This is a genomic window from Pontibacter sp. E15-1 (assembly GCF_022601975.1).
Taxonomy (GTDB): Bacteria; Bacteroidota; Bacteroidia; order Cytophagales; family Hymenobacteraceae; genus Pontibacter.
The window spans coordinates 42,953-89,972 of record NZ_JAKVIR010000024.1 but is presented as its reverse complement, the minus strand read 5'-3'; the positions used below and the strand labels follow the sequence as shown (position 1 = coordinate 89,972).

At 51.0% G+C, this 47,020-nt stretch carries 49 protein-coding genes; 23 read left to right on the top strand and 26 right to left on the bottom strand.

Annotated elements, in window-relative coordinates; translation table 11 throughout:
* Nucleotides 1-307 precede the first annotated feature (307 nt).
* From MKJ04_RS16975 to pyrF, 3 genes are all read right to left on the bottom strand, one after another.
* Entirely contained in the window at nucleotides 308-550 is a 243-nt protein-coding gene (locus tag MKJ04_RS16975) for a hypothetical protein (RefSeq protein ID WP_241642853.1), read from the bottom strand.
* Nucleotides 551-556: 6 nt separating this feature from the next.
* Nucleotides 557-829, bottom strand: a complete 273-nt coding sequence (locus MKJ04_RS16970; RefSeq protein ID WP_241642852.1) for a hypothetical protein — start codon at nucleotides 827-829, stop codon at nucleotides 557-559.
* 97 nt (nucleotides 830-926) lie between these two features.
* Entirely contained in the window at nucleotides 927-1,754 is an 828-nt protein-coding gene (gene pyrF, locus MKJ04_RS16965; RefSeq protein ID WP_241642851.1) for an orotidine-5'-phosphate decarboxylase, read from the bottom strand.
* Between the two features lie 129 nt (nucleotides 1,755-1,883).
* On the opposite strand from pyrF, the gene MKJ04_RS16960 reads away from it, so the two are divergent.
* A complete protein-coding gene (locus MKJ04_RS16960; RefSeq protein ID WP_241642850.1) occupies nucleotides 1,884-2,279 on the top strand; it encodes a hypothetical protein in 396 nt (131 codons plus the stop codon).
* An 81-nt stretch (nucleotides 2,280-2,360) separates the two neighbouring features.
* Here MKJ04_RS16960 and MKJ04_RS16955 read toward each other — a convergent pair whose 3' ends face one another.
* The 6 genes from MKJ04_RS16955 to MKJ04_RS16930 all read right to left on the bottom strand — a co-directional run bounded on the left by MKJ04_RS16955 (nucleotide 2,361) and on the right by MKJ04_RS16930 (nucleotide 9,607).
* Entirely contained in the window at nucleotides 2,361-3,005 is a 645-nt protein-coding gene (locus MKJ04_RS16955) for a LolA family protein (protein ID WP_241642849.1), read from the bottom strand.
* A 24-nt stretch (nucleotides 3,006-3,029) separates the two neighbouring features.
* Nucleotides 3,030-5,651, bottom strand: coding sequence for an FtsK/SpoIIIE family DNA translocase (locus tag MKJ04_RS16950; RefSeq protein WP_241642848.1), 2,622 nt, complete (start codon nucleotides 5,649-5,651; stop codon nucleotides 3,030-3,032).
* 725 nt (nucleotides 5,652-6,376) lie between these two features.
* The gene (locus MKJ04_RS16945) at nucleotides 6,377-7,408 is read right to left on the bottom strand and encodes a quinone-dependent dihydroorotate dehydrogenase (RefSeq protein WP_241642847.1); all 1,032 of its coding nucleotides are present in this window, start codon (nucleotides 7,406-7,408) and stop codon (nucleotides 6,377-6,379) included.
* A 111-nt stretch (nucleotides 7,409-7,519) separates the two neighbouring features.
* Nucleotides 7,520-8,254 (bottom strand): VIT1/CCC1 transporter family protein, encoded by a 735-nt coding sequence (locus tag MKJ04_RS16940; protein ID WP_241642846.1) that lies wholly within the window; start codon nucleotides 8,252-8,254, stop codon nucleotides 7,520-7,522.
* Nucleotides 8,255-8,379: 125 nt separating this feature from the next.
* Nucleotides 8,380-8,916 (bottom strand): dihydrofolate reductase family protein, encoded by a 537-nt coding sequence (locus MKJ04_RS16935; RefSeq protein ID WP_241642845.1) that lies wholly within the window; start codon nucleotides 8,914-8,916, stop codon nucleotides 8,380-8,382.
* A 466-nt stretch (nucleotides 8,917-9,382) separates the two neighbouring features.
* The gene (locus tag MKJ04_RS16930) at nucleotides 9,383-9,607 is read right to left on the bottom strand and encodes a hypothetical protein (protein WP_241642844.1); all 225 of its coding nucleotides are present in this window, start codon (nucleotides 9,605-9,607) and stop codon (nucleotides 9,383-9,385) included.
* Between the two features lie 267 nt (nucleotides 9,608-9,874).
* On the opposite strand from MKJ04_RS16930, the gene MKJ04_RS16925 reads away from it, so the two are divergent.
* Nucleotides 9,875-11,017 (top strand): DEAD/DEAH box helicase, encoded by a 1,143-nt coding sequence (locus tag MKJ04_RS16925; RefSeq protein ID WP_241642843.1) that lies wholly within the window; start codon nucleotides 9,875-9,877, stop codon nucleotides 11,015-11,017.
* Between the two features lie 122 nt (nucleotides 11,018-11,139).
* Here the strand turns inward: MKJ04_RS16925 and xerD are convergent, their stop codons facing one another.
* Nucleotides 11,140-12,039, bottom strand: coding sequence for a site-specific tyrosine recombinase XerD (xerD, locus tag MKJ04_RS16920; RefSeq protein ID WP_241642842.1), 900 nt, complete (start codon nucleotides 12,037-12,039; stop codon nucleotides 11,140-11,142).
* A 392-nt stretch (nucleotides 12,040-12,431) separates the two neighbouring features.
* On the opposite strand from xerD, the gene aroQ reads away from it, so the two are divergent.
* The 5 genes from aroQ (at nucleotide 12,432) to MKJ04_RS16895 (ending at nucleotide 16,256) form a co-directional block, all read left to right on the top strand.
* The gene (gene aroQ / locus MKJ04_RS16915) at nucleotides 12,432-12,887 is read left to right on the top strand and encodes a type II 3-dehydroquinate dehydratase (protein ID WP_241642841.1); all 456 of its coding nucleotides are present in this window, start codon (nucleotides 12,432-12,434) and stop codon (nucleotides 12,885-12,887) included.
* Nucleotides 12,888-12,969: 82 nt separating this feature from the next.
* The gene (locus tag MKJ04_RS16910; protein ID WP_241642840.1) at nucleotides 12,970-14,031 is read left to right on the top strand and encodes an aminotransferase class V-fold PLP-dependent enzyme; all 1,062 of its coding nucleotides are present in this window, start codon (nucleotides 12,970-12,972) and stop codon (nucleotides 14,029-14,031) included.
* A gap of 86 nt (nucleotides 14,032-14,117) precedes the next feature.
* On the top strand, nucleotides 14,118-14,678 hold the full coding sequence (locus tag MKJ04_RS16905; RefSeq protein ID WP_241642855.1) for a MarC family protein: 561 nt from the start codon (nucleotides 14,118-14,120) through the stop codon (nucleotides 14,676-14,678).
* A gap of 113 nt (nucleotides 14,679-14,791) precedes the next feature.
* On the top strand, nucleotides 14,792-15,256 hold the full coding sequence (gene rnhA, locus MKJ04_RS16900; RefSeq protein WP_241642839.1) for a ribonuclease HI: 465 nt from the start codon (nucleotides 14,792-14,794) through the stop codon (nucleotides 15,254-15,256).
* A gap of 283 nt (nucleotides 15,257-15,539) precedes the next feature.
* Nucleotides 15,540-16,256: a tRNA1(Val) (adenine(37)-N6)-methyltransferase gene (locus MKJ04_RS16895; protein ID WP_241642838.1), complete on the top strand. Its 717-nt coding sequence runs from the start codon at nucleotides 15,540-15,542 to the stop codon at nucleotides 16,254-16,256.
* A 328-nt stretch (nucleotides 16,257-16,584) separates the two neighbouring features.
* Here MKJ04_RS16895 and MKJ04_RS16890 read toward each other — a convergent pair whose 3' ends face one another.
* Nucleotides 16,585-17,931 carry a saccharopine dehydrogenase C-terminal domain-containing protein gene (locus MKJ04_RS16890; protein ID WP_241642837.1) on the bottom strand — a complete coding sequence of 449 codons (1,347 nt, stop codon included), beginning with the start codon at nucleotides 17,929-17,931 and terminating at the stop codon, nucleotides 16,585-16,587.
* Between the two features lie 130 nt (nucleotides 17,932-18,061).
* On the opposite strand from MKJ04_RS16890, the gene cdd reads away from it, so the two are divergent.
* The 4 genes from cdd (at nucleotide 18,062) to MKJ04_RS16870 (ending at nucleotide 21,671) form a co-directional block, all read left to right on the top strand.
* A complete protein-coding gene (cdd, locus tag MKJ04_RS16885; protein WP_241642836.1) occupies nucleotides 18,062-18,544 on the top strand; it encodes a cytidine deaminase in 483 nt (160 codons plus the stop codon).
* 62 nt (nucleotides 18,545-18,606) lie between these two features.
* Nucleotides 18,607-19,254, top strand: coding sequence for an alpha/beta hydrolase (locus tag MKJ04_RS16880; RefSeq protein ID WP_241642835.1), 648 nt, complete (start codon nucleotides 18,607-18,609; stop codon nucleotides 19,252-19,254).
* 145 nt (nucleotides 19,255-19,399) lie between these two features.
* Nucleotides 19,400-21,154, top strand: a complete 1,755-nt coding sequence (locus MKJ04_RS16875; protein ID WP_241642834.1) for a DUF262 domain-containing protein — start codon at nucleotides 19,400-19,402, stop codon at nucleotides 21,152-21,154.
* Nucleotides 21,155-21,359: 205 nt separating this feature from the next.
* A complete protein-coding gene (locus MKJ04_RS16870; RefSeq protein WP_241642833.1) occupies nucleotides 21,360-21,671 on the top strand; it encodes a putative quinol monooxygenase in 312 nt (103 codons plus the stop codon).
* A 103-nt stretch (nucleotides 21,672-21,774) separates the two neighbouring features.
* On the opposite strand, the gene MKJ04_RS16865 is transcribed toward MKJ04_RS16870, so the two are convergent.
* Nucleotides 21,775-22,170: a VOC family protein gene (locus MKJ04_RS16865; RefSeq protein ID WP_241642832.1), complete on the bottom strand. Its 396-nt coding sequence runs from the start codon at nucleotides 22,168-22,170 to the stop codon at nucleotides 21,775-21,777.
* A gap of 296 nt (nucleotides 22,171-22,466) precedes the next feature.
* Between MKJ04_RS16865 and MKJ04_RS16860 the strand changes: the two genes are divergently transcribed.
* Nucleotides 22,467-23,315 (top strand): hypothetical protein, encoded by an 849-nt coding sequence (locus MKJ04_RS16860; protein ID WP_241642831.1) that lies wholly within the window; start codon nucleotides 22,467-22,469, stop codon nucleotides 23,313-23,315.
* A gap of 224 nt (nucleotides 23,316-23,539) precedes the next feature.
* Here MKJ04_RS16860 and lgt read toward each other — a convergent pair whose 3' ends face one another.
* From lgt to MKJ04_RS16835, 5 genes are all read right to left on the bottom strand, one after another.
* Nucleotides 23,540-24,376 (bottom strand): prolipoprotein diacylglyceryl transferase, encoded by an 837-nt coding sequence (lgt, locus tag MKJ04_RS16855; RefSeq protein ID WP_241642830.1) that lies wholly within the window; start codon nucleotides 24,374-24,376, stop codon nucleotides 23,540-23,542.
* A 90-nt stretch (nucleotides 24,377-24,466) separates the two neighbouring features.
* On the bottom strand, nucleotides 24,467-26,350 hold the full coding sequence (gene nadE / locus MKJ04_RS16850) for an NAD(+) synthase (RefSeq protein ID WP_241642829.1): 1,884 nt from the start codon (nucleotides 26,348-26,350) through the stop codon (nucleotides 24,467-24,469).
* A 336-nt stretch (nucleotides 26,351-26,686) separates the two neighbouring features.
* On the bottom strand, nucleotides 26,687-27,427 hold the full coding sequence (gene rnc / locus MKJ04_RS16845; protein ID WP_241642828.1) for a ribonuclease III: 741 nt from the start codon (nucleotides 27,425-27,427) through the stop codon (nucleotides 26,687-26,689).
* Between the two features lie 3 nt (nucleotides 27,428-27,430).
* Nucleotides 27,431-28,684: a beta-ketoacyl-ACP synthase II gene (fabF, locus tag MKJ04_RS16840; RefSeq protein ID WP_241642827.1), complete on the bottom strand. Its 1,254-nt coding sequence runs from the start codon at nucleotides 28,682-28,684 to the stop codon at nucleotides 27,431-27,433.
* Between the two features lie 63 nt (nucleotides 28,685-28,747).
* Entirely contained in the window at nucleotides 28,748-28,984 is a 237-nt protein-coding gene (locus MKJ04_RS16835) for an acyl carrier protein (RefSeq protein ID WP_018477241.1), read from the bottom strand.
* 153 nt (nucleotides 28,985-29,137) lie between these two features.
* Here MKJ04_RS16835 and MKJ04_RS16830 point away from each other — a divergent pair, with 153 nt between their 5' ends.
* Entirely contained in the window at nucleotides 29,138-29,554 is a 417-nt protein-coding gene (locus tag MKJ04_RS16830) for an IPExxxVDY family protein (protein ID WP_241642826.1), read from the top strand.
* A 2-nt stretch (nucleotides 29,555-29,556) separates the two neighbouring features.
* Complete coding sequence (gene pyk, locus MKJ04_RS16825) at nucleotides 29,557-30,984, top strand: pyruvate kinase (protein WP_241642825.1); 1,428 nt, start codon at nucleotides 29,557-29,559, stop codon at nucleotides 30,982-30,984.
* A 435-nt stretch (nucleotides 30,985-31,419) separates the two neighbouring features.
* Here the strand turns inward: pyk and rpsT are convergent, their stop codons facing one another.
* Both rpsT and MKJ04_RS16815 read right to left on the bottom strand, forming a co-directional pair.
* On the bottom strand, nucleotides 31,420-31,680 hold the full coding sequence (rpsT, locus tag MKJ04_RS16820; RefSeq protein ID WP_241642824.1) for a 30S ribosomal protein S20: 261 nt from the start codon (nucleotides 31,678-31,680) through the stop codon (nucleotides 31,420-31,422).
* Between the two features lie 265 nt (nucleotides 31,681-31,945).
* Nucleotides 31,946-32,365, bottom strand: coding sequence for a hypothetical protein (locus tag MKJ04_RS16815; protein ID WP_241642823.1), 420 nt, complete (start codon nucleotides 32,363-32,365; stop codon nucleotides 31,946-31,948).
* A gap of 131 nt (nucleotides 32,366-32,496) precedes the next feature.
* Here MKJ04_RS16815 and MKJ04_RS16810 point away from each other — a divergent pair, with 131 nt between their 5' ends.
* Nucleotides 32,497-33,450 carry a YheT family hydrolase gene (locus MKJ04_RS16810; protein WP_241642822.1) on the top strand — a complete coding sequence of 318 codons (954 nt, stop codon included), beginning with the start codon at nucleotides 32,497-32,499 and terminating at the stop codon, nucleotides 33,448-33,450.
* A gap of 494 nt (nucleotides 33,451-33,944) precedes the next feature.
* On the opposite strand, the gene rsmG is transcribed toward MKJ04_RS16810, so the two are convergent.
* The 4 genes from rsmG to MKJ04_RS16790 form a co-directional block, all read right to left on the bottom strand.
* Complete coding sequence (gene rsmG, locus MKJ04_RS16805) at nucleotides 33,945-34,574, bottom strand: 16S rRNA (guanine(527)-N(7))-methyltransferase RsmG (protein WP_241642821.1); 630 nt, start codon at nucleotides 34,572-34,574, stop codon at nucleotides 33,945-33,947.
* Nucleotides 34,575-34,608: 34 nt separating this feature from the next.
* Nucleotides 34,609-34,773 (bottom strand): hypothetical protein, encoded by a 165-nt coding sequence (locus tag MKJ04_RS16800; protein WP_241642820.1) that lies wholly within the window; start codon nucleotides 34,771-34,773, stop codon nucleotides 34,609-34,611.
* A gap of 275 nt (nucleotides 34,774-35,048) precedes the next feature.
* Complete coding sequence (locus MKJ04_RS16795; RefSeq protein ID WP_112303596.1) at nucleotides 35,049-35,657, bottom strand: RNA polymerase sigma factor; 609 nt, start codon at nucleotides 35,655-35,657, stop codon at nucleotides 35,049-35,051.
* Nucleotides 35,648-36,751, bottom strand: a complete 1,104-nt coding sequence (locus tag MKJ04_RS16790; RefSeq protein ID WP_241642819.1) for a glycosyltransferase — start codon at nucleotides 36,749-36,751, stop codon at nucleotides 35,648-35,650. Before MKJ04_RS16790 ends, MKJ04_RS16795 begins: the two co-directional genes overlap by 10 nt.
* 433 nt (nucleotides 36,752-37,184) lie before the next feature.
* Between MKJ04_RS16790 and tgt the strand changes: the two genes are divergently transcribed.
* From tgt to MKJ04_RS16775, 3 genes are all read left to right on the top strand, one after another.
* Nucleotides 37,185-38,315, top strand: a complete 1,131-nt coding sequence (gene tgt / locus MKJ04_RS16785) for a tRNA guanosine(34) transglycosylase Tgt (protein WP_241642818.1) — start codon at nucleotides 37,185-37,187, stop codon at nucleotides 38,313-38,315.
* Between the two features lie 111 nt (nucleotides 38,316-38,426).
* Nucleotides 38,427-39,503 carry an LptF/LptG family permease gene (locus MKJ04_RS16780; protein WP_241642817.1) on the top strand — a complete coding sequence of 359 codons (1,077 nt, stop codon included), beginning with the start codon at nucleotides 38,427-38,429 and terminating at the stop codon, nucleotides 39,501-39,503.
* A 1-nt stretch (nucleotide 39,504) separates the two neighbouring features.
* On the top strand, nucleotides 39,505-40,446 hold the full coding sequence (locus MKJ04_RS16775; RefSeq protein ID WP_241642816.1) for a DMT family transporter: 942 nt from the start codon (nucleotides 39,505-39,507) through the stop codon (nucleotides 40,444-40,446).
* Here MKJ04_RS16775 and ispE read toward each other — a convergent pair.
* Complete coding sequence (gene ispE, locus MKJ04_RS16770) at nucleotides 40,402-41,211, bottom strand: 4-(cytidine 5'-diphospho)-2-C-methyl-D-erythritol kinase (RefSeq protein WP_241642815.1); 810 nt, start codon at nucleotides 41,209-41,211, stop codon at nucleotides 40,402-40,404. The genes MKJ04_RS16775 and ispE overlap by 45 nt on opposite strands.
* A gap of 342 nt (nucleotides 41,212-41,553) precedes the next feature.
* On the opposite strand from ispE, the gene MKJ04_RS16765 reads away from it, so the two are divergent.
* Nucleotides 41,554-42,687 carry a DegT/DnrJ/EryC1/StrS family aminotransferase gene (locus MKJ04_RS16765; protein ID WP_241642814.1) on the top strand — a complete coding sequence of 378 codons (1,134 nt, stop codon included), beginning with the start codon at nucleotides 41,554-41,556 and terminating at the stop codon, nucleotides 42,685-42,687.
* A 66-nt stretch (nucleotides 42,688-42,753) separates the two neighbouring features.
* Here the strand turns inward: MKJ04_RS16765 and MKJ04_RS16760 are convergent, their stop codons facing one another.
* Nucleotides 42,754-43,884 carry a trans-sulfuration enzyme family protein gene (locus tag MKJ04_RS16760; RefSeq protein WP_241642813.1) on the bottom strand — a complete coding sequence of 377 codons (1,131 nt, stop codon included), beginning with the start codon at nucleotides 43,882-43,884 and terminating at the stop codon, nucleotides 42,754-42,756.
* Between the two features lie 159 nt (nucleotides 43,885-44,043).
* Between MKJ04_RS16760 and MKJ04_RS16755 the strand changes: the two genes are divergently transcribed.
* From MKJ04_RS16755 to MKJ04_RS16740, 4 genes are all read left to right on the top strand, one after another.
* The gene (locus MKJ04_RS16755; RefSeq protein WP_241642812.1) at nucleotides 44,044-44,664 is read left to right on the top strand and encodes a hypothetical protein; all 621 of its coding nucleotides are present in this window, start codon (nucleotides 44,044-44,046) and stop codon (nucleotides 44,662-44,664) included.
* Between the two features lie 90 nt (nucleotides 44,665-44,754).
* Nucleotides 44,755-45,210, top strand: coding sequence for a hypothetical protein (locus MKJ04_RS16750; protein WP_241642811.1), 456 nt, complete (start codon nucleotides 44,755-44,757; stop codon nucleotides 45,208-45,210).
* A gap of 145 nt (nucleotides 45,211-45,355) precedes the next feature.
* On the top strand, nucleotides 45,356-45,811 hold the full coding sequence (locus tag MKJ04_RS16745) for a hypothetical protein (RefSeq protein WP_241642810.1): 456 nt from the start codon (nucleotides 45,356-45,358) through the stop codon (nucleotides 45,809-45,811).
* Between the two features lie 8 nt (nucleotides 45,812-45,819).
* Nucleotides 45,820-46,245 (top strand): VOC family protein, encoded by a 426-nt coding sequence (locus MKJ04_RS16740; RefSeq protein ID WP_241642809.1) that lies wholly within the window; start codon nucleotides 45,820-45,822, stop codon nucleotides 46,243-46,245.
* A 337-nt stretch (nucleotides 46,246-46,582) separates the two neighbouring features.
* Here MKJ04_RS16740 and MKJ04_RS16735 read toward each other — a convergent pair whose 3' ends face one another.
* Entirely contained in the window at nucleotides 46,583-46,771 is a 189-nt protein-coding gene (locus MKJ04_RS16735) for a hypothetical protein (RefSeq protein ID WP_241642808.1), read from the bottom strand.
* Nucleotides 46,772-47,020: the final 249 nt, after the last annotated feature.

Genomic DNA, 47,020 nt, shown 5'->3' with positions numbered 1-47,020 from the left:
AAGCCCCACCAGGGCATTAACCGAAATAAGCCAGCTAACCTGTATCAGATGGCAGCTTAATTCAACTAACAAAGTGCACTTCGTGGTCTAACTCAATCGAGGTATCATATTAGATTTATCTTCTTTTTCTTGTGTACTACAATTAAAAGAAAGTACTGCTACAGAGTAAACAAGTAACCTAGATAGATAAACTTTCTTTTTCATTACATAAGGGATTATTCTTGTTTACATTCAACGGACTCGTGTAAAAGACGTGCGAGGCCGTCGGCCGAAGTATGACTTTTACACAATGTTGTGGTGTCGTTTTTTATTCTTTTCCGTCACGAACTTTATTTCTCGCTTTCTTTACAATTTCTTGGTAGTCTGCCTGAAATGGTTCGCTCATTTCTTTTTCTAGTTTACACTCAATGTCCCATAGAACTCGCTGTTCAGCTAGGTCTTGAAATCTGCTCAAATCATCAATCTTGTTGTATTTGCTGAGAAATTCATAAAATACGATTGCCTCTTCATTTGTCAGCTCGATACTAATTTCCCCTATAGACATTGCCATAAATAATTATTCCGCTGATGGATATTCTGAGAAGTATACGTCCATTCCAATTGCTCCCATTATGGCCATTGATTTGGAGCTTAGAACACCGCCCCCACCAGATGCATCTTTTCTTATGTCGAAACCAATGTCAGCAACATATTTACTTGGCTCTAAATTCTTTCCTTTTATATCCATCCAAGTTTGGAGCATATCAATTTGAGTCGGCAAGTCCCAAATATCATCACACAGCCAATCCACCTTCTCAAATGATTCTTGGATGTAAATATTTATCGGCATATTTCTGTTCTTAAAATGCACCACAACTACTGTATAGCAGGAGTACCTACTCCTACTATCTGCTCTATGTGCGTATAGTATGCGTATTTACCCCGAATTACTTCACAATAAGTTCTTCCAGCAGCGCCTCCATTTCCTGCTGTATGGCTAAGGTTTCTGCTCTGGCTTTCTCGGCGAAATCGGTGCCGGAGGAGGTGTAGATGATGCCACGGGTTGAGTTGACCAGCAGACCGCATTGCTGGTTCATACCCTGGCGGGAGATGTCCTGCAGGCTGCCGCCCTGAGCGCCCACGCCCGGCACGAGCAGAAAGTGGTTCGGCACGATCTGGCGTACCCGCTGCACATGCGCTGCCTGCGTCGCGCCTACCACATACATCATCTGGTCTTCGGTGGCCCAGGTGGCACTGGTGCGCAGCACTTGCTCATACAGGTACTCCTCGTTGCCATCCTCCAATCGCAGCATCTGGAAATCCTGGCTGCCGGTGTTTGAGGTAAGCGCCAGTAGAATCACCCAATTACCCTCCTGCCCCAGAAAGGGCTTCACCGAATCTTCGCCCATGTAGGGTGCCACCGTGATCGAGTCGAAGCGCATGGTCTCGAAAAAAGCGCGGGCATACAGCTCCGAGGTGTTCCCGATATCGCCGCGCTTGGCATCGGCAATCGTGAAGATATTGTCCGGTATCACCTGCAGCGTTTTGGCAAGGCTGTTCCAGCCCTGTGGTCCCTGCGCCTCATAAAACGCGATGTTCGGCTTGTAGGCCACGCACAGATCGGCGGTAGCCTCTATAATCTGGCGGTTGAACTCAAACACCGGGTCCTCGGTATCCAGCAGGTGCTGTGGCAATTTGCGGGGGTCGGTGTCGAGCCCCACGCACAGGTATGATTTCTTCTGAAGGATCTGTTCGAAAAGCTGCTCTCGTGTCATGGGCTTGGGCTTAGGTTCGTACAAAAATATACATTTGCAACTGCGCACGAAAAGATATTCCGGGTTTCGTGCCGCTCGGTTTGCAACTAAATCTGCCGCATGTGGGTCTTGTAGGTAAAGACTAGCCCTATGAAAGCCCTTCTCCTGTGTTTTACGCTTTTAACTTTCGCCTGCTTCGGCTGCACAAAGGAAGCAGATGAGCTGCGCTTGCGTACGGCTGACGCCGCGCCTGTGGTGCAGGTTGTTGTGGCAGACAAAGTGCTCACGGTTGGCGAAAGCGCCACACTAACCGTGTTTTTCGAGGTAAGAAACGGCTGCGGAGAATTCGGCAGCTTCGATACGAACTCAGACGGCCAGACGCTCACGGTCAGAGTGATTCCGCATTATAGGGAGGGTTTCTGCACCCAGGCCCTCGAAACAAGGGAAACCACCTATACCTTCACGCCCAAAACCAAGGGCACGTATACCCTGAAATTCTGGGCTGGCGAAAATGATTATATCTCCGAGACGATTGTGGTCCAGTAAAAAATTATCATTATACAGCACTAAAAACAGCGAAGGCTGCCCCTTATGGAGCAGCCTTCGCTGTTTGGTTACTGTATAAACTTAACGCAGATCCACCACGGTTACGCCTTTGTACTTCGACTTATTGAAAGTGAACGCATCGGAGGCGAGGGTTGGGTTTGCCTGAAAGTTCTTGATGGTATAGGTATAGCGATTGCCGTTGTTGCGGAACATCTCCCAGCTCTTCAGGGTCTTGTCTTTCTGGCTGATGTATAAACGCACTTTGTAAATCGGGTTTTTGCGGTCTTCGGGGGCCAGCTCAATCACATCAAATTTGCCGCCGTCTACAGTCTCTGTTCCAGCGAAAGAGTATTTATACCCCTTTTTATACATATCGAAAATCTTGCTTGGGGCCATAGCCTCGGCCTCGTCGTCGCTTTCCGTGATCGTTACCTCGTTGGCATCTTTCAGAAAGGTCCACATCAGCTTGCCGTCACTAACAATTTCCTGGCCACTCACGCCGAGGCGGTATTTCTCGCCGCTCACCAGAATATTGCCCGCCATGGTTTCCTTCACTTTGGCGGAAGGGTTTTCCAGCGTCTGGGCGAAATCGGCTTTAAAGGCTTTCATGGTGCGGTAACGCTGGCTCATGGCATCCAGAATTTTGCCTGCCTTTGGGTCTTGCTGCGCCTGCGCCAGGTTTACAAATAACAGCGTCACAAACAGGAGGGAGAATATTTTTTTCATGCTAATCGGTACTTGTTTATATGTTTATCCCAGCGTGTTCAATAACTGTTCCAAACTGTACTCGTCCGGAATTAAAACTTCGCGGGCCTTGCTGCCTTCAAAAGAGCCTACCACACCCGCCGACTCAAGCTGGTCGATCAGGCGGCCAGCGCGGTTATATCCCAGCTTCAGGCGGCGCTGCAGCAGCGAGGTACTACCCTGCTGGTGCTGCACAATAATGCGGGCGGCCTCCTCAAACAAAGGGTCGCGGTTACTCGGGTCGAAGTCGGCTTTCTCGTTGCCACTCTCGTCGCCCACAAACTCCGGCAGCAGGTAGGCATCGTCATACCCCTGCTGGTTGCCGATAAACTCACAGATGCGGTCTACCTCCGGCGTGTCCACAAACGCGCACTGGATCCGGATCATATCCGAGCCGATGGAGAACAGCATATCCCCCTGTCCGATCAGCTGGTCGGCGCCGCCGGCATCCAGAATGGTGCGGGAGTCGATTTTAGACGTTACCTTAAAGGAGATACGCGCCGGGAAGTTGGCTTTGATGATACCCGTGATCACGTTTACCGACGGGCGCTGCGTGGCCACCACCAGGTGTATACCAATGGCGCGGGCCAGCTGCGCGAGGCGTGCAATCGGTGTTTCCACCTCCTTGCCTGCGGTCATCATCAGGTCGGCCAACTCGTCAATCACCAGCACGATGAACGGCATGAAGCGGTGCCCTTTCTTCGGGTTCAGCTTGCGCTCCACAAACTTGCGGTTATACTCCTTCAGGTTGCGGCATCCGGCGTCTTTCAGCAGGTCGTAGCGCATGTCCATTTCCATACAGAGCGAGTTCAGCGTGTTCACCACCTTCTTTGTGTCGGTGATGATGGCTTCCTCGCTGTCCGGCAGCTTGGCCAGGAAGTGGCGCTCGATCTTGTTAAAGAGGGATAATTCCACTTTCTTCGGATCGACGAGCACAAACTTAAGCTGCGATGGATGGCGCTTATACAGCAGCGAGGTCAGGATGGCGTTGAGGCCAACTGACTTCCCCTGGCCTGTGGCACCCGCCATCAGCAAGTGCGGCATTTTGGCCAAATCGGTGATAAACACCTCGTTAGTGATCGTCTTTCCGAAAGCGATCGGCAGGTCCATATCGCTCTTCATGAACTTCTCGGTTGCCAGAATCGACTTAATGGACACCATCTCTTTCTTGGTGTTCGGCACCTCGATACCGATGGTACCCTTGCCCGGAATCGGGGCGATGATACGGATACCCAAAGCGGCTAAGCTAAGGGCAATGTCATCCTCCAGGTTCTTGATTTTGGAGATACGCACACCGGCATCCGGCACAATCTCATACAGCGTAACCGTTGGCCCGATGGTGGCTTTGATGCTGGCGATGCTGATGTTGTAGTGGCCGAGCGTCTCGACGATCTTTACTTTGTTTGCCTCCAGTTCCTCCTTGCTTACTTGGATCTTGTTCACGCCATAATCCGTGAGCAGGTCGATGTGCGGGTACTGGTAGCGGGCCAGATCCAGGGTCGGGTCGTAGTTTTCGCCGGAGATCACTTCTGTTTCTTCCGGTATCTCCTCGATCTGGAGCGCCATTTCTTCTACTTCCTCTTCCGGCTCGAAGCTATCCTCCAGCTCTACCTCGTCGTTTAATTCGATGTCCAGTTCCAGGGTTGGCGTGGCGGGTTTGGCTAGCGTAGGCGGCACCTCGGGCTTTGGCGGGATAGAGCTCAGCTCCATTTCCAGGGCCCGGTTAATTTCGTCGTCGTCTTCATCTACATAGGCTTCCTCCTCTTCCTCAGGCTCCTCCACCTCCAGCGAGGCGGTAGGGTCTGCGTTATGGTTGATGCCCCGGGCTGCGGAGCCCATCACATCGCCCAATGAGTCGGCGTGTCTATTGGCGGGAACAGTATCCGCATCGGTCTCAGCGTCGGAAAGGGCATTTTTGAAACCCCAATTGAGGCTGGTGATGTTAAAGAAGCCCACCAGGAAAATCAGCAGCAGGAAACCCAGCAGCAGCCATGAGCCCCAGCCGATCAGGCTGTTGAGCCATATCGCCGTTTCGATGCCAATGCCGCCGCCCAGAAACCCGAGCCGTTCGATGGTGGCCGAAGCGAAAACGATATAGCCCATGGTTAAGCTTGTCCATAGCATCGAAAAGCTACAGAGCCCGGTGATGTAGGTCATGGATACCGTCACCTGCTTGAAGACAATGCGAAGGCCGGCGAAGAAGAGCACCGGGATCAGGAAAAAGGCCCCGATGCCCACCCAATCATATATAAAGAGGTGCGAAACCCAGGCACCAAACAGGCCCAGCCAGTTCTCGGCCTCCTGCCCCGACTCTTTCAGTCCGGTGCCGCTCACCGTTTCCACCACGCTCTGGTCGGCGTTTCCGGTAAATAAATAGGATACAAACGCGATAGTCAGGAAAAAGGAGATCAGCAGCAGTGTAAAGCCAATCCCGAGCTTGAAGCGACGGTCATGCAGAAAGCCGATCCGAAAGCTGGGCAGCGACGGCAGCTTGAGCGACCAGTCCCGCTTCGCCTTCTTCGGCTTCTCCCCCTTCGGCACGTTCGTTTTGCGTGGCTCATTCTTACCCCGCACCTCGTTCTTCCGCGCTGCGTGCAGCGTTTCCTCTCTGTAAGTGTTCTTGGCCATACCCTGACTAAAAGTTAAGATCCAAATTTACATTTTTTTGGGTAGAATCGGCGGCAATGGATGAATTGTTTGATGGCTGGATGGGTGAATTGTTGGATGGTTAAATTGCTGAATGGTTAAATGAGTCAATGGTTGAATTATTATATAGAGCTGCTTTATAAATGAAGCTTCTAGTATCATTAATTAACTGACGTTATGCAAAGAGCAGCGCAGTACGTAAAAGTCCCGCTTGTGGGTAGGGGCCCTTGACGACGAAGGGGGTAGCGGGATGAGAAGCGGCCGGAAGAACTTTCCTGCTCTTGCTTAATGAGATACAGCTTCTAAAATATCTCACCAATTATTGCCCGCAGGGAGTGTCATCCCCCTAACCCCCTTCAAAGGGTAGGGCCGTTAAGTTCTAAGAATTTGCACCATGTCCTCACGTAAAGATTTAATATAGCAGAAAAACGATTGTCCCCTTGAGGGGAGTTAGAGGGGTGTTTGCTCTTTGTGAAAGGTTATTTTCGCTGGCTTTACACCCCTGAGGTCCCCTCAAGGGGACAATTTTCGTTAGAACTTAACGGCCCTATCTTCAAAGGGGGACAAAAGAGGGCGTTGCGTAACAGCAGTCATTAATTAATTTAACATATATAGCCAAGCGCGCAATGCGTCTCATTCCTGGGCTGCCGGACAGGATATGCTCTCCCCAACAATTTAACAATCAAACCATTTAACAATCAAACAATTTATCCATTCAAAAGCTTCCTGTTGATTTGGCTGATCAGCGCCGGGCCTTCATATATAAATCCGGTATAAAGCTGCACCAGGTCGGCGCCCGCCTGCAATTTCTCCACAGCGTCGTCGGCCGTCATGATGCCGCCTACCCCGATAATGCGGATCTCGGGGGGCAGAAAGGTGCGCAGGTGCCGAATAATCTGAGTGGAATGCTGCGTCAGGGGCTTTCCGCTCAGGCCGCCCATCCCGATGTCGGAGATGCGGCTGGCATCCGTTTGCAGCCCTGCCCGCGCCACGGTGGTGTTAGTGGCAATGAGGCCGCTCAGCTTGGTTTCTATGGCTATTTCGATGATGTCGTTGAGCTGGGCCATGTTCAGGTCCGGGGCGATTTTGAGCAGCAGTGGCTTGGGCTTCGGCATCTTGCTGTTCTGCTCCTGCACCGCCAACAGCAGTCGTTTCAGCGGTTCTTTGTCCTGTAGCGCGCGCAGGTCCGGGGTGTTGGGCGAGCTCACGTTCACCACAAAATAATCCACAACGTCGTACAGCGCATTGAAGCAGTAAAGGTAGTCGTTGAGGGCCTCCTCGTTGGGCGTTACCTTGTTTTTGCCGATGTTGCCGCCCACGATGACCTTGCTTTTGCGGTTGCGGAGGCGTTCCACGGCGGCATCCACGCCTTTGTTGTTGAAGCCCATGCGGTTGATGATGGCCTGGTCCTGCGGCAGACGGAACAGGCGCGGCTTGTCGTTGCCAGCCTGCGGCCTGGGAGTTAAGGTGCCGATTTCCACGAATCCGAAGCCCAACTCGGCCATCTCATCCACCAGCATGGCATCCTTATCAAAACCGGCGGCTAATCCTACCGGGTTCGGGAACTTCAGGCCGAACAGCTCGCGTTCCAGCCGCGGGTCTTCTACCCGGAACATGCGCTGGCTCATGTTTTTGGCATACGGCACCTTGAGGGAGGCACGCAGCAAATCGGTGGTCAGGTAATGGACTTTCTCGGGGTCGAGTTTAAAAAGAAGCGGGCGCAGCAGGCTTTTGTACACAGGTTTGGGCTTTGGTTATACAATGCCTGCAAAGATAAGATGCTGCGCGTAGGATGTAAGGCCAAACTGGCTTTTTTAGAGATTTGTTAAGGCGCGTGCCATACCTATACCCTACATCCAGGACTGCATCCGAAGCAGGCTCTCCAGGAAATCGCCGGCGACATAGGCCAGTATGGCCGCAATGCCCCCCATGAAAAGCGTTTCGGTAATGCCTGCAAACACGTTTTTACCTGTCACGGTGCTCTTCAGCGTGCCGATGATGGTGAGGGCAAGGCCGGTGAGCAGGCAGGCGTAAAGAAACAGGTTGGTTCTGTCAGCCTCAAACACGAGGGCGTATACATAGGCGGCCAGGGGTATAAATCCGATCAGGAGAAACGAGAAAAAGGTCATACCCGCCGTATGAAAAGGCGATTTATTGTCGCGGGTCATGTTCAACTCCTCCTTCATCATGGTGTCGATCCATACCTCCCGGTCCGACGTGATCACGGCCACCACCTGCTCCAGCAAGTCACCTTTAAAGCCTTTGTTCCGGTATATCTCCCGGATTTCCTCTACCTCGGTGGCTTCGTCGTTGCTGATTTCCCAATCCTCTATCGCCTGGTGCTTGTCGAAGTTGGCGATGCTGGCTTTGGTGGAGAAGAAGTTGCCGACTGACATGGAAAAGCCGTCGGCGATCAGGTTGGCGAAGCCCAGGATAATCACCACCGGGATATCGAGGTGCGCGCCGGTGGCACCCGCCACCACGGCAAAGGTGGTGATGGTGCCATCGATGCTGCCGTAGACAAACTCCGGCAGGAAATCCTTGCTGATAAAGAGGAGCTTCCCGGTTTCGTGTGCTTCTGCCATAGTTTTGGTTTTTTATACCTTTATGGGTACGAGAACCAACGCATAAGCATTTACCTTACAACAGGTTGATTGTGCTAAATCAACCTGTTGTAAGGTAAATGCTTTAGTGCCTGGCATATACGGCATTACGCTTTTACATACCGCAGCTGCACCAGGCCTGTCGCGAAGTCTTTACTTGGCATTGCTTTCAAGGCGATCCTGTCGGTGCCGCCCAGAAACAGGCGTTTACCGTCGCCAAGCAGTATCGGAATCACGGAAATGATATATTCGTCGATTAGGTTATTCTCCATCAGGAGTTTTACGATCTGCCCACCGCCATCACAATAGATATTTTTTCCCTTCTCGCTTTTAAGCTTCCTGATTAATTCCTCAAGATCTCCGTTGTAAAAGGTCACGCCATTTTCAGCGGCCCTTTCCTGCCGGGTAATCACATAGCATCTATACTTCTCGGCTTGCGGAAAAATCCCACCCGTTAGTTTGAGCACGATGTCATAAGTAACCCTGCCCACAATATAGGTGTCAACGGTTTCAGTAAATACGGCATACCCATAGTCCTCCCCTTCTTTCTCCACCACCGAAAGCCAGGACAGGTCATCATCCTTAGTCGCTATAAATCCATCTAGGCTCATGCTGATGTATAAAACCAGTTTTCTGCTGCTCATAGGTGTGGGGTAGTTTAAGATGAGTTGATAGATAAAGGCTCAAGGCCACGTGCATGAGGTGTTTAAGGTATCGCCGAATACAAAATTGCTGAACTATGTCAAGCGGGGTGATCATTCCTTTATTCAGTCTTTGTTCTTTATGAGCTCTTTCAGTTCTTTGTTAGATATGGATTCTGTCTCTGATTTATCATAGATTGTAAGAAGGTAAACGGTGATTCCTCCGTCTTCTTCTTTCCTGACAGCCCCCAATATTTCGCTGTCAACGTGAGTAATTACCCTTGCTCCGCCGCTTTTCCCTTTTTGCTTGCTTTTAATTGAGATCCTAATTTTGTAGGCGTTGTTGCCTAACGATTGCCCTTAATGAAGATTTTGGGTGAGTACTTTATTTAGTTCTTTCAGTTCAAGTACCAGGGATGGGAATTTCTTTAATAGAGGTTTAGCGTGCTTGCCGAACGTCTTGGTAATCCTAATCTCTACTTTCATCCAAAAAATCGGTCAGGGTTTGCAGCTTCTTACCTGATTTACGGGCCTGCTCGACTTCCTTCAATGCGTCTTGGATCCCAGTCAGTATTTGGACCTTATTGCTGAGCTTTTCATATTTCTTGTTTAACTCCTCCCACTGCTCGAAAGGCACAATTACTGATTTCTTGTGTCCCTCATTGTCGATTATAAATTGGATTGGTGTTGCCATTTTTTTATTCCTAGCCTCGTAATCAAAAATACGCTTTTTTACTTTCCCAGTTTTTTTACATCCCGCCCAACTACTGCATAATCGGAACACTATTCGGTTTATACATCAATATCCGTTGGCGAAACGGAATGCACCACCGAATATACCATATATCCTACAATGAATAGGCAGTTCAACTGAAAAACTCCCTCCTGCATTTCCTGCCTGCAATTGTCGTATCTTTGGGGCGCAGCGACAGGTATGTGGCTGCCTCATCAAACTTACCGTATGTCGTTTTCCGCTCTGGGCTTGTCAGCCCCTCTTTTAAAGGCCGTAGCCGAACTAAATTATACCCAGCCCTACCCTATTCAGCTTCAGGCCATACCTGCCATTCTGCAGGGCAAGGATGTGCTGGGTGTAGCCCGGACCGGCTCTGGCAAAACGGCGGGCTTTGTGCTGCCCATCCTGGAAAGGCTTAAAAGCAAACCAGCCTCCCGGAACAGGCATGTGAATACGTTGGTGCTGGTGCCCACCCGCGAGCTGGCGGTGCAGGCGGCAGAGGTCTTCAAGACGCTCAGCGCCCACCTTACGCACCGGGTTAAAACGCTGGCAGTGTATGGCGGTGTGTCGGTGAACCCGCAGATGATGGCGCTGTCTGGTGCCGAGATTCTGGTGGCAACCCCTGGCAGGCTCCTCGACCTGATCTCGTCGAAGGCCGTGCATTTGTCGGAGGTGGAGACGCTGGTGCTGGACGAGGCAGACAAAATGTTGCACCTGGGTTTTGAGGAGGAGATGAACAAGATACTGGCGCTGATGCCAGCCAGGCGGCAGAACATCCTGTTCTCGGCCACGATGGGCAGTGAGGTTGCCGCGGTGGTAGAAAAACTGCTGCACAACCCTGTAGAGATCCGGATTGAGGAAGAAGCAGAGTCTTTGGAGCAGATCAAGCAAGTCGCGTATAATGTGGCTCCCGAGCGCAAAGGCCCGTTCCTGCGTTACCTCATCCGGCAGGGCAACATGCAACAGGTGCTGATCTTTGTATCCTCTACCCGCACCGCCGACAACCTGGTGGACAAGCTGAACAAAAACGGCATCGTGGCGGCAGCCATGCACAGCAAGAAAAGCCAGGGTGCCCGCACCGAGGCCCTGAGCAAGTTCAAGTCCGGTAAGCTGCCCGTGCTGGTCGCCACCGACCTGGTATCGCGGGGCATCGACATCCAATTGCTGCCGTACGTGATCAACTACGACCTGCCGCGCTCCCCGAAAGATTACGTGCACCGCATTGGCCGCACGGGCCGAGCCGAAGCCGTGGGCGAAGCCATCTCCCTCATCTGCCCCGACGACCGCCATCATTTCAAGATCATCCAGAAAAAGATGGGCAAGCGCGTAGAGATGCTTGAAACCGACGATATTGATTTGCAGGGCGCTTAAAGAAAATTACCCACCAATCAATCATCAGCCTGACCTCACAGCGTGCGCAGCTCCTGTGAGTGTCAGGCTTGCGGGCTTGTAACATCCAGACACTCACAGGTGCTGCGCACGCTGTGAGGTCTTTAACTCCTCGGGTGGTAATCCTTGATCACCTGCTTCAGGTAATCCCGGTCGAGGTGGGTATAAATCTCGGTGGTGGTGATGGACTCGTGGCCCAGCATTTCCTGGACGGCGCGTAAATCGGCGCCGCCTTCAATCAGGTGCGTGGCGAAAGAGTGGCGGAAAGTATGCGGGCTCACTGTTTTCTGGATGTTGGCTTTGGCTGCCAGGTCTTTGATGATGGTGAACACCATGACCCGCGACATTTTGGCCCCGCGCCGGTTCAGGAACAGGATATCCTCATGCCCTTTTTTGATGGTCAGGTGGCAGCGCACGCCCTCGCGGTATAGCTTGATGTGCTTCAGGGCATCGCGCCCGATCGGCACCAAACGCTCCTTGTCGCCTTTACCTGCCACTTTCAGAAACCCCATGTCTTCATACAGGTAGCTGATCTTCAGGTCCAGCAGCTCGGACACGCGCAGCCCGGAGGCATAAAGTGTCTCCACCATGGCACGGTTACGGGTACCCTCGGGTGTGGATAGGTCGATCACGGCCAGCATCTGCTCGATCTCGTGGAAGTGCAGCGTATCGGGCAGTTTGCGGCTTAGCTTGGGGGCTTCGATGGTGTCCGTCGGGTCGTTTTGCAGCATGTCCTCCATGATGAGGAACTTGTAGAACGCCCGGATGCCAGACAGCGTGCGGGCCTGCGAGTGCGCCGTCATGCCCAGTTCCCCGATCCACTCCAGGAAATCGCGGAGAATCATCGGGCTTATGTGTTCGGGCGCGACCTGCAGCTTTTTCAGGTCCAGAAACTCCGTCAGCTTCCGGATATCGCGCTGGTATGCTTCCACTGAGTGGCGCGACAGCGACTTCTCCAGCTTCAGGTATTCTTCGAATTGCTTTATGCAGAGGGGCCAGTTCACACTTTTTATTAATTACGAATTATGATTAATTACGAATTACGAGTTCCGAATTACGAATTAATGGTTTCAAGACGTATGCGGTTGATTGGTTACGAGCACGTTGGTATGGAAAACCCACCCCTGTCCCTCCCAAGAGGGGAATTTTTACTCTAGCAGAATTCCCCTCCTCGGAGGGGCAGGGGTGGGTAAATTCGCATTGAAAAGGCTTTACACCTTTGATCTAAGCTAGATACATACCTTAAATATTTTGCAAGGTTAAAACCGTGTATCTTTTATACTCCTGCATCTTGCAAAGTTCTTCTAAACAATCACCCATAAATATTATAAGCCAAAGATACTTAATCCGTACCTTTGTACCTCGGAAATTTGCAAGCACGCTAAAACGCTACCCCATGAAAATCCTCATCCTGAACGGACCGAACCTCAACCTGTTAGGCACCCGCGAAAAAGCGATCTATGGCAGCCGCTCTTTTGAAGATTACTATGACGAGCTCAAAGAGGCCTTCCCAGCGCTGGAGCTTTCGTATTTCCAGTCGAACACAGAGGGCGTCCTGATCGACAAGCTGCATGAGGTGGGCTTTAGCAATTACAAGGGCATTGTGTTTAACGCTGGTGCCTATACCCATACCTCCCTGGCCATTTCGGATGCCATCAAAGCCATTGAGACGCCGGTGGTGGAAGTGCATATTTCCAATGTGTTTGCCCGCGACGCGATCCGCCACAAAAGCATGATGGCCCCGTTCTGCACCGGCAGTATCAGCGGCTTCGGCCTGGAAAGCTACCGCCTTGCCCTGCAGTACTTTGAGCGTATGAAACCGAAACAAATTGGCTTCGGCGCAAAGAATTAGCCCCAAACACCGTTCTATACTTACCGAACTATTTTTCACCTGCCTGTAGCCGCAGCGCTAGAGGTATAACGCTACCACTGCTATGCTCAATTTCTATCCCGGCCCCTCCAAAGTATACCCTGAGGTGCGCAACTACCTTGTAGATGCGTATGATGAGGGCATGCTGAGTACGCCGCATAGAGGGGAGCAGTTTGTGCAGATGTCGCGCGAGTTGGTTAGCCTGGTCAAGCGCCGGCTCAACATCCCGCAGGATTACTATATCTTTTTCACCTCATCGGCCACGGAGTGCTGGGAAATCCTGACCCAGAGCCTCACCCAGCACAAGAGTTTCCATATCTACAATGGCTCTTTCGGGGAGAAGTGGTTTCAGTATGCCCAAAAGATGCGCCCAAAATCGGAGGGCCATGCCTTTGACCTGAACAGCCCCATGCCGGTGCCGGAACTGGAGGTGAGCCCCGACACGGAGCTGATCTGTTTTACACAGAACGAGACCTCCAACGGCACGCAGGTAACGCCCAACTGCATCCTGAACCTACACAACAAGTACCGCGACACGCTGATTGCCGTGGATGCCACCTCCTCGATGGCGGGACTGAACCTGAAGATGATCAAGGCCGATATCTGGTATGCCTCGGTGCAGAAATGCTTTGGCCTGCCAGCCGGTCTGGCGGTGATGGCCTGCTCGCCGCGCGCCATTTTCCGGGCGAAGCAGATGGGCGAGCGCGGGCACTACAACAGCCTGGTGTCGATGTATGAGAAGATGCTCAACTACCAGACCACGCACACGCCCAATGTGCTGAACCTATACCTGATGAAGCGCGTGCTCGAAGACCGCCCCTTCATCAAAACCATCGACCTGGAGCTGACCACCCGCGCGCAGGAGCTGTATGCCTTCTTTGCGCAGTTCACGGATTTTAAGTTGCTGGTCGAGAACGAGGACGTGCGCTCTAAAACGGTGCTGGCCCTGCAGGGCAGCGAAAAGCTGGTGGATGAACTGAAAAAGCGCGCCCTGCACCACGACATGCGCCTGGGCAACGGCTATGGCCCCTGGGCGCGCAACACGTTCCGCATCGCCAATTTCCCGGCCATCCTGGATGAGGAGTACGAGGAACTGAAGCGCTTTTTCCTGCACTATTACGCATAAGTCTGCTACCTTTGCGGCCTGGTAACCCGAGAGGAGCCAACACCCGAACAGCACTTGACTAACGCAACGCAGTGGACATCAACTCGATCTTCAATTTCAAAGAGATAGCTTCTGTTACGCTCACGCTTTTTGCCGTGATCGATATCATCGGCTCTATTCCCATTATCATCGACCTGCGCAAACGGGAAGGCAAGATCGAGTCGGCCAAGGCCACTATTGTGTCGGGTGTCCTGATGATCGTCTTTCTTTTTCTGGGGCAGTCCATCCTGCAGCTTTTCGGCATCGACTATCAGTCTTTTGCCATGGCCGGTGCCATCATCATCTTCCTGATCGGGCTGGAGATGATTCTGGGCAAGGACTTCTTTCACTCTGACCCGGAAACGAAGTCGGGCTCCATCGTGCCGCTGGCTTTCCCCCTTATTGTGGGCGCCGGCACCATGACCACGCTGCTGTCGTTGCGGGCGGCCTACTCGCTGCCCAACGTGCTGGTGGGCATTGTGCTGAACCTGGCCTTCGTCTACATCGTCCTGAAAGGCTCGGCTACCATCGAGCGCAAACTCGGAAAAGACGGAGCCAACATCCTCCGCAAGATCTTCGGCATCATCCTGCTGGCCATCGCGATTAAACTCTTTAAGACCAACTTGTAATTTTGAATGACTGATTTTTGAATGATCGAATGGAAAAGACGCCTAAGCATAATTTCAAAATTAATATAACCACTCATTCAAGATACAGTCATTCAATTATTCAAAATTAACCTATGATCGAACTTTACACAGACGGCTCTTCGCGCGGCAACCCCGGCCCCGGCGGGTATGGCGTGATTTTACGCTGGAAGCACCATGTAAAGGAAATAAGCGAGGGCTTCCGTAAAACCACCAACAACCGCATGGAGTTGCTCGCCGTGATCAAGGGCCTGGAGTCCATTACCAAGCCCGGCATGCCCGTCACCGTTTACTCCGACTCAAAGTACGTGGTGGATGCGGTGGAGAAGCGCTGGGTGTTTGGCTGGCAAAAAAAGGGGTATAAAGGCAAAGCCAACTCCGACCTCTGGGCCCGATTTTTGCGCATCTACCCCAAGCACCAGGTAAAGTTTGTCTGGGTGAAAGGCCACGCTGGCCACCCCGAGAACGAGCGCTGCGACGAACTGGCCGTAGAAAGCGCCCTCTCCTCCAATCTCCTGATCGATGAAGGCTTTGAGTCCGGCGTTTCGCAGCCGAGTTAGTTTTGAATAATTGAATGACTGAGTTTTGAATGAGTGAATTCTTCTTACGATTAACCTGTCCCTCCATTCTATTTTTTACTGGCGCCCCGAAAGCTTTCGGGGTGTCTAAAAATGATGTCGAGTTTGCAACTCGACTGGGCTGGAGGCCCAACTATATTCTACACGCGCAATATGCGAGCGAAGGCAATGTTAGCATGAAAAGCCCCTGCACCTGAAGTGATGGGGCTCTACTTCCGAACCAGACTTTCAAAATTCTATACCTCCTCAAATCTCCTCAAAACCCATGGCCAACACCTACTTCCAGTTTAAGCAGTTCCGGGTGGAGCAGGACAGGTGCGCGATGAAGGTTTGCACGGACTCCTGCGTGTTTGGGGCCTACCTCAACGTTGCTGGGGCAAAGCGGGTACTGGATATTGGCGCAGGCACGGGGCTGCTGTCGCTACAGGTGGCGCAACGCACCGAGGCGACGATAGATGCCGTGGAGATACACCCGGAGGCACAGCTGCAGGCTACGGAAAATTTTGCGGCCAGCCCCTGGGCCGATAGGCTAACGCTGCACCCGCTGTCGCTGCAACAGTATGCGGCGCAACATCATTTGCCATACGATGTGATTCTCTCAAATCCGCCGTTTTTCCTGGCTTCGCTTAAATCAGACAGTGCTGCCAAAAACACCGCCAAGCATACCGGCGATCTGTTTTTTGAGGATATCCTGCAATTTGCCCAGGCACATCTTTCTTCCAATGGCTGTTTATACCTGCTGCTCCCTCCCGCCGAAGCGCTCTATTTTGAGAAATCGGCAGCGGAACACAAGCTATACCTGTCCGAAACGATAGCGGTTTATACCTATGTGGGCGGCAAATGCATCCGGCATATCCAAACTTTTGGCAGAGTTCCCATAGAGGCTCCTGTTACTAAGCAATTCTATATCCGGCAGCAGGATAAAACGACTTATACCCCGGAGTTTGTGGCCTTGCTGCAGCCTTATTATCTGCATTTGTAGCTCTCTTTGCCAAATCGGTACTAGGAGAAAGCTGGACGACACACATCTCAAAAATTAACCCACCCCTACCCCTCCGAGGAGGGGAATTAAATTCTCTATTTTACTGGCGCCCCGAAAGCTTTCGGGGTGTCTTTCTATAGCGTCGAGTTTGTAAATCGACTGGGCCAGAGGCCCAATTATACCTTACACTCGCGAGACGCGAGCGAAGGCAATGGTGGAATAAAACAGTCCTGCTCCGAGGAGATTTTTTTCACAGTATTAAAATTCCCCTCCTCGGAGGGGCAGGGGTGGGTTAATCGTAGGAATAGTTAAAATCCGTAGCTCTCGGCTACTCCCCCACCCTACTGTCTTTCTCCACAAAATCAATCCCATACTGCTTCAGTTCTTCCAGCACAGGGGCATACAAGTCGGGGTATACCGGCACTACCACGCCTTGCTGTTTTATCTTGCCTTGTAGCAGCAGCCGGGCCAGTATCCCGACGGGCAGGCCCACGGTTTTGGCCATAGCTGTGTGCACTTCATCGTCGCCGGTTGCTACCAACGCGGATGTTACGGTGTGCTTTTCTCCGCTTAGTTCATATTCAAACAGGTGCTGCATCACGATCATGTCCTTGTCGCCGGGGGCCAGGGTCCATTTTGCTTTCAGGATTTGCTCCAGTACTTGTGCGGGGGTAGCATCGGGCAGGGCTACCGGAGTCTCATCAAACAACCCCAGCCATGCTAGTTTCTTGATCACCTCGCCATCAACCGGGAGGTGCAGGTAGGCGCTCAGGCGTTCGGGTATGCTTTGGTTTGTTGTGGTGGCGGGTGGTAAAAAAGCGGCTATGAAGCTGCGGTGCGTCATGTGCTGGGAGCCTTCGAGGGTATAGCTATCGTCGGTGAGGCCGAGCTGCACGAAGGTGTCCCAGGCAGTGCAGTAACCAGGGCGACGCAGGGTGCCGCGCAGCATCGTCGGGATGTCGCGGAGGCCGTAGAGTTCGCGGTAACTCAGCGAGTCGCGGTTGACATAGCCTTCGAAGGCGCCATACCCCGCTACCTCCAGGGCATCGGTGCGCCGGAACAGTTGGTGGTATGGAATGTAGGTATACGTGCCGTTTTTGATGTACTTGGCTGTGCCCTGCCCAGCCAACACCACGTTGCGCGGGTTCCAGGTGAATTTATACCGCCAGGGGTTGGTGTCAGACTCTGGGGCTACCAGTCCGCCGGTATAGGACTTGAAAGACGTGATCTGGCCACCAGCTGCCTTGATGCGCTCAATCACCGCCATCGCTGACATGTGGTCGATGCCCGGATCGAGGCCGGACTCCATGATAAAGGTCAGGCCCTTTTGCCGCGCCTCTTCGTGCAACTCCCGGATGGCAGGCGACACGTAACTGGCCGTGATCAGGTGTTTGCTCTTTTGCAGGCACTCGCGTGCCACTTCCGCATGAAACGCTGCCGGTAACATTGAGATCACGAGGTCGGCCTGCGCCACCTCCTCTGCCCGTTGGCGCTCGTTGTGCACATCAAACACCAGGAGATCGGCATAGGTCAGCGCGTCGGTCAAGGGTTGCAGGTGCGCCACCGAAATGTCTCCGATCCGGAGGTGCCAGTCTTCGGTGGCAGCGTGGTGCAGTAGGTATTGGATGAGGGAAGAGGCCGAGCGTCCGGCACCAAGCAGCAGGATTCGTTTCATAGCATAGGTGGCAAGTTCAGCCTTAATTTAACTATTACGGCCAGTAAGGCAAGTAATCTATATGGGAATGTCGGAATATTAGCTTACATTTAAAGCCCTTCTCCACTTTTTTTGACCGAATGATGATGACATGGCAAGTACAATAGAGATACATATTCGAGTGGATGTGCTGGATCCCGCTGAGCTGACAGCGCCAGAGCGCCAGGCCATGCAACTGGCCCAGGAAGCCGCGAACGATGCCTATGCGCCGTACTCTAACTTTTTGGTGGGTGCCGCGCTGGTTTTAGAAGACGGCAGTATGTTTAAAGGAAGCAACCAGGAGAACGCTGCTTACCCGTCGGGGCTTTGTGCTGAGCGTACCGCGCTTTTTGCCCTGAGTGCGCATCACCCCAACAAAAAAATAAAGTTGCTGGCTGTAACGGCCCGTCGCCGAGAAGAAATGCAATTTCTGCCCGCCATGCCCTGCGGTGCCTGCCGACAGGTAATGGCTGAGTACGAGCACAAGCAAAAAGAGACTATCCCGGTGTTGCTCCAGGCCGCAGACGGCAAGTTCTACCGCTTTAAGAATGTAGCAGATCTGCTTCCTTTTCAGTTCAACAAAGAACACCTTTAGATGAGTTGGGCTTGCTGGGATATGCGTTCCAGGTTTAGCCTATGTTTACGTAAAGACTACTTGTGGAAGAACACAAACTTACCGTACCCCGCACTGCCCGCTATTATACCCTTGGCACGCCCTCCGATGCCATTCAGGACCTCTGGATCGTTTGCCATGGGTATGGGCAGCTGGGCCGCTACTTCCTGCGCCATTTCAGCGTTTTGGATGATGGCAAAACCCTGGTGGTTGCTCCCGAGGCGATGTCGCGGTTTTACCTCGATGGGTTCTCTGGCCGCGTGGGTGCCACCTGGATGACCAAAGAAGACCGCCTTTCCGAAATAGACGACCAGACCCACTACCTCGACCTGCTCCTGGCCGAACAACTGAAACAACTCCCCGAAAACGTCAGAGTCACAGTGTTGGGCTTCTCGCAGGGCGGGGCCGCCGTATCGCGTTGGCTGGCAAACGGCAATGTTCCAGTGCACCGCCTCGTGCTTTGGGCCGCAGCCTTCCCCGAAGACATTGACTTCACGGCTGGCAAAGCCGCCTTTGCGCATCTGCCCGTGGCACTGGTATACGGCACCCAGGACCAGTTTATCACCCCCGAGAAACTGGAACAGAAACAAGCATTGATGGCACAGTTAGGTATACAGCCACAGGTTTATACCTTCGAAAGCGGCCATACCCTCCATCCAGAGACTTTACTGGCTGTGCATCAGCAGTTGTAAATTTCTAATGCCTCTCTTATGCTTTCAGGGTATTTTACTATATTTAGATAGTCAAGCCAAACTCCATATATAGTGCAGATAAGCCGAATATGGTTCCATTTAGCAGCTAGTTAGGCACAAGTTAAAAAACTAAAAATCGAAATATATGAGTATCACGCCAAGAGGAATGAGCCTACAAGAAGCGTATAGAAATTATACGGAAGAAATATTTTTGGTCAATAGAAAATATCAAAGGAAACTTGTTTGGACTGTTGATGAAAAGGCATTTCTAATTGACAGTATCTTAAATGGTTTGCCTATTCCTTTAATCCTTCTTGCTCAGACAAAGGAAGGCAAATTGGAGATAATTGATGGATTACAGAGGCTTAATGCTATCTTCTCTTATATAGAAAATAGGTTTGCTGTAAATGAATTGTATTTTGACATAGAACAATCTGCAAGAGCTAAGCAGGAATCTGAAAATGGTGTTTTTGAAGCACAAATGAATCCCTCTTTACTTTTAGCACCTGAAAAATGTGCAAATATTTTAGATTATCAATTAGCAGTAACAATCTATCCATCTGCGGAAGAAGAAAAGACTACTGACATATTTGGAAGGATAAATTCAGGAGGAAAACAACTTAGTCCTCAAGAAAAAAGACAAGCTGGTGTTACCGATTATTTTGCAGATGTAGTAAGAAGACTTTCATCAGAAATCAGAGGTGATTCATCAAAAGATATTTTAGAACTTTCTCAGATGCCCCAAATAAGCATTGATTCTAATCGTGAAAACATAGGATATGGTTTGATAGCTGAAGATATATTTTGGTGTTCACATGGAATAGTCTGGAAATCTCAACTAAGAGATAGTGAAGATGAAGAGATGATTGCAGATATCGTATCAAGTATTCTAAAAAATGAGCCTCTACCAATTAGCCGAGAAGTTTTTAATTCAATGTATGACGAGAATGCAGATGAAAATAAAGAAATGAATACTTTATTAACTCATTACGGAGGCGATAGATTAATGCATGAAATAAAAGTTACATTTTCCATTGTTAAAAAGATTTTTGAAAGCCAGGGAACCACTGTCAAGAATGTTGTTAATCCTGGTTCTCGTAATCCTGTAAAAGGATCATTTTATTCAATTTTCATGGCAGTATTTCATTTAGTTGTTAAGGAAGAGAAATCACCTGATCAAGATGATAAAATTGTAGCAGCATTGTCTGGTTTGCAGGCCAAAATGAAATATACAGCAAAAACAGCAGTTACTCAAGATCGCATAAACAATATTAACCAAACCACAGGTCTGATTCAGAATTATTTTGTAAAGAAAGATCCTCCAGTTTTAAGACATGGTTCAGGGCTTTCTCTTGATTTCGAAAACTCAATTCGAAGATCAAAAGTTGAAACTAGTAGATATGAATGCAAACAAGGCTATTATGATTTATCAGCTCAAAGAAAATTTAACACGCAGTTATATATTGATTTGATCAACACTATGTGCGGAATAGCCAACTGTGGTCCAGATGCGGATGGTTTTATTTTCATAGGTGTGGCCGACAAAAAGCAAGACGCTGACAGAGTGCATTCACTTGATGGAATTGAGCTAAACCAAATAAATAATAGGTATGTCGTGGGAATAGACAGAGAACTGACAATTGAAGGAATTGACATGGACACTTACATTAACAGAATCCTTACCTCGATAAGAGGTTCAGATCTTACAGAGCCATTAAAATCTCAAATCTTATCTTCAGTTGATTTAATTGACTATAAACGAAAAAATGTGGTGAGAATAAGGATTCCAAAGCAAAAAGGGTTATCATTTGTAGGCAATAATAGCTATACAAGAGAGGGATCAAATACAATATTGCTAGAAGGGCCGAAACTACTTGCAATCAGTAAATTATTTGAGTAACCTGTGCCTAACAGCAGCTACCCAAAAGTGGCGGTTCAGTGGTTAAATCAAGCTTTGTGCTTCTATCTAAGTTTGTGCTCGGTTGACAGTGAAGTGCTTCTAAATCGCCACCTTCGGGTAGCTGCAAACCGTTACTAGAAGATATAAAAATCATCCCCAACCGTCAGAAAACTATAGTAGTCAGTCAACAAACCAAACAACGCTTATGAACAAGTATGGATTGCACGGAAAACTGAAAGCGAAAGAAGGTACCGTTGATCAGCTTGCAGACATTTTGATTCAGGCATCAGCGCTGGTTTCGACGGCAAAGGGCTGCCAGTTGTATGTGGTGAGCAGAGACACGACTGATAAAAACGCGGTTTGGGTAACTGAAATCTGGGACAGCAAAGAAGACCACGACAATTCGTTGAAGGTGGAGGGAGTAAAAGAGTTGATTTCTCAGGCGATGCCAATCCTCGACGGTATGCCGGAAAAAGGACAAGAACTCGAAATACTAGGCGGGACAGGTATACAGTAAGCCAGTTGTAAAACTAGCCGGAAGCGCGCCAATGTTTCGGGTTGTCCAGCTTATGGCATGCACACTGCACTTGGAATGGTGTATGATATTCAGCAGCAATGTATCAGCCCCGCTCCCACATTCCCTCCATCACAATCTCCAGCAGGTGCTGGTCCGGGTCGCGGAAGTAGAACGAGAGGTAGCCGCCACCCCAGTCAAACTCCTGCTCCTCCGCAATTCCTGCTTCCTTAACCTGCTGCTTCCACCGCTCATACTGGTCTTTCGCTACCTCAAAGGCCACGTGCAGATGCCCTGAGCCAAAGTGTGGCGGCAGCGTAGTGCTCTTTTTAGCGGCTTCGGAAATAAAGCAGAGCAGCACCGAGGCACCCGCCCGGAAGAACACATGCCGGTCCTTCACTTCACCTATCACCGCAAAGCCCAGTTTGCCATTGTAAAAAGCTTTGCTGGCCTCCAGGTCGGTTACATACAAGCAGGTTTCCTTTATCTTTTTTATCTCCATTTTTGGTCGCGTTTAGAGTATATTTAAATTTCATTTTTGGAAGCGAAAAATGTTCAGGAAGGGTTCTGACGAAGCGTTTTTTGAGCCGCATAGCAGCGCTATGGGGCGATAAAAAGGTGAAGTCAGGTTCCTTGATGGACGTTTTGTAGCCCAAAAGATGAATTTTAAACATGCTCTTCTACCTCAGCACTTGGCCCACCTCCCGAATTTAACAATTTTCAGGAATATAGTTAACACCACGGAGGCACTTGCCGTTAAGTACAAAACGCAATTGTAATCCAATATAAATGAAGCTTATGATAAAAGTAGCGGCTATTTTAGTGGCTGCCGCAATGGCCCTGTTCTATTTTACGCGCGATTTGGGTGCAGGCCCTTCTGCCTCGAAGCCGAAGTCGGCTGCCGCTTCTTTTGAAAAACTGGCTCACTTGCCCGATGCCGTGCAGGAAAGCTCAGGCTTGCTTGCGCTACCTCAGAAAGGCCTTTACCTGACGCACAACGACGCCGGCAACAAGCCATACCTGTATGAGATTGATGAAAAAGGGGGCATTGAGGCAACGTATAAATTAAACATCCGGAACGTAGATTGGGAAGACCTGGCAAAGGACGACGACGGCTATGTATACATCGCGGAAACCGGCAACAACAACAATAATCGCCGCGAGTTGATGGTGTATAAACTCAAGCTCGACAACCCGGAGCAGGTACAGAAAATCAGCTTTACCTACGAAGACCAGAAGGCATACCCACCCTCCAAAAAAGACCGCAATTTTGATGTGGAGGCCATTTTCTATAGTCAGGGCAGCATATACCTCGTCACAAAAGACAGAGGCCAAAAAGCGACGGCCAAGGTGTATAAAGTACCGGCCGAGGCAGGCACCTATACCGCAAAACTCATCGGAAGCAGCAAAATAAACGCCCAGATAACGGGTGCCGACATCAGCCCGGACGAAGAAAAGGTGGCGCTGCTCAGCGAAGGGAAGATCCACCTCTTCACTGGTTTCGACTCACCCGACACATTCTACAAAGGCAAAAAGCAGGAACTCCGCCTAAAAGACGCCGGCCAGACCGAAGGCATCGCATTCGAGGATGAAGAAACCCTCGTGATCACCAGTGAGGGAGGCAATTTATACCGCTACCATCTGTAATTCCTACATCTGCTTTCGCATTGTCATTTCGGCATATCGCCATCAGCTGGCAACCCAGCCCTGCATCTAAGAAGGGGAATTAGATTACTCCTTCCAGCCCGCCCGGTAAATCAGACGGGCATCCTTGTTAGATAACTCCCCTTACCTCCACCAACAAAAAGCGGCCACTCCCGATCAGGAGTGGCCGCTTTTTATATATACCTTGTATACCTTTCGCTAAAAAACTATGCCTTAGAGTCTGTTAACCTGCCGCCGGGAGTAGCCGGGGTTGGGTTTCGCCATACCCGGTATAGTATGAAAAGGCCGATCAGGATGAGCGGGATACTAAGAATCTGGCCCATGTTCAGGGCAAGATCGTCTTCAAACGCCTCCTGGTTCTCTTTCAGGAACTCTACCAAAAAGCGGAACGTGAACAGGAACGTCACAAACAAGCCAAAGAGCAGGCCGCGCGGCAAGGCCGATTTATACTTCTTCCAGAGCCAGAACAGCAGCACAAACAGCAGGAACACGCTCAGCGACTCATACAGCTGCGTGGGGTGGCGTGGCACGTGCGAGAACTCGTGGCTGCGGTAGAATATAAAGCCCCAGGGCAGGTTTGTCGGATGCCCGAAGATTTCAGAGTTCATCAGGTTTCCGAGTCGAATGAGTGCGCCCCCCAGCGCCACCACAATCACGATACGGTCCAGCACCCACATGTAATCGAACTTTTGCCGCCGGCTGAAAAGCCACAGCGCAAACAGGATGCCGATGGTGGCCCCGTGACTAGCCAGGCCGCCTTCCCATATCTTCAGGATCTCGATGGGATTGCTCAGGTAGTGCTTGGCGTCATAAAACAGCACGTGGCCCAAACGGGCGCCCAGCACCGTACCGATAATCATGTACAGCGTGATCACGTCTACGTCTTCCTCAGTGCGGCCTTCCGCCACATATATCTTTGTCAGGATGCGCTGTCCGATTACGAAGCCCAGGGCAAACAGCAAACCATACCAGCGTATAGTTAAAGGTCCGATGGAAAAAATCTCTGGATCTACGTTCCAGGGGATAGAATGGAATATACTCATATGGGTGGTTGTGTTCGTACCAAAGTTACGACAAATCAGGTACGGAAAAAACGCGGGAGCCATATATAGCCCCCGCGTTCATGGTATGCTTTATGATTGAATTTTGGAGAGTTCCTCCCGGAAGCCGCCACTCAGGATCGGGAAACGGAGCCAGCTGCGCGGGTCGATGTTGTAGTCGTCGAGGTGGAAAGACGGGGCAAGCCGCTCGCGTTTCCACTGGTTGCGCGTCCAGAGGCTGTAGAACTTGGTTACCCAGGCCTGCAACAACTCCGGGGCCGCCACCCCCTGCTCCAGCAGTTTGGTATACACCTCGTGGGGTGCAAAGCGGTCGTGGAAGGCAAGGCGCTCGATCTGGTTCAGCACTTCGTAGGGCATCAGGTCCTTTTCATCAGTCTGCTCGTCGTCTGAGGGGCGCAGTTCCGCGCTTGGCTGCAGGTTGTTCACATACTGCAGTCCCTCGTAGCCCAGTTCCAGCTGCATCCATACCAGCAGCTGCCGGATAAAGGCCTTGTCGATGCCGGCAATGGGCGAGATGCCGCCGGCTGTGTCGCCGTCCATGGTGGTATAACCAACGGAGCCTTCGCTACGGTTTGAGGTGGCCATCAGCAGCGCGTTGTTCACGTTGGCCAGCATCCAGATGCCCGGAGCCCGCACGCGCGCCTGTATGTTCTGCAGCGTCAGGTCATCGTGCTCCCAGGTCAGCGGGCGGTCCAGCACATCCTCAATCTTGGAAACGTAGCCGTTTACCTCGTCGTCGATGGTCCAGTTATAAAATTTCGCCCCGATGGAGTCGGCAAGCCCTTCGGCAGAGTTAAACGTATTATCTGACGAGTTTACGGTGCCCTGATAGGCGCATGTCAGCAGCCTGTTTACCAGCTCCCGCTGCAGCCTGTCTTTGGGCAGTGTATCAAAGTAGGCGACGTCCTTCATCGGGAACAGCTGCATCTTGGCTACAAACACAAGCGTCCCCAGGCTCTCAATGCCGCGCCGTACCATTTCGGCCACGGCCACGGCGCACAACGACGAGTCCGCGCCGCCGCTCAGCGACAGCACAAAACCCCGACTACGGCTCTTGCGCATGTAATCGTAGAGGGCAAGGCTCAGGGCCGCGACTACCTCCTTGTTCTCGTCAATCGGTGGCAAATACTCTATCACCTCCTCAATCCGAGGGTTTTCCGAGAAGCATACCTCCGCGCACTCCATGTCCACGTCCTTGAAGCATAGCAACTCGTTCCGCCGGATAAGCTTTCCATTCTGGGCGATCAGCACCTCCCCGTCGTAGATCATGCGGCCCGCCTCGTTGCCCAGCAGGTTGGCGTATACATAGGCGCACTGGTATTTCTTGGAGGCATCCACCACCAGCCGGTGGCGCACGTCGGTTTTGCTCAGGGCAAAATGGCTCGCGCTCGGGTTCAGGATAAGTTGCACGCCTTTGGGCATGTGCCGCTCCGCAGGTCGGTTCGGGCGCCAGGCATCCTCACATATCTCGAAGGCATACTTCACGCCCTGCTCATTGTAGATGATGTCGCCGATGCGGTAGGTTTCGCCGAATTGCTCAAACTCCTGCACCTCGTTGGCAGGCCAGGGCGTGAACCAGCGCGGCTCATAGTGTACGCCATCATTAGCCAGAAACTGCTTTGCCGTGAAACCGACAATCTGCTTGTTCTTGATAACGCAGGCCGTGTTATACACTTTCCGGTCCAGGAAAACCGGCAAGCCCACGGCCACCGTGATGCCGTCGCACCACTCCCGGATCTGGAGCAGCTTCTCAAACGCCACTTCCGACACCCACGGGCTCAGGAACATGTCTTCGCAGCCATACCCTGTAATGCACAGCTCGGGCAACAGCAACAGTTGGATGTGGTTGGTTTTTGCCTCCGTAATAGCGTCTTTGATGTGCTGCAGGTTCCCTTCCCAGTCCATCGGCGTCTGGTTTAGGGCGGCAGCGGCCAGCATCAGTCTAGTTTCTTCCATGGGGTTGTTTAACGCAACTTTGAGTGGGCAAGTTAAGCGTTGTTTGCTGATTGTTGGGGGTTAATTACTGATTGCTACTTGCTGATTGATGGATGTTATGAGTAGATGCGCAGAAACAGCTTCTTCGGACTTCCCTGCCTGAAAGCTATCTGCAGGGGTTTTGCTAATCCCCATGATCCAGCTACTGCGGATTAGGAAAGCCGCTTCAGGAAAAGTTTTGGATAAAGAATTCCGAAACAGCCGGTTAATTATTGGTGCTAGAAGTTTATTTCAACAATTTAACCATCTAACAATTAAACTATTACCAATTGGCAATCATCAATTAACAACCAATAATCAACTAATCTTCAGCGCGGTCAGGCCTTTTTCGGCGGCGAACTGATCTGCTTTCTTCTTGGAGAGGCCCACGCCCACGGCTATGGCTTTGTTGTCGATGTATACTTCGGAGGTAAACTCAGTGGTGTTGCCCTGGTGCTTGCGCTTGATGATCTCAAACCGGATGTCGAGGTTCTGGCTTTGCGCCCACTCAATCAATTTGCTCTTGAAATTGGACGTGGTGGTGGTCAGGCTGTGGAGGTCGATGTGCGGCTTCAGCAGCTTAGACAGGATAAAGTGGCGGGTTTTGTCATACCCCTTGTCGAGGTAAATGGCCCCCACCAGGGCCTCCAGGGCATTGCCGTTCACCGACCGATGGCGGGTGCCATGGTTTGTGGTATCCACCTTCACCAGCAGGTTCAGGCCGATTTTAACGGCAATTTGATTCAATGACTCCCGGTTTACGATGCGCGAGCGGATCTCGGTAAGAAAGCCCTCGTCCTCGTACGGGAATTTGTTGAACAGATGCTCTGCCACCACGGAACCGAGGATGGCATCCCCTAAAAACTCCAGGCGTTCGTTCGTCTCATGCTTCCCCGATGCGTTTTGGCGGGCAAAGGAGGTATGCGTGAGGGCAAGCCGGTACAGGCGGAGGTTGTCAGGTGTACTGCCAATAACTCCAGCAATAGCGCGAACAAAAGTTCTGTCTCTGTTAAATAACCTATGGTAGGCGCGTCTAACTGGTTTTATTGGCCCAAACACACATCAATCTTTCAGTTCCCGGAATATCACAGAGGTATTATGGCCACCGAACCCGAAGGTATTACTCAGGGCAACCTTCACCTCACGCTCCTGCGCCTTGTTGAACGTCAGGTTCAACCCGCTGTCCAGGTTCTCATCGTCCGTGAAGTGGTTGATGGTAGGGGGCACGATGTTGTTTTGGATGGCCAGGATAGACGCAATCGCCTCTATGGCGCCAGCGGCACCCAGCAGGTGGCCTGTCATAGACTTGGTAGAGCTGATGTTCAGCTTATAGGCGTGGTCGCCGAAAACCTGCTTGATCGCTTTTACCTCGCTCAGGTCACCCAGTGGTGTAGAGGTTCCGTGCACGTTGATGTAGTCTACCTCCTCTGGCTTGATGCCAGACTGCTGTAGCACGTTCTTCATCACCATAAGGGCACCACGGCCTTCAGGGTGCGGTGCGGTAATATGGTATGCGTCCGCAGACATGGCGCCGCCGATGATCTCGGCGTATATCTTCGCGCCACGCGCCTTGGCATGCTCATACTCCTCCAGGATCAGGGCACCGGCGCCTTCTCCCAACACAAAGCCGTCGCGGTCTGCATCAAAAGGGCGGGAAGCCGTCTCCGGGGAGTCATTGCGCTCTGAAAGGGCTTTCAAAGCATTAAAGCCACCGATGCCAGCCTCTGTTACGGCAGCCTCAGAGCCACCCGTCACAATTATATCGGCCATGTTCAGGCGTATGTAGTTGTAAGAGTCGATGATGGCGTTGGTGGCAGAAGCACAGGCGGAAACGGTCACGAAGTTCGGGCCGCGGAAACCGTGCTTGATGGAGATGTGGCCGGCACTGATGTCGACGATCATCTTCGGGATAAAGAAAGGGTTGAAGCGCGGTGTGCCGTCGCCGTGGGCGAAGTTCACGCACTCTTCCTGGAAGGTGCGCAACCCACCGATGCCAGACCCCCAGATCACGCCAACGCGATCGTAGTCTGCATTCTCATCGGTAATGTTGGCATCCTTAACAGCTTCGTCGGCCACTACCATGGCAAACTGGGTAAAGAGGTCCATTTTGCGGGCCTCCTTTCGATCGAAGTAGTTCTCTGCTTCGTATCCTTTTACTTCACAGGCGAACTGTGTCTTAAACTTACTCGCATCAAAGCGCGTGATAGGGGCAGCCCCACTCACGCCGTTGATCAAACCGTTCCAGTACTCTGAAACAGAATTCCCAAGTGGCGTGAGTGCGCCTAACCCAGTAACTACAACTCTCTTAAGCTCCATAAGATACTAGTAGAGGACAGATAGTAGAAAATTTGTTCTGATAGTGATCTAAATGGGGTGATATTACTTCGCGTGCTCCTCCAGGTAGCTAACAGCCTGACCTACAGTGGCAATGTTTTCAGCCTGATCATCTGGAATGGATACGTTGAACTCTTTTTCAAATTCCATGATAAGCTCAACAGTATCTAATGAATCAGCGCCAAGGTCATTTGTGAAGCTAGCCTCCGGTGTTACCTCCGACTCTTCTACACCAAGCTTATCAATAATGATAGCCTTTACTTTTTCTGCTATTTCTGACATTTTTCTTATAGTTAATTAAAACACTGTGCAAAGAAATATATTTCGGAAGACAATGTCAAAAAAAATCTCTCTATTCGCTGTATTACAAAAGTTTTAGCCCATATATGTCGTTTTACCAAGTTCCCTTGTTATTTTTGGGGCCACGACCTAACTATGCAGACACTCCAGCTTGATATAGAGTACGACTATGACTTCGAAGTGTATGGCGTGACCGCCTCCGTGAAAGAGTACAAACTCGCCTGGGCACTGAACAAGCTGCTGGGTTTTCGGCTCATCAAGCAGGAGGACCTCTGTTACGAGATTGTGCAGCAAGAGCGCCTAATTATATCGAATTATGAGTATATTACCGACCATAGCGTGGTGCGCCTTCTCAAAAACAAAGCATTGGGCATGAAAGCCTTCCTGCTGCCGGAGCTGAAAGAGTATGACTATGTGCTGCAGATAACCGGGCCGCTGCTGCAGCTATACCCCCAGGAGCTTATAAACAAGCTCCTGCGCATCCCGCTGGTGCAGTACGTAAAGCATTTTGACCCACTTACACTTAAACTAAAGGAAAACCTGATATTCTAAATATGGACATATCCTTCAATAAAACAAAGATTCTGGCTACCGTTGGGCCAGCCAGTAACACACCTGAGCGCCTACTGGCGCTCACCAGAGAGGGTGTGAATGCCTTTCGCCTTAACTTTTCGCACGGTGCCTATTCTGAGCACCAGAAAGTAATTGACCATGTGCGCGCCCTAAACGAGCAGCATGGCCTCAACATTTGCCTGGTGCAGGACTTGCAGGGCCCGAAAATCCGCTTGGGCGATGTAAAGAACGGAGCCATTGAAATTCAGGAAGGACAGATCATTAAGCTTGTTTGTGACGGTTCGCTTACGGTTGAGGGCCGGCTCTCGACGATTTACAAGAACCTGGCAAGAGACGTGAAGCCCGGAGACGCCATACTGCTCGACGACGGCAAGCTGGAAGTAAAGGTAATCAGCACCGACGGGGACATGGAAGTAGAGGCCGAGGTAATTTACGGCGGAACGGTGAAGCCACGCAAGGGCATCAACCTGCCAGACTCTAAGGTATCTGCGCCTTCGATGACAGAAAAAGACATCGAGGACCTGCACTTTGGCCTCGACAACGATGTGGAGTGGGTAGCGCTTTCTTTTGTGCGCAAAGCCGCCGACATCGAGGAAATTAAAAGCATTATCGCCTCGCGCGGCAAAGGTACCCGCGTGATCGCTAAAATAGAGAAGCCGGAGGCCATCACCAACATCGACGAGATCATCGAGATCACGGACGCCATCATGGTTGCCCGCGGCGACCTTGGCGTTGAGGTGGGTATGGAGAAGGTGCCGATGATCCAGAAGATGCTGGTGGAAAAGTGCAACCGCGCCGGAAAGCCCGTGATTGTGGCAACCCAGATGATGGAGAGCATGATCACGAACCCGCGCCCTACCCGCGCCGAGACAAACGACGTGGCCAACGCCGTGATCGATGGTGCCGACACCGTGATGCTGAGCGCGGAAACTGCCGTAGGCGCCTACCCTATCGAGACGATTCGCAGTATGAGCCTTACCATCCGTACGGTGGAGGCCAACGCCAATATCTTTAACAAGAGCTATGCCCTGAACCCGGAAACGCGCACGTTCTACAGCGACAGCCTCGTGGCCAGCGCCTGTAGCCTTGCGCACGCCACCCAGGCCAGTGCCGTTATCGGTATGACCAAATCAGGTTATACTGCCTTCCAGTTGGCTAAATACCGCCCCAAGGCTGATATCTTCATCTTCACGGAGAACCCTGGGCTCCTGAACACGCTGAACCTGGTATGGGGCGTTCGCGGCTTCCACTACGACAAGTTCGAGTCGACAGACGCTACGATAAATGACATCAAGCAGACGCTTTTAGACGGCGGCTATCTTGAGAAAGGCGACGTGTTCATCAACACAGCCAGCATGCCGATAAATGAGCAGAAACGCACCAATATGATTAAGCTGAGCATTGCCTAAGCATAAGCAATTTATCAGTAAAACAGATCGGCCCCCGAAGTTACCTTCGGGGGCCGATCTGTTTATACCTGTATTTCGTTCTGGGTTTAACTGATCAGGAAAAATGAAGCTTCTCGACTATTAATACCGATATCAAATAGATTCTGCGCATGTGGAAGTGCAAAATAACCCACCCCTGCCCCTCCCAAGAGGGGAATTGTACTACTTGAAAGGCAAGGCTGTGTGCACTCATCAATTGATATTGGTATATGAAGTATCAACTTTTAACACTGGCCTGTGGCTAGTATATCATCCACAGACTAGCTGCTTCATTATTGAACCATATGAAAACGGCCTGTGATATGGTATTGTGCTGGCGGCACGGCAGCAAAAGGCATAAACACAAAAAGCCTTGCACACTTGGCGCAAGGCTTTTCTGAAGCGTTCCAGCAAAAATTAAGCTGCGGCCAGGCCGTTCACGAACTTAGCCAATCTTGACTTGTTGTTCGCTGCTTTGTTTTTGTGGATGATGTTTTTCTTAGCCAAACGGTCAAGCATAGAAGAAACTGTCTTGTAAAGCTCTTGCGCCTCTGCCTGATCAGTTGTTTTCTCTAACTTCTTGATGAAAGTACGAGTGGTTTTCGCTTGATATCTGTTACGAAGACGTTTGGCGTTGTTCGCTCTGATTCTTTTTAATGCCGACTTATGGTTAGCCATATGAATTGTATGTATTTAGATCTTTTATTCTGTTCTCTGAATTAGTTTGCAAAGGTATATTCTTAAGGATTAATTTCCAAAATCTCCCCGGAAAAAATTGAGTTCCCTTTGCGTTTGGCAAATATAAGAAAACATACCGCTATTTACTATCCCCACCTGATTCTTTCCGCAGGATGCCCCGCAAATGGCTGCAGTAAAAACAAGGAGGCCGCTGTTACCAGAACAGCGACCTCCTTCATATAGGTAGTCGGGCCAAGCCCTTGAATTAGTTATTTTCCTTCTTTACGTCCACGTCCACATCAATGTCCTTGATGTCGCCTAAACGCTTCTGAACCTTGTTTTCCATTTCGTTCCACTCATCTTTAGCCTCTTGCCACTCTTCCCGGGTTTTTTCGTCCCAGGTGGAGCTTTTGGCTTCCAACTCGGCCTCGCGGCGCTTATACTCTCTTCTCGTTTCCAGCCACTCCTCTTTCGTAGCGGTTTCGGTTCGGTTGGCATTCGTCTGTACCCAGGCCTCAAACTCGTCGATGTCGTTGTTCATGTCCATGTTCTCATGGCTCATTTCTGTTTGTGCCTCGTCAATTTCCTGGTTCGTTTCCTGGGCAGTTTCCTGGTTACAGGCAACGGTAAAAGCACCAATTGCGAAAGCGATGCCTATTGTCTTTAATTTTGATGTAACTTTCATAGTTCTTATTTGTTGGTTCTAGTCCCACTTTACGCAATAATAAATATATTGGTATATCCGACCCGGTATTTTCGGCTAAAAGTGGGCTATACGCCTTAAAAAAACCACATTAGCGTTCGACGCTACCACATATGCCCATTCTCCCCTCCTCACACAAAGCACCCTTTTACCTCTTTAACGGACATCTTCAAACCATCATACCCAGCCTGTTCAGGCAGGTGGAGGGCGTGCACTACCAGCGCGAGCGCCTGGTCACGCCCGATGAGGATTTCCTGGACATCGACTGGTCAGTTGTGGGGTCAGACTCCCTGCTTGTGTTGTCGCATGGGCTGGAGGGAGACTCTAGCAGGCCCTACATCACCGGTATGGTCAAAGCATTTAACCAGCGGGGTATAGATGCGCTGGCCTGGAACTACCGGAGCTGCAGCGGGGAGCCCAACAACCTGCTCCGCTCCTACCACCTCGGCGCCTCCGACGACCTGGACTTTGTGGTGCGCCATGCCCTGAAAAAGCACAACTACAAGCAGGTATACCTGACAGGCTTTAGCGCGGGCGGCAACATAACCCTGAAGTATTTGGGGGAGGCCCCGGAGCAGGTGCCCAAGCAGGTGAAGCGGGCGGCAGTTTTCTCCGTGCCCGTCGACCTCAAAGGATCGGCTATGAAGATACCCATGCTGTATACCCGGCGGTTCCTGAAATCGCTGAAGGCAAAGCTGGAACACAAAAAAGCCCTGTATGCTGCGGAGGTAGACTTGACGGACTACAATATTTACTGGTCGTTCCCGGAGTTTGATGATAGGTATACCGCGCCCATGCACGGCTTTAAGGACGCAGAGGACTATTACGCGCGCGTCAGTTCAAAGCAGTTTATCCGGCATATCCAAATTCCGACGCTGCTGGTGAACGCGATGAATGACCCTTTCCTGTCTGAGGAGTGCTACCCTGTGCAGGAGGCGCTGGAAAACAGTTCCTTTTACCTGGAGATGCCTGCGGAGGGTGGCCACGTGGGCTTTGCTGAAGACTCCTGGGCCGGCATATACTACTCCGAGTCCAGGGCGCTTCGGTTTCTGCTGGAGGAAGCGTAGGGTTTCGTTGGCCGTTGCGCGTTATTCGGCAGCGTGATGTGGCAGGGGTTTCGGAGAAAAGACAACGTAGAGAGAATGGCGGCTAGCGCTTCGCCGAATTAGAAATTAGAAATTAAGTATAATATTACTATAAATTAGAATTTGCACAGTCAAATTTGACGTTACGCAAGAGAGTCGCACAGTTCGTAAAAGTCCCCCTTGGGGGTAGGGGCCCTCGACGAAGAAGGGGGATGAGAGGCGGCCGGAATAACCTTTCGTGCTCTTGCTTGATGAGAATAAAATATTTCACAGTAGACTCTACGCAGGGTGTGTCATCCCCCTAACCCCCTTCAAAGGGGAACAAAAGAGGGCATGTCGTAACAGCAAGTAATGAACACTGCACGAAAATACTTTAATACGCTAAATCCATTGGATAATGGTATAAAGCCGTTCCTATTCATATAAAACAAACGCTAATTCTAGTGATTAAATTGGTTGAGTGCTAGGTATAGACCTCACTTAAAAGGCACATATACCACCTTCTTCGTTTCGAAAAAATCTTCCTGAAAGCTGTCTTTCAGGTCATATACCTTGGCAATGAGGCCAGACTCAGCAATCTCCTCGGTCAGGTCGCCGCCTTTCAGGAAGTAGAGGCCTTTGGCAGGCACATCGGGCTTCTTGAAGCTGTTTGCCACCCACGGGTAGAAGTTGGCCAGGCGTGTCACGGCGCGGCTCACCACAAAGTCGAACTTCTCCCGCACGTGCTCGGCCCGCACCTGCGCTGCCGTCACGTTGTGCAGGTGCAGCTCCCGGGCTATTTCCTCCACCACGTGTATTTTCTTGCCGATGGAGTCTACAAGGTGAAACTTCACCTCAGGGAACATTACGGCCAGCGGCAGGCCCGGCAAGCCGCCCCCGGTGCCCACATCCAGCACGGCAGTATGCGCCGGGAAGCTGACCACCTTGGCAATGCCCAGCGAATGCAGGATGTGGTGCACGCTCAGCTGATCCATGTCCTTCCGCGAGATCACGTTTATCTTCTGGTTCCACTCCGCATACAGCGCGCCCATGTGGTCATACTGCTGCAGTTGGTCTTCGGTAAGCTCCGGGAAATAGCCGGATAGCAAGGTGCGGATGGCAGTCATTATTTAATTATGAATGATGAATTACGAATTTCCTTTAGGAGACAACAAAGTATAAAACAGCTGCAAGTAGCGCCACAAAAGTGGCTACGGCTAGCGCCATGAGCAGGTCGAAGAGCAGCACAAGACCAGCATTTTTATACTTGCCCTCATACTTTACCTGTAGTTCTCGTTCTACACGCTCCTGTCTGCGCCATCGCAAGTACAAATACCGCTTCCCAATTTCTTCAAGTATAGTATCAGCTACTCTTGGCATATCTTAGTTATACTTCACAAGTATAAATCTTGTGTCCTGTGTCTTGCTACTTGCTTCTTTGTTGCTGCAAAAGTATAAAATAAGAACCAGAATCGGCTATATGTATAAAGCCCCTGCTGCTTTTGGGCAACAGGGGCTTTAAACGTAATCAATAATCAACCTTAATTTAATATCTTAATACCGCAATGCGGCTAATCTCTCAGGAGCGAACAATTCAACAATTAAATTAAATGCTTCTTGTTCTTTACCATGTCATAGAGCAACTCGCGGGCGCGGTGCAGTTGGGCTTTCACGGTGCCGAGCGGCGCGTTCAGCTCGGTGGCGATCTCCTCGTAGCTCAGCTCGTTGAAGTAGCGCAACGTTACCAGGCGCTGGTACTTGTCTGGCAGCTTGGCCACCACATACTGCATGATCTCGATTTTCTGGTTCTTGATCGCCTCCTCCTGCGGGTTGAGGTTCTTGTCCTTAAAGTCTATGGTGATCTCGTCGCCATTGTCGATTTTGATCGCCGAGTCAATCGACATCGTCTTGATCCTGTTCTTGCGGATAAAGTCGATGCAGTTGTTGGTGGCGATGCGGAACAGCCAGGTGCTGAAGGCATACTCCGGGTTAAATTTATGCAGGTTCCGGAAAGCCTTCGCGAAGGCCTCTATTGTTAAGTCCTCTGCGTCGTCGGCGTTGCGCACCATCTTCAGCACCACGTGGTACACGGGCTTTTTATAGATACTCATCAGCTCGGCGTACGCTTTCTCGTCGTTATCTTCTACCGCGGCCTGAATAAGTTTGAAGTCGTGCTTTGCTTTCGCAGAGAATTGTTTGTTTACTTCCATCTGAATTTTTTATACAGTATTACAGATACCCCTAGTAACACGTAGTTAAAAAAATAAACTACATCGAGCAGCGGCAACATCAAAGGGGACACGGCATCGCCCAGCCTGCGGGCAACCAGCACATACACCGGAATCACCGCCAGATACCGAACCGCTATAAGCCCGCCCAAGATAGCCAAATGGCTACTCAGAACAAGAAGAACGACTGAAATAGTGTAAAAAAGTATATTAGCCACTACAAAAGATCCGATTCTTGCTCTATCCGCAGCCTTGTATCGCCCGCCGACAGACATGTGCCTGCGCTTTTGTACCAGCCATTCCCGAAACGTCTTCTTAGGAATGCTGACCGTTTGCCCCTCCTTGTCTATAACAATGCTGATGCTACTATTGTTGGCCGCGTCTCGCACAAAGAGATCATCGTCGCCGCCTATTGTTTTGATATGAGATGCAAACCCCTTGTTTTTAAAGAAACATCCTTTGGTGTAAGATAAGTTTCGGCCAACGCCCATATAGGGATTACCCATGTTTGCATGAGACAAATACTGAATTCCGGTCAGCAAGGTTTCATAACGCACCAAGTCATTTAAAAATCCTTTTACTTGTATATATGGAGAATAGCCCAGCACTACCTCAGCGCCGTTTTTATACCCGCACTGCATTTTTTTGATCCAATTCAGGCTCGTGGGCCTACAGTCGGCGTCGGTGAGCAGCAGGTGCTCAAAACGGGCGGCTTTAATGCCCAGCGACAGCGCATATTTTTTTGGGTTCAGGTACTGCGGGGTGTTCTTCACCGTCACGACCCGAAAATTCCCAAACTGCTTTTCCAATTCATACAGGTAAAACTCGGTGTCGTCCTCGGAGCGGTCGTTCACCAGGATCACCTCAAACTCCGGGTACTCCTGGTCGAGCAGCAGCGGGAGCAGTTCCATCAGGTTCTCCAGCTCGTCGTGCGCCGCCACAATCACCGACACCGGCCACACGGCCTCATCCGTCGGGTCCTGGTGCCGGGCCAGGGGCAGAAAGTAAATCAGGCTGAAGTAAAGCTGCACCAGCACGCACAGCGCTAGCAGCACCAAAAGTATCGTTGAAATCAAGTTGGTGATTGTTGAGATTCCTGCTGTAGGTGAACCGGGCAAGCCAATCCTGAAACATATGAGGACGGTTTATCAAGAATATCTTGCGAGCAAACACCACAATCATTCTTGAAAAATCCAGTGTCCTAAGTCTTGAATCGTGTGTCTTGTGTCCTAAGTCTTGCGTCCTGTGTCCTGTGTCTAAAATCTTGCGTCTTGTGTCTTGTGTCTTGCGTCTTGCGTCCTAAGTCTCAACCTACATTCAAAATTAGCTATTCCTGCCCTATTTCCGAAGCCTCCAAGGATTTATTAGATGTTTGTGGTTTGCACCACCGCAGTTCCTATCTTTGTAGGTTGATATTATTACAGGAACTTAAAGCAGCAGCAGCCTGTCCGGCAACTCAATACGCCTGGCCTTGCCTGAGCAAGGCCGCGACCCGGCTATACCTATACCATGCAATTTAACCTCATCGCTACAGACCCTCAGTCGAAAGCCCGCGCAGGCGTTGTGCAGACCGACCACGGCCCCATCGAAACCCCTATCTTTATGCCGGTGGGCACCGCCGGATCCGTGAAGGCCGTGCACCAGCGCGAGCTTAAGGACGACGTAAAGGCCGAAATCATACTGGGCAACACATACCATTTATACCTGCGCCCCGGCCTGAATGTGCTGGAGCAGGCTGGCGGCCTGCACAAGTTCAACGGCTGGGACCGCCCCATCCTGACGGACAGCGGCGGTTATCAGGTGTTCTCGCTGGCGGGCACCCGCAAGATAAAGGAGGAAGGCGTGAAGTTCCGCTCGCACATCGACGGCTCCGCACTCGACTTTACCCCGGAAAACGTGATGGACACGCAGCGCATCATCGGAGCCGACATCATCATGGCCTTCGACGAGTGCACGCCATACCCCTGCGACTATACCTATGCCAAGCACTCGATGGAGCGCACCCACCGCTGGCTGCAGCGCTGCGTTGACCGCTTCGACAACACCGAGCCCAGGTATGGGTATAACCAGACCCTCTTCCCGATCGTGCAGGGCAGTACCTACAAAGACCTTCGGGTGCGGTCGGCAGAGACGATAGCCGGCTTTGGCCGGGAGGGCAACGCCATCGGAGGCCTGTCGGTGGGCGAGCCTGCCGAGATGATGTATGAGATGACCGAACTGGTGTGCGACATACTGCCACAGGACAAGCCGCGTTACCTGATGGGCGTGGGCACACCCGCTAACATCCTGGAGAACATCGCGCTGGGCGTGGACATGTTCGACTGCGTGCTGCCGACGCGCAATGCCCGCAACGGCATGCTGTTTACCACGCAGGGGATCATCAACATCAAAAACAAGAAATGGGCCGATGACTTCAGCCCGATCGATGCGGAGCTGGGGGGGTATGTGAGCACTTTTTACAGCAAGGCCTACCTGCGCCACCTCATCCACAGCACCGAGTACCTTGCCGGCCAGATTGCCAGCGTGCACAACCTCACGTTTTACCTGTGGCTGGTAAAGCAGGCCCGTCAGCGGATCATCAACGGAACTTTCCGGGAGTGGAAAGATGTGATGGTAAAGAAACTGATGACTCGATTGTAATAATTAGCAATTAGAAATTATGAATTAGAACTGAAGATGACATGCATGCCCCATCAAAGTAAACTGGCCTGCCATTTTTAATTTCTAATTTTTAATTCATAATTAGACTCTGTGAAGCTCCTCGACAAATATATAGTAAAGAAGTTCCTGACAACTTACGTCTTCACGGTGCTGATACTGGTGGCGGTTATTCTCGTGATCGATTTCACGGAGAAGAACGACGACTTTATCAAGACCAACCCCAGCGTGGGCGAGATCATCTTCGACTACTACCTCAACCTGATCCCGTTTTACGCCAACATGCTCAGCCCGATCACGGTGTTCATCGCCACGGTGTTCGTCACGGCCAAGCTGGCCTCGCATACCGAGATCGTGGCGATCCTGAGCAGCGGCGTGAGCTTCAGGAGGCTGCTGGTGCCCTACCTGATGGGGTCCTCGCTGATTGCGGCCACCATTTTCCTGCTGATCGGGTGGGTGATCCCGAACGCGAACCGGGAGAGCGTGGCCTTTCAGATCAAGTACATCAAGAGCCCCTTCACCTACGACAGCCGCAACATCCACATCAAGATTGCCCCCGAGACCTACGTGTATATGGAGAGCTACAACAACTCGGCAAACGTGGGGTATAACTTCGCGCTGGAGAACATTGAGGGCACCAGCCTAAAGCGAAAGCTCTCCTCCAACAGCATCTCCTGGAACGAGGAGGACGAGAAGTGGCACGTGGACAACTATACCCTCCGCACGTTCGACGGCGAGCAGGAAACGATCACCAAAGGTGCCTCGCTGGATACCACCCTCAACATGTGGCCCAAGGACTTTGAGAGCACCTACAAACTCGAGCAGACCCTGACGCTGCCCCAACTGAGCGCGTATATCAACGAGAAGATTGACCGGGGCGCCGACGACACCGAGGTATACCTCATCGAGAAGTACGAGCGCTTCAGCTACCCTTTCGCCATCATCATCCTCACCGTGATCGGGGTGATCATGAGTGCCCGCAAGGCGCGGGGCGGAGTGGGCTTTCAGGTGGCGCTGGGCTTTTTGCTGGCGTTTGTGTTCATCATCTTCGTGATCGCGAGCCGGAGCCTGGCCCAGGTCGGGGATCTTGCCCCGCAGATCGCCGCCTGGATCCCGACGATTATTTTCTCAGGTATAGGATTTTTGTTGTACCGTTACGTTCCGCGTTAGCATGCCGCGTTTAAAAGATTTTCTGGAGCTCCACTTCGTTATTTTCCTGTGGGGGTTCACGGCCATCCTTGGCAAACTGATCAGCATACCGGCCGTGGAACTGGTTTCGCTGCGCACCCTTATCACGGCGCTGGCGCTTGCCCTAATCATATATAGACGTGGGACGCCGTTCCGGATCGGGAGCATGAACATTGTGAAGATCGTGAGCGTGGGCTTTGTTATCGCCGGGCACTGGATCCTGTTTTTCGCGGCTGCGCGGGTGGCGTCGGTGTCTATCAGCCTGGTGGGTTTGGCTACCTGCAGCCTCTGGACCGCCTTCCTGGAGCCGCTCTTCTCTAAAAGCAAAATCAAGCCGCACGAGATCGTGCTGGCCCTGCTCATCATCATGGGGCTATACATCATCTTCCAGCACGAAACCGAGTTCAACAGCATCCTGGGCATCGGCATGGCCGTTGGCTCCGCCTTGCTGGCCTCCATTTTCACCATCATCAACTCCCGGCTGGTCAAGAAATTCCCCTCCACCACCATTACCTGCTACGAGATGGCCGGTGCCTGCCTGGGCACGGTGCTTTTCTTCCCGTTCTATACTGCTTTTTTTGTGGAGAGCGGCACGCTCAACTTTGGCCTGACCGCGATGGACTGGGTATACCTCCTGATCCTGACGCTGGCCTGCACCGTGTATGCCTATACCGCGGGCGTGCGCCTGATGCAGCGCATCTCGGCCTACTCCATGAACCTAACCGTGAACCTGGAGCCGGTGTATGGCATCGTGCTGGCCTGGTTTATCTTTGATGAGGGCGATAAGCTCTCGGATGGCTTTTACTACGGCGCGGGCGTTATTCTGATGAGCGTTTTTGTATACCCCGTGCTGGATGCCTACGTAGAACGACGGAAAAGGCTAAAGCAGCCCTTTCCAGACAAGGTAGTGGTCGGGAAAGACTAAGTCTGCCGGCGCCTCGCCCTTAAAAAGGCCATACAGGGCAGAGCCCGAGCCCGTCATGGCGGCGTAGGAGGCACCGGCCGCGTATAGCTTCGCCTTCACCTGCGGCAGCTCCGGGTATTTCGGGAACAGGGCTTCCTCAAAGTCATTCTTCAGCACCTCTTTCCATACATGCACGTCCTGCTTCAGCAGCAGGCCCATGCTGCAGTTCGGCTCTTTCGGGGTAATGCTACCATAGGCTTCGGCGGTGGTGATATGGATGCCCGGGTACACCACCACGCAGGTATAGCCGCTCAGGTCGAGGGTAACCGGCGTGAACTCGTCTCCGCGCCCCGAGGCGATGACCGGCTTGTTGCGCACAAAAAAAGCGCAGTCGCTGCCCAACTTGCGGGCATAATTTTCCAGCGTTTCAGCATTCAGGTTAAGGGCAAAGAGTTTGTCCAGGATGCGCAGCGCGAAGGCCGCGTCTGCCGAGCCTCCCCCCAGCCCTGCCCCCATGGGTATGACCTTGTGCAGGTGCATGTGCACGGGCGGGAGCTGATGGTCCTGCTGCAGCAATTTATAGGCTTTCAGGCACAGGTTCGTGTCCGGGTCGCCGGGCACAGGCAAGCCGGTCATGGTGAAGGTTTCTTCGGCAGCAGGCAAAATCTCTAGCGCGTCGCACCACCTCACCGGGTAAAAGCACGACTCCAGGGTATGGAAGCCGTCGGGGCGCTTGGCCGTAACGTATAAGCCGAGGTTGATTTTTGCGTTCGGGAAGTCGAGCATAAGGCGATTTGTGGCTAATTTGAAGGTGCAATCTATAAAATAGTACGGAATCGGCAGTTGCCAGCGGCCATTTCTGGATTTTGTACGTGCCTTATCCGCTCAGGTGCGCCACGATTTCAAAACACCACAGCCACGGGTCTGTTTCAGACTGCTGTCAGCCCCAAGGCATCCGACTGGCCATAACGAAGATTTTTTTGGACATCAGAGGCAACACTCTTCCTGTGGGTGCGTTTGAAACGGGAAATCGCCTCGCCTCGCACAGCGGCCAGCCAGCCTGTCCGCTCACCCAGAGCGACAGCGCGCTACCCTGTTTCCGGGTTCACAGCACATACCTTTAGCACTATGACCTACAAGCCAGGACGAATTTTCCTCTCGGTGCCGCACATGGGGGGCCATGAGAAAAATTATGCGCAGAAAGCAATCGAGGACAATTGGGTGTCTACGGTCGGGCCCAATCTGACTGGCTTTGAGCACGACATCTGCCAGCACACCAACGCGCGCCATGCCGTGGCGGTTACTTCCTGCACGGCGGCCCTGCACCTGGCACTGCGGTTAGTGGGCGTTCAGCCCGGCGACGAGGTGCTGTGTTCTACCTTTACGTTTGTGGCGGCGGCAAGCCCCATTTTATACCTCGGGGCCGTGCCGGTTTTCGTGGAGAGCGAGGAAGAGACCTGGAACATGTGCCCCACCACGCTGCGCGAGGCGATCGTGTCGCGGCAGGCCCGTGGGAAACATCCTGCGGCACTTGTGCTGGCGCACCAATACGGCATGCCCGCCAAGGTTCAGGAGGTTCTGGCCGTGGCCGAAGAGTTTGGGATACCCGTTGTGGAGGATGCCGCCGAGGCACTTGGCTCCCGTTACGGTGGCCACCAGGTAGGCACCATGGGCCTTTTTGGCACCTTTTCCTTTAATGGCAGCAAGATCATCACCACCTCCGGCGGCGGGGCCCTGGTTACCGCAGATCCGCAGCTGGCAGAGCAGGCCCTGTTTTTAGCGACGCAGGCAAAAGACCCCGCCCCCTTTTTCCAGCACACGCAGTTGGGCTACAGCTACCGTCTGAGCAACGTGAGCGCGGGTATAGGCCGCGGGCAGATGGAGGTGCTGGAGAAACGCATCAAGCAGCGCCGCGAAATTTATACCTTCTACAAAAACCAACTGCAGTCTATCGAAGGCGTGTTCTTTCTGGCCGAGCCGAAGGGGGCTTTCTCCAACCGCTGGCTCACTACGCTGCTACTGCCCGCCAACACTCACCCCGAGGAGGTGCGGCTGGCCCTGGAACAGGAGAACATTGAATCGCGGCCGCTCTGGAAACCCCTGCATCTGCAGCCTCTTTTCGCGCCCTATCCTTATTATGGGAACAGCCTGAGCGAACACCTGTTTAAGCGGGGAATATGCCTGCCAAGCAGCAGCAGCCTGACGGAAGAAGAACTGGAGAAAGTGGTGAAGCACCTAAAGCGATTGCTGGAGGAGGTATAAATTCCTCGAAGGAGGTATCCGTAAAACACCTTTAACCGCTGCAACACCGGCGGGCAACCGCATTCATTACACCGCTGCTAACGCTGTTTCCAGTTCTTTCAACAGTTCCTCCGGCTCTTCTATGCCCACCGAAAAGCGTATAACGCCGGCCGTGATCCCTAGCTTTTGTTGCTGCTCGGGGCTGAGGGCGCGGTGCGAGGTTCCGAGCGGGTAAGAGATCGAGGTGTTGACACCGGCCAAAGAGGGCGCAAACGGAATGGTGGGAAGTGCTTTCATGAAGCGGTTCACCACCTCCCTGTCGTCACGGATCCGGAAACTGAGCATCCCCCCGAACAGCCCCCTGCCCTGCCGCTTCGCGAGTTCGTGCTGCGGGTGCTCCTCCAGCCCCGGGTACCACACTTTCTCCACCTTGGGGTGCTGCTGTAAGTAAGCAGCCATGGCGAGGGCATTGCTGCTGTGCTGCTTCATGCGCAGGCGCAGTGTTTTCAGGCCACGGGCCGCCAGCCAGGCCTCAAATGGGCTCAGGTTCAGTCCATATACCATCTTCACCTTCTGTACGCGCTGTACATCCTCTGTCGTGCGGCAAATTACCACGCCCGCTGTCACATCGCTGTGGCCGGAGAGATACTTCGTCACACTATGAATCACCACATCCGCCCCCAAGGCCAAAGGCTGGGTAAGCACTGGTGTGGCAAAAGTATTGTCGATAACCAGTTTGATACCCTGCTGCCTGGTTTCTTCCGCCAGTTTGGCCACATCCAGCACCTGCAATAGCGGGTTGCTCATGGTTTCGGCCAGCAGCAGTCGGGTATTCGGCTGCACATGCGCCCCCAGGGTATACAGCGCCTCGTTGGGCACATACGTCACCTCAATGCCAATACGGGTCAGTTCCTGCGTGAGCAGCGTCGACGATCCGCCATAGATCTCCTCGGCGCACAGCACATGGTCTCCGGCTTTGCAAAGGGCCAGCACCGCCGCCAGTATGGCCGACATACCCGAGGAGGTAACCACGCCTCCTGCCCCACTCTCCAGCTTGTTCACCTCCTGCGCCAGTTCGTCGGTGTTGGGGTTGCCGTAGCGGGTATACATGTAGCTTTGGCCCGGCTGCCCAAAGTACTGCTCCAGCTCGTTCAGGTCTTCGAAGGCAAACACAGAGGTCTGGTAAATGGGGGTCGTTTTCGGGTGGATGTGCGGCATATTGGGTATGTATAAATTTGCCCTCAAGTTAAGGAGGTTTTCTTATATTGTAAAGGCATAGCGGGTGGCTGAGATTTTATACTTGCTGCTTATACCCCAAGGTTGAGGAGCTTCGCATACTGTGCAGATAAGACGAATTGGGTTCCGTTTAGCTACGAGTTGGCCATAATTGAAACAATGAATAGACTTTGCCCTTTACTAATAGTTTTCTTTTTTGCTTCTTGTGGAGACAACTCAAGGGAGTCAGAAGAGATATACTATGTGGTGAAGGAAGGTAAAAACTACATAAAGAGCGAAAAGTATAAAGATAACCCGCCACCTCCAACTGACCTGACCTATGGCGAGTACAATTTCATTTTTGTTGGCAGCGACAAAGTATACCTTCACACAGTTTCCCACAGGCATCTTTGCGGGTTCGGCAGGAGTGAATCTGATTACATCAAAGTACCTTTTATAGAGCTTACGCCTGAACAAATTAAGACGCTTAGAGCTGAAGACGCAGCTTCTTTCCTTGATTCTACCATGAGAGCTAACTGGCAGTTATACCAGCCTTACTGGGTTGTTACGCTTTCTAGCTCAACTGACACGATAACAAATCCAGCTTTTGAGCAGATTAGCAACTACTTGACTAAAGACCTTCTCATAAGGTACAACATCCGGAAGTGGACCAAGGAAGAAAGCTATGCCATAAGATCTAAAATGGAAGGGCGAACTTATACTCCTTTAGAGTCAATCAAAGCGTTAGGAATTGACTCAAGTGTAGTATGTAAACAGCATTAGTAGAACAACATAAGCCAACACAGTTCAGCCTTTATGCTTGGCTTAGCCTCGACCATCGGCTACACGAGCACGGTGGCCGTAATTGTAATCATGAAAAAAGCCCTTCTTCTATTTTCAATGGTGCTTGTGCTGACGCCTGTGCTGTCGTATGGACAGAATAGACAAGTAGAAGGAGTTGAAGCGGTTAAACTTCCTTGCTTTGCAGCAAATAATACGATAGAGTTTCACCTGTCAAGTGGCCTTAAGAAAGGTAAAACTTATTGGTTTGGAGAAGGCTTTGCACAGGCTTATACTTCAGAAACAGGTGCTCAACTTGTAGTAATCTGTAGCTCTAAGTATAGAACACCTGCCCTACAAGGGAAGCATTATGTTGTTACTTCGCAAGATGGTAAAAAGAGAGAGGGGAAAATAAGGAAAACTGATTATCTGTGGAGAGAAGAAGACTTCTTCGGCTTCATAGTTTACTATACAAAAGTCAATGAATATGAGAAAGAACTCTTTGACAGTTTGATTGACCAAATTGTGGCCCTGATAAAGAAAGAATAACGTCGGGCAACAAAATATGGGTTTACCCTTGCCCCCTCTTCGCTACTCGGATGAACAAGTAATGTTGTATGCCTTTCTAATATTCATCACAACGAAAACTGTTCTGATAATGTAAAATTATTCCCATGAATAGACAAAGCTAAGAATGAACTTTAATAATTTAAATTACGATGAGTTAGACAATCTAGCAGTACAGAATTTAATTTTTGACACAAAAGAATTAGGTTCAATTCTAAAAGCTCATCTTTTTATTGAACGTCTAATTGAGTCTTTGATTAAAGAAAAACTAGAGAACCCAGAATCTTTATTTAGAAATCAACTATCCTTTAACTTAAAAGTTGATCTGGCGCATTCTCTCGGAATCCTTCCAGAAAGGTTAATATCTCCAATCAAAAGTTTAAATTCAATTAGAAATAAATACGCTCATAAATTAGATTATCAGGTTAGTTTCGAAGAACTAAATAGTATAAAGTTGGGCTGGGAAAATATCCAAGATAAAGCCTTTGAAGCCGCAAAGAAAAAAGGAATTGAAGACGCGGTAATGATAGCTTGCCTTTTCTTATGTTGGTCTTTATTAAATTCAAAGAATGGTGAAAAATAATATAAAAAATGGAAAATCAGATTTATCCTTGTTTATGGTTTGATGGACAAGCCCAAACAGCAGCACAATTTTACTGTTCAATCTTTAAGAATTCAAAGATTACCGCAGAGAATCAAATGGTTGTCACGTTTGAACTGAACGGCAAAAAGTTTATGGGACTAAATGGAGGCCCAGAATTCAAATTTAATGAAGCAGTGTCATTTGTGGTTGACTGCGAAACTCAGGAAGAAATTGACCATTTCTGGGAAAAACTGACTTCTGATGGCGGAAGTGAAGGCAATTGTGGTTGGTTAAAAGACAGGTTTGGAGTTTCGTGGCAAATTGTTCCAACCGTTTTACCAAAACTTTTAAGCAATCCCGACAAAGCGAAAAATGTAATGGATGCCTATATGAAAATGAAAAAGTTTGATATTGAAAAACTAAAAAACGCGTAATCATCAAAAATAAATTATACCAGTCTGAACTGATTAAGACGTGTTTGAAAGATAGGGGTAGTACTCGACCAATTTAATTACCAGAAGTAGCGTTTGTTTTTATATAAATAGAAACGGCTTTTATGCCCCCTTCCTAATTATTAATTTCTAATTTTTAATTTGGCGAAGCAGTAGTTTGTGATAAAGGTTATCAGTTGGGGATTTTCAAAAAACACTTCAGCTCCTTCTCCATCATCTCTTGTGCCTGCTGCATGGTGTCGAAGACGTTGAAGACGCGCTTTCGGCGCAGCTGTTGGGAAAAGGGCTCCACCGGATTTAGCTCCGGGTTGCGCAGTTTCTACTGGTGAGCCAGTGCCCCAGCAGCCCCCTGCGCTCCAGCCAGCCAGGTTAGGGAGCCCACCCGCATCTCATCCTCGAAGTAGATATCCTGACTCAGTTCAGCAAAGTTTTTTAAAAGCCTGTGCCTGGCCCTCGTCCAGACGGTAAAGTTGCCAGAGCCGATGGCCTTGGCGATGGCAGCTCTCAAACAGGCGAAGAAACTGGCTGCGGTCCCGAACTATGGCCTTGCCTGCTCTACGACCCTGCTCCTCCAAAAATGTTAAACCCTCTTCCATAACTAAGCCACACTCCATGTTTAGGTATAGCAGGACTTTCGCAAAGCTGCCGTTGTTGCGTCTTTTGACCAACAAGTTGTTGGTCAAAAGAACCCACAAACGCAGGTTTCACAATGCGTTCGCTCTGGGTTTGGGTTTTATTGGAAAGTCTTGTCTAGGTT

Bases quoted from the DNA above. Each gene is read 5' to 3' on its own strand.
- MKJ04_RS16865 (WP_241642832.1), bottom strand. From the start codon at position 22,170: ATGGAGATAAAAAAGATAAAGGAAACCTGCTTGTATGTAACCGACCTG.
- rsmG (WP_241642821.1), bottom strand. From the start codon at position 34,574: ATGACTGCCATCCGCACCTTGCTATCCGGCTATTTCCCGGAGCTTACC.
- nadE (WP_241642829.1), bottom strand. From the start codon at position 26,350: ATGGAAGAAACTAGACTGATGCTGGCCGCTGCCGCCCTAAACCAGACG.
- MKJ04_RS16810 (WP_241642822.1), top strand. From the start codon at position 32,497: ATGCCCATTCTCCCCTCCTCACACAAAGCACCCTTTTACCTCTTTAAC.
- tgt (WP_241642818.1), top strand. From the start codon at position 37,185: ATGCAATTTAACCTCATCGCTACAGACCCTCAGTCGAAAGCCCGCGCA.
- lgt (WP_241642830.1), bottom strand. From the start codon at position 24,376: ATGAGTATATTCCATTCTATCCCCTGGAACGTAGATCCAGAGATTTTT.
- cdd (WP_241642836.1), top strand. From the start codon at position 18,062: ATGGCAAGTACAATAGAGATACATATTCGAGTGGATGTGCTGGATCCC.
- MKJ04_RS16870 (WP_241642833.1), top strand. From the start codon at position 21,360: ATGAACAAGTATGGATTGCACGGAAAACTGAAAGCGAAAGAAGGTACC.
- pyrF (WP_241642851.1), bottom strand. From the start codon at position 1,754: ATGACACGAGAGCAGCTTTTCGAACAGATCCTTCAGAAGAAATCATAC.
- MKJ04_RS16970 (WP_241642852.1), bottom strand. From the start codon at position 829: ATGCCGATAAATATTTACATCCAAGAATCATTTGAGAAGGTGGATTGG.
- MKJ04_RS16960 (WP_241642850.1), top strand. From the start codon at position 1,884: ATGAAAGCCCTTCTCCTGTGTTTTACGCTTTTAACTTTCGCCTGCTTC.
- MKJ04_RS16745 (WP_241642810.1), top strand. From the start codon at position 45,356: ATGAACTTTAATAATTTAAATTACGATGAGTTAGACAATCTAGCAGTA.
- MKJ04_RS16815 (WP_241642823.1), bottom strand. From the start codon at position 32,365: ATGAAAGTTACATCAAAATTAAAGACAATAGGCATCGCTTTCGCAATT.
- rpsT (WP_241642824.1), bottom strand. From the start codon at position 31,680: ATGGCTAACCATAAGTCGGCATTAAAAAGAATCAGAGCGAACAACGCC.
- MKJ04_RS16940 (WP_241642846.1), bottom strand. From the start codon at position 8,254: ATGGCAGAAGCACACGAAACCGGGAAGCTCCTCTTTATCAGCAAGGAT.
- ispE (WP_241642815.1), bottom strand. From the start codon at position 41,211: ATGCTCGACTTCCCGAACGCAAAAATCAACCTCGGCTTATACGTTACG.
- pyk (WP_241642825.1), top strand. From the start codon at position 29,557: ATGGACATATCCTTCAATAAAACAAAGATTCTGGCTACCGTTGGGCCA.
- MKJ04_RS16925 (WP_241642843.1), top strand. From the start codon at position 9,875: ATGTCGTTTTCCGCTCTGGGCTTGTCAGCCCCTCTTTTAAAGGCCGTA.
- MKJ04_RS16860 (WP_241642831.1), top strand. From the start codon at position 22,467: ATGATAAAAGTAGCGGCTATTTTAGTGGCTGCCGCAATGGCCCTGTTC.
- MKJ04_RS16895 (WP_241642838.1), top strand. From the start codon at position 15,540: ATGGCCAACACCTACTTCCAGTTTAAGCAGTTCCGGGTGGAGCAGGAC.
- MKJ04_RS16740 (WP_241642809.1), top strand. From the start codon at position 45,820: ATGGAAAATCAGATTTATCCTTGTTTATGGTTTGATGGACAAGCCCAA.
- aroQ (WP_241642841.1), top strand. From the start codon at position 12,432: ATGAAAATCCTCATCCTGAACGGACCGAACCTCAACCTGTTAGGCACC.
- fabF (WP_241642827.1), bottom strand. From the start codon at position 28,684: ATGGAGCTTAAGAGAGTTGTAGTTACTGGGTTAGGCGCACTCACGCCA.
- MKJ04_RS16955 (WP_241642849.1), bottom strand. From the start codon at position 3,005: ATGAAAAAAATATTCTCCCTCCTGTTTGTGACGCTGTTATTTGTAAAC.
- rnhA (WP_241642839.1), top strand. From the start codon at position 14,792: ATGATCGAACTTTACACAGACGGCTCTTCGCGCGGCAACCCCGGCCCC.
- MKJ04_RS16830 (WP_241642826.1), top strand. From the start codon at position 29,138: ATGCAGACACTCCAGCTTGATATAGAGTACGACTATGACTTCGAAGTG.
- MKJ04_RS16875 (WP_241642834.1), top strand. From the start codon at position 19,400: ATGAGTATCACGCCAAGAGGAATGAGCCTACAAGAAGCGTATAGAAAT.
- MKJ04_RS16795 (WP_112303596.1), bottom strand. From the start codon at position 35,657: ATGGAAGTAAACAAACAATTCTCTGCGAAAGCAAAGCACGACTTCAAA.
- MKJ04_RS16760 (WP_241642813.1), bottom strand. From the start codon at position 43,884: ATGCCGCACATCCACCCGAAAACGACCCCCATTTACCAGACCTCTGTG.
- MKJ04_RS16935 (WP_241642845.1), bottom strand. From the start codon at position 8,916: ATGAGCAGCAGAAAACTGGTTTTATACATCAGCATGAGCCTAGATGGA.
- MKJ04_RS16975 (WP_241642853.1), bottom strand. From the start codon at position 550: ATGGCAATGTCTATAGGGGAAATTAGTATCGAGCTGACAAATGAAGAG.
- MKJ04_RS16930 (WP_241642844.1), bottom strand. From the start codon at position 9,607: ATGGCAACACCAATCCAATTTATAATCGACAATGAGGGACACAAGAAA.
- MKJ04_RS16890 (WP_241642837.1), bottom strand. From the start codon at position 17,931: ATGAAACGAATCCTGCTGCTTGGTGCCGGACGCTCGGCCTCTTCCCTC.
- MKJ04_RS16750 (WP_241642811.1), top strand. From the start codon at position 44,755: ATGAAAAAAGCCCTTCTTCTATTTTCAATGGTGCTTGTGCTGACGCCT.
- MKJ04_RS16765 (WP_241642814.1), top strand. From the start codon at position 41,554: ATGACCTACAAGCCAGGACGAATTTTCCTCTCGGTGCCGCACATGGGG.
- MKJ04_RS16950 (WP_241642848.1), bottom strand. From the start codon at position 5,651: ATGGCCAAGAACACTTACAGAGAGGAAACGCTGCACGCAGCGCGGAAG.
- MKJ04_RS16910 (WP_241642840.1), top strand. From the start codon at position 12,970: ATGCTCAATTTCTATCCCGGCCCCTCCAAAGTATACCCTGAGGTGCGC.
- MKJ04_RS16775 (WP_241642816.1), top strand. From the start codon at position 39,505: ATGCCGCGTTTAAAAGATTTTCTGGAGCTCCACTTCGTTATTTTCCTG.
- MKJ04_RS16835 (WP_018477241.1), bottom strand. From the start codon at position 28,984: ATGTCAGAAATAGCAGAAAAAGTAAAGGCTATCATTATTGATAAGCTT.